The sequence below is a fragment of the Desulfoplanes sp. PS50 genome (assembly GCF_053851535.1).
Genome location: NZ_JBSPZA010000028.1, coordinates 1 through 54524, shown reverse-complemented (window position 1 = coordinate 54524; position 54524 = coordinate 1). Strand labels below are relative to the sequence as shown.

The window sequence follows — 54524 nt, the reverse complement described above, 5'->3', positions numbered from 1 at the left end:
CTTCCTATCGCTTCCTTCAGACCCTTCCGTTACCAGAAACGCCCTTGCGATTCGGATTGATTTCCCCTCAGACGGGGCATCTCCGCTTTCTTGCAAGCGGACGGGGACCCGGCTTTGCCGGGCAAACAAAGAAAGCCTGCATCTGTACGATGCAGGCTTTCTCGCATTTACCCAAAAATCCTGGCCGCATTCACGCCCAAGACACTTTTTTACAAGCTCCAACAGAAGTCTCAATCCCCTCGAATCGGGGCAATGTTTGGGAGGGCCGACAATATCATCGAGGTGGTGGAGCTAAATAAGTCTCAATCCCCTCGAATCGGGGCAATGTTTGGGAGCCAAGTGGTGGGATCTAAAGCCACTAACTGGCGAAAGTCTCAATCCCCTCGAATCGGGGCAATGTTTGGGAGCAGAAAATAAAGGTCAAGAATCCAGACGAAAAGACTCTCAATCCCCTCGAATCGGGGCAATGTTTGGGAGCAAGCGATAACCGAGTGCGGCTATACATTACCAGAACTCTCAATCCCCTCGAATCGGGGCAATGTTTGGGAGACCCCAAGGCTAAAAGCATAAATCAGGCCCTTGGGCTCTCAATCCCCTCGAATCGGGGCAATGTTTGGGAGAAATATACGCACTTGCAGATAGTGCGTTGACCATTCGAGTCTCAATCCCCTCGAATCGGGGCAATGTTTGGGAGAATGGCAAAGACAATTACGAAAAAGAAGGACAATCGTCTCAATCCCCTCGAATCGGGGCAATGTTTGGGAGCAAGGGTCAGTATCCAAGCACACCTTGAAAATGGAGTCTCAATCCCCTCGAATCGGGGCAATGTTTGGGAGTGATGCAGCAGAGGCACGAAAGGCCGCTAAAAATATGGTCTCAATCCCCTCGAATCGGGGCAATGTTTGGGAGAGCGCAAAAACGCTTGCCAAGATAGCACAAAAAACGGTCTCAATCCCCTCGAATCGGGGCAATGTTTGGGAGATATTCTGTCCCGTCTGACTAAGTAGGGAAACACAAAAGTCTCAATCCCCTCGAATCGGGGCAATGTTTGGGAGTACCTGTACGGTGAGCGGAAAATCGGAGCCAATACCGTCTCAATCCCCTCGAATCGGGGCAATGTTTGGGAGTGTGCGGAATATGACCGCATGAAGGATGAAAAATAGTCTCAATCCCCTCGAATCGGGGCAATGTTTGGGAGAGAAACAAAGATGGGGATTGGGAGGAGATGGGATAAGTCTCAATCCCCTCGAATCGGGGCAATGTTTGGGAGTGAGTAAGCGTAACTAGTCCGAGAGCTACAAAGCCGTCTCAATCCCCTCGAATCGGGGCAATGTTTGGGAGCACATGGCCTCAATATATAAGCGGAAGGGGTCAGACGTCTCAATCCCCTCGAATCGGGGCAATGTTTGGGAGCACACAATGTCATTTTAACGATATAACATTCCACCCGTCTCAATCCCCTCGAATCGGGGCAATGTTTGGGAGAGATGCGATAAAATACACGGACGGCATACAATGAAAGTCTCAATCCCCTCGAATCGGGGCAATGTTTGGGAGTCAAGGCGGCGGGTTGCCAAGATCAAGGATTCTCTTGTCTCAATCCCCTCGAATCGGGGCAATGTTTGGGAGGGCAAAGATAGCCAGCCTGGAAAACGGTCTGCTCGCATGTCTCAATCCCCTCGAATCGGGGCAATGTTTGGGAGAAAATCACAGTAGTTCCTCTCAACTTACCTCCTGAACTGTCTCAATCCCCTCGAATCGGGGCAATGTTTGGGAGCTTATAAGGGAATCAAGGGCAGAGTGTAAGGCCCGGTCTCAATCCCCTCGAATCGGGGCAATGTTTGGGAGTAAGGCCGAAGTATTGATTGGGGATTGCGTCCCCAGATGGTCTCAATCCCCTCGAATCGGGGCAATGTTTGGGAGCATTATGGAGATCACAAAGAAGAAGGACAACCAAACAGTCTCAATCCCCTCGAATCGGGGCAATGTTTGGGAGACATGGAATGGTCAATTAAACACTTTAAATATTAATGTCTCAATCCCCTCGAATCGGGGCAATGTTTGGGAGACTTACTCTCAAAATTCTTGTCCTGCAAGGGCTGAAAATGCCTTTGCCATCCACCTCCCCCTTTTTTGGCGTTTGGGAATTTTTTTTCTGCTGGTGAAAGTAAGCATTTTGCATGTAACCATTTAGAATAGAATGCAAACAACTTCGCCATCCACCTCTTTGCCCGGGAGGCAATCAAATCAATCGGTTGGATTGTTATGAACTGTTTTCAGAATCATGGATGGCAGATCAAACGATAGGAAACGCTGATTGAAAATATCTTCAAAAAAACCCACATCTTCCAGTGAACGGCTTGTCTCCAACCCCGGAAAATTCAACCAGGGTCAAACATGCCTTGCACAATCGATAATAGCGGATGCTGTCCTGGGTATGATCGATTGTGCCTTCTAAGATATCCTTGAGTTTCAAAAACTGTTTTTCGGAAAGTTCCGGACACTCGAAAACGGACTTCTGAACCCGGACCCCCAACCCCTTGAGGTGTTTGACCACTTTGTCCCGCAACCGGTCATCCACGATATCATAGCAGACAATGTAAAACATGCATCCTCTCCGTCGTTGTTTCCGCCTCCCAAGGGTTTGCAAAGCTGCGGTTGCTCACGGATCGCCTCGACTCTGCGATTCATGACAAAATGTTTCGTAACTATTCAGGTGCATTTTTCAAGAATCAGAATTACGAATTTAAGAAATTTAAGAGAGTTAAGAAATTACAAGCGGTTAGCGTCCAGGTCCTCAATTCCAAAAATTTCTGAAATCCTTAAATCTCTGAAATTTACGGGCTGGCACTCAAATCTAACGATATATTTCAGCCTGTTGCTCCTGCTAAATTTTGACCTGAATAGTTACAATGTTTCTATCTCTGGTGGCTCCAGTCAAAAGGTTCATATTCCGCAACCTCACCCAGCACGTAGCGCTCAAATAGACGGGCCTGATCCAGAATAAGTCCCCTGTAGGTGGACTGACGGCTTGTTCCAGGAACCAGAAGGCTCTTGTTCATCCATTCCTCATATGATTTGAGAAACGCCCGGCAAATACCCGGTTTCATCTCAACGGGACGTTTTTGTTTCAGGTCCTTTTCATCCACATAATCCGTAGTTGCAACCTGGCGATATACAAAATCATCCGGACTCATGGTTTTTCGATTCAAGAGCCCAAGAACCAGTCGATCCCCCAAAAAGACCCGCCATTCTTCCACGAGATCACAGGCCAGCGAGGGTCGGCCATACGCTGGTTCGTGAAGGCTCCCCAGGTAGGGATCCAGACCGACCCGTTTGATGGCGGTGAGCACTTCGTTGGTCAACAGGGTGTACACAAACGATAAAAGCGCATTGACTGGATCAAGAGGCGGCCTTCGGTTCCTGCCGGTAAAACTGAAAGCCGGATTGGAAAGGAGATGGGGAAAGGCCTGAAAATAGAGCCTCGACCCATGTCCCTCCATTCCCCGGACAAGCTGCATATCCTGCCCGGTATGCAGTTCTGCAACCTGCCTGGACAATGCACGTATAGCCATGCCCCAGGCGCGCAAAGACTCCTTGTTCAGCTTCTGGCCGCGAAGGTTGAGAAACCGTGCCTGGGTCTTGAGTTTCCCGTGCACAATATTTCGAGCCGTTCTGACCAGAAAGGCTCGGTCAGACAATTTGACATATTGACCTTGCCGGCGTTGAACATGTTTATGTTCATCTATGGAGATACGCCCCTCGAATCGCCCTCGGCCATTGAGGAGAACCGTCTCCACACGATGATTGATGAGTGCCCGGATAACTGCTCCACTCAACGTGGTATACCCGATCAGGGTCAGCTGCTGCAGACTGTCCAGGGCTACTTCCTCGACCACCTTTTTGCCGCGAACAAGAGCGATGTTCGGCCCGGATTTACGTAAATAGGTGCCGGGTTCGAGAATATAGGCGCGTTGCATGGGTCATCCTCCTCACCCCGGTTTGGGCAGAAATCGACGGACCGTATCCAGACTGTTCTGGAGGTGTGTCAGGGCATCCTGCAGATTTTCGATCTTTTCCGCTCGGGTCATATCGGCTGGGAGCCATTTTTTGCAGAAAAGCAGAGGATGGGGATAGGGCGCATCCTCCTCAAAACGGCAGAAATCCAGTGTACTTTCCAAAAGATTGTGTATCCGCTTGCATCCCAGGGGAGATCCCCGGAGCCTGGAGAGTTTCAGATCCACCAGATGAGGATTGTATTCAGATTGATCCTTGAGCAACGCGTGCATGAGCAATTTTCCCCTGATCAAAAATCCGATGGTTCCGTAAAGGACCTTTTCTTCCTTGAGGGACAAAGGTCGACCTTCCCGACACAAGGCAATGACCTGGCCAAGAGTCGGACATTTGTTCAGCAATACCGCCAATTCCGGATAGGTTTCGCACCACTCTTCGTACCGGGGGTGAAGGCTGACCACCGGGGCGGTTTCCCTGGCATTCTCCCATGTCGAGCAAACAGCCCTGGAAACAGGCTCTACAGTTCTGAGAACTTCCAGTTGATCCCAGATGTCTCCCTGCATTTTGGGTATGAAATGTGACGGCTTGCCGGTTTTACGGTGAATACCCAGGGGCAGTTTGACCAGATTGCCCAACCCCTTGCCGGCCAAACGGTCCTGTTTGGGAAATACCTCCAGATTGAAACAGGTCAGATCCTTGGCAAGGGGCGCTGTCAATCCTTTCAAAAGCGACTTGACCCGTGAAGCAGCAATGGGTTCACGAAAAAAATACCAGAAGTGATATCCCTTGCCACCGCTGAACTCCGGCAAACAGTTCAGACCGTTTTTCCGACTCGATTCTCTGACTTGCTGGAAAAGATATTCGATCTCACGGCGGATCACGTTTTTTTGTCCGCTTGAAGGTGATGCCTCGCGCAACGATTTGATCAGATCCACGTCGATCACCCCGAGGGATACGGTATCGTCCTCGTGAAGCAAATAGATGCCCAGGGTTTTGATTCCGTTCAGGTGATCCCTGATATCCTTTTCCGTCATGGGATGACGCACGGGGACATATCCGCTCTTTCCCTCTGCTTTATCTGCCCATTGTCGGGCGAAACATTCGGCCCGGCCCCTGAAGAGTCGGGTATACAGATCGATGAGTTCCTGTTCTCGTTTGAACAGAGCAAAGGGGGCGTCGACATTCCGGTCTTTTACCGGAGTGTCCGAAAGATGATCGGCATGGTCGGCAAGGGGAAACAAGGGTAAAAAATCCGGTGCGACCTGTCCGGCCAAAGCCTTGAGAGCTGCCAATTCCTTGCGTTTCTCCAGCATGGATAGCAGATCGATATGTTCCAGCCAGGCCGGCTTGAATCCAGGGGCGGTCGAATGAACATGGTTCAGCAGATCCAAGGCGGTTGTGGGGTCTGTACAGATCTGAGCCAACCGTGACCATTCCAAGGCCTGTTCCGGACCAAGGGAGAACCAGACGTCGCGTTTGGCGAGCATCCGCCTTGCCGCATCCGGATCGGAACCTGAAAGCACCAGTTGCCGGACCTTGTCGAGCAGCAGACTGTTGTCCAGAACACCAGGGGATGGCGGAGTATGAAGGGATGGCTGGGTCATGGGGGAGCTCCTCTCATCCTCTTTCCTGAACCGCTCTGCGCAACCGGTTCAGGTAGGGATAGCCGGGACGGTGGGACTCGATCTCGCGCAGGGTTTCCACGGCTTTTTCCCGATTTCCCAAGGCCAGATGACCGCCAATGGCCCAGAAAAGGGCATCCGCACAGATAGTCGTGAAGGTCTGGATGTGAAAGGCGTTGGCCTCATCCGCCAACCGCACGGTCTCGGCAAAATCCTTTTCCAGATAACTGATCCGGGCCAGTTTGATCAGGCTCTTGTGACGCGACCTGCGATCCCGCTGTGCCGACTGGGTGAGCACAGTCCTTGCGTTATCCAGACGACCCACTGCAGTCAGACAATCGGCAAGCGTCCAGCAGACAAAGGGACGCCGGGCCTTGTGAGGAACAGTGGAAACAACCGCCAAAGCCTGTTCCTTGTCACCGAGCCCCAGCAGAACCCTGCCCATGAGCTCCCGGATGTAGTTGCCTTCCACCGCATCGATGAACGTGGCCGCACACTCCAAAGCCTGCTTGGCACGATCGAGACGGTTCAGGGCGAACATGATCTTGCCCAAGGCGAAATATTTGTGTTCAGATCTGACGTATCCGGACTTTTCGTCCTCGGCGATACACTGCTCGATATGCTCCAGGGCCACCGTATGTCTGCCCTGTCCGAGCTCGCACGAGGCCAGATTGTACAATGCCTTGATGTAATTCTTGCGTTCCTGACTGCGCATATCTTTTGTTTCCCGATCGTACGCCCGCCAATTGGCTACAGCTCCGGCAAACAGGGGGATGGCAGCTTCGGGTTTGCGTTCCAGATCCTTGTACATCTTGCCTTCCCGATAGAAATTGGTCACCCGCTCGGGCATGAGGGCCTGGGCCTTTTGCATGTGGAAATGAGCCTTTTCCAGACGTTTTTTGCGAGCGGCAGGTAAAAGATGAATCTCCCGGTTCGCTGCCGCCATAAGGGTTCGGTAACAATTGTAGGCCAGGGCCGAATGAACCTGAAAGTTCTCCGGATCACCGGCCAGACAATATTCCAATTCCTGCAGGGCCTGATCGAATTGATGTATCTGACCCAGGGCAAAGGCGATTTTCTGTCTGACGGGCAGATCCAGCCCCAGTTCCACCAGCGCGGGTTCCTTGTCCTCCAGAGGATGGAACAAATCGATGATTTCCTGCCAGCTTAAAGTACGCTGCAATTCCATGATCTCACCGATGATTCGCTGCTGACGGGTTGTTTCCTGTTCCTGGACACTGGGATCCGCAGCCAGCTTCCTGAACAGATCATCGGCCTCGACAGAGGCAGAATTTGGGCCGGCTTCATGCTGCGGTTCGGAGGAGAGAGGGGTGGAAATGATTTTGACGGGCTGGGCACTCATGATTGCGCTCCTGGTTGCTGAAGGATCGTTTCAGACATCCTGTTTCACCAGCAAAAACGGAATCACGGGGCTGTTTTTCAAAATCAGGGCGCATTTTTCTTTGAACGAAAAACTTTTTTGGACCCTACCATGGTAGGGTTTGTGCGTATCACGCAAATCGAGATATTGAGGTATTTATTTGAATTTATGGAGATATTACTATTTTTATCCAAACGGTGCTTCTCGAATAGACTACAGGGTAACCCTACCATGGGCTGATTTGGCCCTTTTTTTCCCTGGTCGATCGTGTATGCACAACCCGTTCGTCATGCAATCAGGCATAACATGCTCGTCAAGGCAAAGTTGTTCTCATCCAACCGTCTTGAACATGATAGATGGTCTGTTCCGTTCTAACCGGCTTGACTGTCTGACCAGGCCCGCCAGAAGAACAAACCACTCCTGACAAATTCATCCCATTCGAAACATGGCTCTTTTGGCGTTGAAAAATGAGTCGTCAGTACCGTTATATCGGCATAACCCGGGAGGTCATCCATGAAAATACTCTTTACAACGGTCGGGGGATCACACGAACCCGTTATCCAGGCCGTAACCCAATTGCGTCCCGATCATGTCGTATTCGTCTGTTCTGAGGGTTCCGGATCTTCAAAAAGTTCGGAAGAGATGATCACGGGCTCGGGCAATGTAATCAAGGCCGCATGGAATGATGAAAAGCCGAGTCTTCCCAACATCCCTGCCCAGCTCTCCCTGTCACCGGAGGCCTTTCATGTCATCAGGATCTCGCCCGATGATCTGGACGCTGCTGTCCAAAGAATCGAGCAGGAGATCGAGTCGTATGGCCATGAGCACGAACTCATTGCCGACTACACCGGAGGCACTAAAACCATGACAGCGGCCATGGTTCTGGCCTCCCTGGATCAGCGGGTTCAACTCTATCTGGTCAAAGGGGCACGGACGGATCTGAAAAAGGTGGTCGACGGCACGCAATGCTGCTCCCGGGCCGTTGTCGACCGGGTCAGGTTCGACCGGGAATTCAGAAATCATCTCCAGCCCTGGAAACGATTCGCCTACGGAGAATCGGCTTCTGGGCTTGCAGCCATGGATATTCCCGCCGATTCCACCATCCAGGACCGGCACAACATGGCCAGGAGCCTGAGCGATGCGTTTGATGCCTGGGATCGTTTCGATCACCACAAAGCCAGAAGGCTCCTCATGGCATACAGAACGCAAACCGCACGTCATTATTCCCCGTATATCAAGGCATTGGACGCCCTGTGCGGCGAGCATGAACCAGCCAAGTCCGAAGGGGCCCGCATCCATGACCTCTGGCTCAATGCCTTGCGCTGCGCTGCAGCGTCACGCTACGACGACGCCATCTCCCGGGTGTACCGGATCATCGAGTGGGTGGCCCAATGGGTACTCAGGACCAGGTGCAACGTGGACACATCGGATCTTCCCGGGGAATTCATTCCCGAACACATCCGCATCTTCCCGAATCATAGTGGAAAAATTCAGGCCCCGCTGCACAAGGCCTGGGAACTCGTGGCGTGCAAAACCCAGGGTCCTGCCCAACAATTCATCGAGGCCAACAAGGATGATCTGCGCACTCCGCTGGGCATCAGAAACGGATCTATTCTGGCCCACGGTTTCACGCCGGTGACCCGGCAGGACTGGCTGAACGTGGAAACATGGATGCAGGAAAAACTCATCCTGGTTTTCAGAGAGGAGCTCAAACGGACAGGACTCAAAAAGGTATGTCCCCAGCTCCCGAACGAGTATGTGTGGTAAAAATAATACAAGTCAGACCGTTACTCCAGGGAAACGACCATGAACACACTTGTCTGCACATTGGGAATATCCTGGGCCGTTGTGCCCGAGAGCTGGGGGTTTCTGAACACTGAACCCTTTGAACTCTACGCCAACCATCCCCAAGCCCAGGCGTTCTCCGTCATCAGAAACAAAGAAGGTCTCTTTCCGGTGGATCGCATCTGGTGTGTCGCCACGGCAGCCGGAACCGGAACCACAAGCTGTGAAAAGGTTCTCGCCTGGGCTGACAGACTCGGGATCGAGGTAGCCTGCATCCAGGCCCCGGGAACCGATGGTCTGGGCTCCCAGGAAGAATGTCAGAGCATGACCGAAACGATTTTCAGGACGGTTTTCACCGCAAGAAAGACATCTGACAAGCTCTTTCTCTCCCTGGCCGGAGGCCGCAAAACCATGAGCGCGGACATGCAGCGGGCCGCGTCTTTGTTCGGTTGCGACGGTCTGCTCCATGTGGTGGACGCTCCGCCCCTTCCCGAGACGCTGAAACATCCCGAACCCGAACGGTTTCTTGCCCCCCTGCCGGCTACCCTGGCCCAACACCTCAGTCCGCTGATCGTGGGAAGCGAGTCCGGCAACGAGGTTATCAAAGCCCCTCTGGAGCATGGCGGGATTCTTAAATCTGCGGACTTTCCCATACCACCTTTTTTCCCGGCCGCATCTTCCGATCGATTCACCGGTCCCTCCCTGGTAAAGGCTGTTGAGAACCGGTTGCGTCAGAGCAGCTATCTGCTGGTCAATTTCAGCAACAGCCTTCTGGCCAAAGACAAGGTGAGCAATTTTCTCTCGTTATACCGGCTGCCTTCCGAGGTCATCGACCGGCTCAAATCCGTGAAACTCGGTGTTGATCCGGAAAAGAAGGAAAGGGAACTGAATTTTCTCCGGCAGCTTCCCAAGGTGGAGCTGCATTGCCATCTGGGCGGCATTGCCCACAGCGATGAACTCATTGAAATCGCAGACGCGTGCATGTCCCATTGCCCTCCCTTGCCGAATGCCGTGACCTCCTGGCTTGGAAGGATCCACACCTTGGTCAAGGCAGGGGATGTGGACGAACTCCACCGGCTGGTCCCCGAACCCAAAAAATTGCGGACCATGTTCCAGGATGTCCCGGAACCTTTTACCGTGGCCTGTTTTATCCATCAGTTCAAGGATTGCCCCACGCTTCTGGACCGGTTCATTTTTGGCGAACGTATCCATGAGGATCAATTTGTCGGCAGGGATATCACCGATTACGAACCCCTGGGTGATCTCCAGGGAAGCGGACTCCTTCAGTGCGAACCCGCCATTCGGCAGGCCTGCATTGTCCTCAAGCGGCAATGCCGGGAACATCACGTCAACTATCTCGAATTGCGGTGCTCCCCGGTCAAGTACACCCGGGGCGGACTGGCCCCGCAACGGGTCGTAGAAATCCTGGTCGATGAATTGAACAGAGACAGCGAGTGCATATTCCGGTTGATTTTCATTGGAAGTCGCCATGGTACAATGAGTGAGATCTATCAGCACATCGAGCTGGCTGCGGAGTGCATGAACAGGGGATGGGACGAGATCGTGGGATTCGACCTGGCTGGCAACGAATCATCCAAAGAGGCGGGGCAGCTCCGGGAGGCCTTTTTGCCGGTCATGGAACAATGCCTGCGGATCACCATCCATGCAGGAGAGACCGTATCCGCTGAAAGCATCTGGCAGGCCCTGTATCATCTGAACGCTGACCGCATCGGCCACGGATTGACATTGTGGCAGAAACCCGAGCTCTACCCCCGTTTCAGGGACCGACGGATCTGTCTGGAAATGTGTCCCTCGAGCAATATGCAGATCAGGGGATTCCAGGACAATTACCTGCCCACAACCATAGGCAAAGCGATCTACCCGTTGCGCGAATACATGGATCAGGGGCTCAGAATATGCGTGAACACGGACAACCCCGGCATCTCCCGAACCGACTTCACCAATGAACTGCACAGAGCCTGCCGTCTGACCCCGGAAGGGCTCAGTGTCTGGGAACTGCTCATCCTGATCAGATCGGGATTCAGAGCCGGTTTCATTGGCGATACCTCCAGGGACCGTCTGCTTCTCGAGGCGGAACGGGACATCTCTCGAATCATAACCACTCTGCCCAAGGATGCATTATGAATCACCCGACCAAACCCACAACCCTGCTCTGTACCGTTGGCACGAGCCTGCTCGGAAGCAACCTGCGCAACTTCGATCAAAGCACATATACGGCCCGCCTTTCCCTGAACGAAGCGGAATTGCTGAAGCAGGCCGGCATCCCGCCCGGATCGACCCGGCTCTGCAAGGTCCTTAACGAGATCCATGCGTGCATGCGTCGCTCCGCCTGGGTCGAACTAGCCGAACTGCTTGTCGAGTTCCCTGTCCAGGCCAGAATTCTGGGCGCGGAGATCAATTCCATCGCCGCAATGATCGACAAGAACATACTTGCAGATCCCCCGAGCCGGTTGGTGCTTCTGGTGTCGGACACCAAAGCCGGTGGTGATACCGGTACGGTCCTGCGGCAGTATTTTTTATCCAGGAACAACCCCTGCCGGTTTTCCCAGGTTCTCGTGCTCATCATCGAGGGGTTGCAGGATCAGATCCCAAGGAGATTTCAGCAGGAAGGGCTCCCCAACCTGGTACGCGTCCTGGCCGACCAGACCCGCCAATGGTCTCCCTCGCATGTGGCCATCAATGCCACAGGAGGATACAAGGCCCAGATCGCCCTGGCCGTTGCCTTTGGTCAGGTCATGGGAACCCCTGTCTATTACAAGCATGAATTGTTCAACGAAATCATCTCCTTTCCCAGGGTCCCGTTCACCATGGACCTGTCCATGGTGGAAAAGAATATCGGATTCTGGGCCCGTATCAGTCAACCCGGATCCGTATTCACCTATGACGAGCTCAAGAGCTTTGCCAGACCCGGTTCCGCCACATGGGAGGCCATGCTCCCGCTCATGGAAACCATCGAGCAGGACAACAAGGCGTTGTACGCCCTGTCCTCATTGGGGCTGATCTATTGGGAGGCCTTCCTGACCCGCCATCCGGATCTGACAATCAGACCGATCAAGGCGGAAAACCGCCGAGGCTGCCGTTTTCGGGACGACCACTACCCCATCGGCTTCAAAACCTGGGTCGAGGACATCTATCTGCAAAACGATTTCGTCACCGGCTGCCACAGCCTGGCCTACTCCGGTCAGGCCGCGATCAAACCGGGATTCGGTGTGGAAGGAGAAAAGATTATCGGAGGATATGTGGACAAAAACGGCTTTTCCGCTCGGGTGGAGGTCATGACTACCTGCACGAACGACCTGGAACGGGCCTGGGTGGTGAGACGGTTGAACGGGGAAGGATAAAAAGTGGGCGATTCTAAAAAACCCCTATGATGCCCGTTCGAACGATCCGGCCAAGACGTTCAGTTTTTCAAATCAGAAGATCCAGAGTTGCCAAGATCTTGTGTGAAAGCTTTCCAATTTGCCAGCCCGTCAGGGAATCTTCCCTGCCCAGGTCACTTAGCCTACCTTTTTTTAGGTGCACGAAGGGATCAAGAATCTGATTTCTTGCCGAGAAGGGTCGCCTCTCATCTTGTTCGTGCATTGAGAACGTTCACTCGGCTAGACCCGCAGCCTCTTCATGGAATAGATCCCTTGAGCCCCGGCAAGGGAGGTAAACGTCCTCTCATCCTTTGATTGCAAAAGGTGTTTGACCTGATCGAAAACCTCCCGGACAAACTCCTTTGAGCCCAATATCCCGGCATCACTGAAGTACCGTGTCCGATAACAGAAAAGCTCGAACCGCTTCAGCTCAAAATTTTTCTTTCTCTCCTTTTTGACAATCTTCGGGTCCATGGGGTTGCCCTTGCCCGTATCCACCGCACCGGTTTCATACACGAACTGCCTGTATTTACGCATTATCTGGGCAGATTCCCGCTCTCCCCATTCCTTCATACCGAAATCCACGCACAGCAAGCCGTCATGATTTGCGGTCTGGACATGATACCCCAACGAGCACCACCGGTATTCCTCCGGTCGTTTCACGATCCCGGCTCGGATGGGGTTAAGGTCCACATAGGCCAGCAGATTCACCAATGAATACCCGTTCTGAACGATCATCGACTTGAAACGCCCACCCCAGAAATACCCTTCCCGACCATGCCGCTTGTTGTAATACCGCGTGAACCCCAGCTTGATATCCTTGATAAATTGCGCAAGCGACGACCAACGCTCCCGAAATTTCAAAATGGTCTGCTCACCTATCGCTCGACCTTCAGGAAACCATTTTTCCAGCCGCACCCGCACCTCATCGTCGGGAAAATGATCCACAGGGTACATCCGCGTCACCAGGTGGAAATGGTTGGACATGATGCAAAACCCAAGTACATCCACGAAATAGAATTGGCTCAACCGCTTGATGAGTCCCAACAAATAATCCTTCTCAGCCGCTTCCATGGGAAACCCCGCCAGGGCCGTCCTTGAAATCACATGATAGACAGTAGGATTATCCGTCCTAACAAATCGTGCTATTCTGGGCATATATCCACCTCCTATAAAAAAATCTGCCTACGACCATCCGCGGCAACATAACCATCGAAAAATGAAAACGCTTGCTTTTACCCCATATTCCATCTGAACTCAAGTATTTTAGACCTGTCCCTTAACTCGCCTGAAAGCCTTGGCACGGTTTCTTTCCTCAAAAGCCTGCCCAGATCCGCAACATCCCCCTTGTCCACAAAACTGCTGACAGCCGTACTCCAGTCCATGACATCCAGAAAAGGTGTCAAATTGACGATCGGAGCCCTTGGCAGCGGTGTTGCATCCTGCTTCGCCTCCCAACAACCATAATAGATGCCCTTGATTTCGATATGCTTGAGAACCCGTAGGTATTGCAGACAGGCCAGGGCAAGAATGGGAATGGACCTGAAAGAGTGGGTTACATCGAAAATGATTTCGTCATTTTCATCAATGTGATCCGCCAATCTTGAGAAAATTTCCCAGGTTTCCTTTTCATTGAACCCATCCGGTATACTGATGGGATGAAAAGGAATGTTGGGCAGATCCCGAGTGACTGTTTCAAGTGGAATCTTGGACTTGGTTCCCAACCAATTTTCCTTGCGTGCACGATCTGTCAATAAAATCAAAACTGAATCAGGCTCAAACAGCGAAGCCATGCTGGCCTGTACGAATCGGGAAGCATGGGCAACGACTTCAGTTCCATCATCGAGGAAATATTCAACTTCGGAATATTTCCCAGTACCAAGAAATGTGATGAGTTTACAGGCCATCTAAACCCCCTCTCAAAAAACACGAAGCACTCAACGTTCTCCAGCGTTATAGCTGGTAATTCCCGATTCTGATTTTGAGTTTCAATCTCAAGTCTCAAACCCCTCAAGTCGGGGCAATTGTTCAGACAGCCTACGAGGCAGTCCCAAAGTGGACCCCGCCCAGTCTCAAACCCCTCAAGTCGGGGCAATTGTTCAGACCAAACCGCAGAGAGGTATTCTAAGAGATTGAAGAAGTCTCAAACCCCTCAAGTCGGGGCAATTGTTCAGACCGAAGAACGTTGGTGGACAAGCAAGAACCGTTGTCTGTCTCAAACCCCTCAAGTCGGGGCAATTGTTCAGACATTTTGGTTAGGAGAAAGAAGTGAAAATTCCATGGAAGAGTCTCAAACCCCTCAAGTCGGGGCAATTGTTCAGACAGCCTACGAGGCAGTCCCAAAGTGGACCCCGCCCAGTCTCAAACCCCTCAAGTCGGGGCAATTGTTCAGACAGACATAAAAAAAATGAGAAGGAGGCTTGTGGATATGTCTCAAACCCCTCAAGTCGGGGCAATTGTTCAGACAGAAGAGAGAGAGCTTGCAAGGGCACGCAATTTGATGTCTCAAACCCCTCAAGTCGGGGCAATTGTTCAGACCAATGGCAAAGACAATCGTTTTGTTAAAGAAGATTGGTCTCAAACCCCTCAAGTCGGGGCAATTGTTCAGACATATCCTTTGCGTCCTACGTCGCTCTGACCGTGGAGTCTCAAACCCCTCAAGTCGGGGCAATTGTTCAGACTTAATTGGGAGAAAATAATATGGGATTTTGTATTAAGTCTCAAACCCCTCAAGTCGGGGCAATTGTTCAGACAAATTGCACAAGAACTTGGAACAACTCGTCAATATGGTCTCAAACCCCTCAAGTCGGGGCAATTGTTCAGACTGATGGAAAAACAGAAAAGCGCCGAGTGGTTCAAGTCTCAAACCCCTCAAGTCGGGGCAATTGTTCAGACACATTCTCGAGCAGGCGGCAAAACCAACCCAGGGTGCGTCTCAAACCCCTCAAGTCGGGGCAATTGTTCAGACGATGATGGAAGCAAAAAAGGGAACTGGATAGCGGCGTCTCAAACCCCTCAAGTCGGGGCAATTGTTCAGACGGCATGGCACAGCACAGGACGGTAACACTGGCAGAGTCTCAAACCCCTCAAGTCGGGGCAATTGTTCAGACCACACATCACTGATCCACGAGTCCGGGGAATGGATTGTCTCAAACCCCTCAAGTCGGGGCAATTGTTCAGACGGACGCGATAGCTGTAATCTGGATTGTAATAATCGGGTCTCAAACCCCTCAAGTCGGGGCAATTGTTCAGACCAAGACAAAGATCATCGCAAAGCAGATTCACTGCAAGGCGTCTCAAACCCCTCAAGTCGGGGCAATTGTTCAGACTACTCATGGTGGTAAAGAGGCGTGGGTGCAGTTGCAGTCTCAAACCCCTCAAGTCGGGGCAATTGTTCAGACGGCATGGCACAGCACAGGACGGTAACACTGGCAGAGTCTCAAACCCCTCAAGTCGGGGCAATTGTTCAGACCACACATCACTGATCCACGAGTCCGGGGAATGGATTGTCTCAAACCCCTCAAGTCGGGGCAATTGTTCAGACGAAGGCGAACCTTCCAAAGGATTGCAAGGACGCCAAGTCTCAAACCCCTCAAGTCGGGGCAATTGTTCAGACCGGCGCGTTTTGTATCGGTCTTGGTGTTGGTTCTGTGTCTCAAACCCCTCAAGTCGGGGCAATTGTTCAGACTGAAGACATTCTTGAACGTCTTCAAAAGTAGGGAGATAGTCTCAAACCCCTCAAGTCGGGGCAATTGTTCAGACGCAGAAGCCCGGCGCGAAGAGGCGGCAAAACGTGCCAAGTCTCAAACCCCTCAAGTCGGGGCAATTGTTCAGACCAAAAGGGTGCTTATAAGGTAGTCAAGGGCAGGGGGTGTCTCAAACCCCTCAAGTCGGGGCAATTGTTCAGACTAATGGTCAGGGCTATCTCCTTCTGGAAAGCCCAGGAGTCTCAAACCCCTCAAGTCGGGGCAATTGTTCAGACGAATGTGAAGGTGGTTATTTTGCGGGGATTATTGAGTCTCAAACCCCTCAAGTCGGGGCAATTGTTCAGACGATTCTGGTGGGATATGTTCTGGGCAGTCCATAACTGTCTCAAACCCCTCAAGTCGGGGCAATTGTTCAGACGCAGATTATCCTAATGTTTATGGTCCTCAAGTCGTCTCAAACCCCTCAAGTCGGGGCAATTGTTCAGACAGGATGGGTATTGGCTTGTAGAATGGTCGCTTACGGGGTCTCAAACCCCTCAAGTCGGGGCAATTGTTCAGACTAACCAATCATGTACAGGCGATTCATAGACGCTGGGGTCTCAAACCCCTCAAGTCGGGGCAATTGTTCAGACTCAGCGCAGGAAGAGAGCGTCAACGAAACCGAAACAGTCTCAAACCCCTCAAGTCGGGGCAATTGTTCAGACTCATCGGCGGCACAGAGGGGCAGCAGACGTCCACGAGTCTCAAACCCCTCAAGTCGGGGCAATTGTTCAGACGGACGCATTCCGGCCCGGACAAGGACACGGCGGTTCAGTCTCAAACCCCTCAAGTCGGGGCAATTGTTCAGACAAAGAATTGTTATTTTCACTTGCATGGTATGATTGTGTCTCAAACCCCTCAAGTCGGGGCAATTGTTCAGACTTCGTACTACAAGCGCGGACCGCGCATACCTGCAAGTCTCAAACCCCTCAAGTCGGGGCAATTGTTCAGACCAGCAGATCGCCAACGATCTCAAGACCCAGGCAATGGTCTCAAACCCCTCAAGTCGGGGCAATTGTTCAGACAACGGTTGTCATCGACTCGGTGACGAGGCTGGAAAGGTCTCAAACCCCTCAAGTCGGGGCAATTGTTCAGACAGCAAGTCACCTTACCGAGTCACAGAAGCGAGCATATGTCTCAAACCCCTCAAGTCGGGGCAATTGTTCAGACTGACAGAAGAAGGACCCTGGACTACACTGCACGACATGTCTCAAACCCCTCAAGTCGGGGCAATTGTTCAGACCCACAAGGCTACTTTTTGTTTGTACAAGCTACCTAAGTCTCAAACCCCTCAAGTCGGGGCAATTGTTCAGACCTTAGGATGATTGCGGAAAAAGTAGGGGTCCATTATCGTCTCAAACCCCTCAAGTCGGGGCAATTGTTCAGACTGGACCTGTTCTTTGAGAGATACCATACACCTACTATTGTCTCAAACCCCTCAAGTCGGGGCAATTGTTCAGACTCTTCCTCTCAAAATCCTTGTCAGTCATGGGCTAAAAACGGGTTTGCCATCCACCTCCCTTTTTTTGGTGGGTTGGAAATTTTTTCAGGGCTTGGGTTTTAGATTTTTTTAACTTATCATATTGTTATTATTAAAAATATCTCTTGCCATCCACCTCGTTGCATCGTTGCCTGTGATTACAGGGTATTGAATGGAAAAAAGTATTTTTCCAAATCATGGATGGCGAAAGTCCTATGCCAGGATCACAGATAGCCCGAGCAAGGCTCTCAGCCCATATCAGGCCAAGCCCTCTACTCTGCCGAACCCCATGGCTGCGCCTTTCCCCAAATGCAGCGTCTGGGCGGCCTGCATCCACGTAGCGACCCAATCTTCTGCTGTAGAAATATCCACCTTTCCAACAAGTCCACCCATGGGAACCTTTCTTTTTTGCCTGTTTGAATACCGGGAGAAATCCTTCCAAATTACCTTGTCTTCGATCTCCCCAAACTTTGCAAAGCCTTCCTGGAGATGTTTCCAAGTCTTCTTTCCAAAGGGTTGACCGTCACAATAAAGGCAATGCAACGCTTCCATACGCCGAGCCAGAACCTGAAAGAAAAATGGCCAGTCCATCTCATTAAGATACCGACCCATCCGCCGCATTCTGACCGGAGTCTTGATCTCGAACGATTGGTCAGACGAAACCTGTTTGTCGACCTTCAGGATGGGCAAAGGCTGATCCAAATTGTGTACGCTCAACCAGCATCCCCTGCTATCCAGCGCCCTGACTTCACGCACGGAATAGATTATCCTAGCAGATCCGACCCCCCGACGTCCGCCTCGATCGAGGCTCTTGAGAACGACAGGAAAAAAACGACGGCATGTTCCAACCAAAGTGATCTCCAATTCCAAAGCATCGGAACCTGCCGGGTGATCACAATAAACGACATATCCTCTGGGTGAATCAAACAATCCGGAATACTCGGTTTTGGCCTCTATCAATTGATAATAGGGGCAATGCGTAGCGATAAGACATTGACCGCATTTCTTGCGGTCAAACGGGCAGACCAGACTGCTTATCTCCCAACCCATGAGCCCTCTCCAGGCCGAACCGCTCAAGGGAGCGATACTCGGCCTGGAGAGGTTTACTGAAAGTTTTACTTTAGAGTAATTCAGGTTGGGAAAGAGTTCGCTGAAAGAAATGGGAAACATGATTATGTCCAACTGTCGACACACTGTTATTCAACGGAAACAACTTCGTACAAATTCCCAAGTTTTTTGAAGACCACTTTTTTGGCAGTCGCACTTTTTGGTTTCTTGAAAAGTTCTTTGTGGTATTGGGACGGAATGATTTCCTTACCCGTGTGCATGATTTTATTCCCTTCATGAGTAAAAGTGATAGTGGCATTCCCAGGACTCCATACCATATGAACATTTTCCGCCGAAACAACCTCCACGTCATCATCCAATTTTTTGGCAGACCCACTGCCGCTCACTTCTAATTCTGATGAATCATCTGAACTCAATAAAGATTTTGCCGCAAACCGCCCATGGCCAATGGCTGTTTTGGCCCCGAGACCATGATCGTGCAGGGCGAGGTTCAAGGCCGCTTTGAATTCTGATTCCAGATCGCATGCTTCCGGAGCGAGGAATGCTCGAAAAACAAACACAACAGGTTTTCCTTTATCATCATGGGAATCAACTGCCCAAAATTTCTGAGGATTGGGCGACTGGCTTTCGGTCGGCCCCTGTTCGGCTCTTTTATTCAGATAGTCGGGATAATGGCAGTTCATGATCTCAGCCTTGAGCATTGGCATTGTTTTCGGCCAGGCATCCATGAAAATCACATCTCCTCTCCGAGCCTCTTGAGACTTGCCTACAACACCGCACCCAAAAAGATTCCTGGCCGAATCCGGCAAAACACCTCCCATAACATCTCGCCAAAACAGCTCTGCATCGGCTTCGTTTTGCAACTCATTAAGTTTTTTTACCAAAAACGCCAGTCGAACAACCCCCTTAAGTGAAGAGGCGGGAATGAACGGAATTCCCAAGTTCCAGTCGAACTTGAAACTTTTCTCGGTAGGATGCTCGCCACCCAGTCCGATGACCAAAGGGCTCTGAAGAATGGCTTCAATCCGGACTTCTTTGAAGCCGAGTTGCTGGAAAGAAGCTGCAGTTGCATTTAATTTGGCGTTTTTTATATCAAGGAAATTCACTGCATGTTGACGATTCCAGTGACCTGAAATAGATATTTTTTTCTTTTTCGACCTATATTTTCCTTTATTATTTTCTTCTGGGTATTCTCTCCAATAGCACTGGATCCCATTGAAAAGAGATACTGATATATCCATATTATCCAACAAAATATTAGGGTTGCAAAAGTCATTTCTTCTTACCAAGGATGTTTGATCATCGGTTGAGCACGTTAAATCTTTTGTTCTATTCCAATTTGAATCTTGCTTTAAAAGATTATAGTCAGCCACATACATCCATTTATTGAAATAAAGACCAAAATTGAAGTCTCCACTGGGAATATCGCCGATAATATTGTTTACATCAATAGAAACGTAGCGTGTAGCCGGTGTTGTTTCATGTTGCATTGTGCCCTCCTAAAACAAGTTGGAATTTGCATAACGTTTTAGCCATTCCAACATTTTGAGAGCCTCTGATTGGGCTTTGAGATAGTCTTGCTGGTTGAGTTGGGAAATTTCATAGACAGCTGGTCTATCCGCATTTGTACTCAATATTTTTTCGGAATAAAGCCAGTTTTTGATGATGGAAAAACCAGCCAGGTGCTCGGTTTTTCCCTTACCCAGCAAAAAAGCCAATGTTTGCCCGAGACCGTTTTGGAGAATCATGGATGGCAGGCCGGCTGAAAACTTGGCAAATTTTTCCCGATCAAAATTTTCCCGACTACACGACAGTGACTGAAGTTCTTCTAAAGCAAATGCAGAACGTTGTTGGGCCTTGGTCGTACTCATTGTGATCCCCCTTATGCAGTTGCCGTGAACCAATTAATTTCCATAATGCCACGCCCCATGGTCATGTCACCGCCCATCTGAACATGGGAAGACAGTGCGTCCTTGACACATTCCTTGATCATGTCCGCCTGCATTTTTGATTCTGCCGTGCGCTCACTAGTAAAAAATGTCATCACATAGAGCACAGAGTCCGAAGGGAGAAGTTCCTGATAACGCAAAGAACCATCCTGAGTTGTACCTGTATCTTCCTTGATTCTTATCTGGGGCTGAACTTCGGTTGCGGTCTCGACCAAGAACTTGAAATTATTGTCAGTAACCAGAAGAACTCGTGTCGCTTGGGGAGCAAGCTTGCCTATCAAAGCCGTCACGGCCCCGAGTGCTTGTTGTTTTTGAGAAACAGCCAGGTCTTCAAGAACGATTTCTTGCTTATCTATGCCGGGAGTCAAAAAAATCGCATCGTCACCGGTGGGTTCTGGTATCTCGAAATCGTCCTGTTCTTCCATGATTTTCATATCCCGCTTGAGCCGTTGCAGAATAGCCGGACAAGTCAGCCAGACAAATGGGGCTACATTGGAGCGAACAGGAAAAAGAAGCAGCCTTGCGTCCGAAACGGAAATAGCCCCAGCATGCCCGGAGTCACCACTCTTCTCCTCTTTCCCGAATACAATATCATCAAGTTTGCGAGCCTGATCCCCTTGAAATTTGCTATCCTGGTTTGCAGCAAAATATCTGGTGAACCAATCGCGAAAAGCTCCTTTCACGCCAGAAGCCTGCACCATGGGCCAGCCCGTATGACGCTCTCGCTGAATGGGGAGGTCGACGACACCGGTCGCCTGTCCTGAACCAGCATGAAGGGGGGTAACACCATACAGAACGCACATTGAAACATTATTTTTGTCGAACAACATGATGATTTCTCCTTTATATGTTCGTAAAGCCAAAAAAATTGTTTTCGCTTCCAGGTCCGATATTGATTGCGGTTCCCGCCGGGAAAAACGAGGATACCGGTTTATGAAAATGATTTTTCATGTCCCATCCGGAAATTCTGATCAAACTTCCTGAAACTCTTGGAAGTTCAGCCAAACCAGACTCTTGATCCTGAATCGATGTGGTTTTGACGGGTCCCAATGCATAGATCCAACCGGAATTGCTAGCGGGGAAGATGACTTTCTCGGCAACCTCGTATTTGACAATTCTCTGCTCTCCTCCAAGTTGAAGCAATCCCTGTTCATCTAGGCTTTGGGGGGCAACAGCCTGCGAAAGGCCGACCAGGAGTCTGACATCCGGATGCATTCTGACTTGGGTGAAAGTATACAAATACCCTTTTCTGACTTTTCTGGATCGATAGGACTCCAAAGCGATTCCAGTCCTGTTCTCGGACGAATAAAAGCAGCCCGCAGAAGCGATCGTTGCAACAGACGGGTCATGGTCATCCAGGGAGCCGGTCTCATTCCCGGCAAAACGTAGAACCCCACCACCAGCAGAAATAGCTCCTAGCCCCTTGAGGTTACACCACATCCCGCTCATTGATTTCAGATCTTCCTGCTCTGGCTTGAGAAGCCAAACAGGTGCCGAAACCGAACCCTTGAGGCCCAGAGTTTTGAATTGGGACGTACATACTTGGGCGGGCCTGACTGGCACGACATCGCCCGGTTTCATTTTCTTGAGATTACCGGCAAACCAATGAGCTGGGGCGGGGAAAAAGACATCTCTTTTGCTGCCGGCAATTTCGAAAACAGGTCCGGCTATTTCAAATCCCGGTTCTTCAGGAATTCCCAAACAAGGATGATCAGCATACTTTTCCCTGTCAGCATTCAAAAAATCCCCCAGGGGAATATGCCGCTGTCCCAAAATAGCAGCCCGTATCGCTCCCATGATTGTTTCCGGCATGGGGGGAAATACACTTGCGGCTTCGTGATTTTGCCCAGCCACCATTGGTTCGGAGCCCTTGAAAAACAGGGTATCCACTGGTGTCAGCCTCAGCCATTGCTTAATGCTGCTCATGGTTATCCTCCTTGGTGCATACAAGGCGCTGGCTCATGAACCTGGCAATAATCAGAGCCGTCGTATCGACGTCCATCTGTCCTTCATTGGATTTGCGCAAAACAAGGGCTGCACATTTGCGGGCAAGTGTCTCCAAGTTCGTTTTGCCTTCACCTTTGGTGTGTCCGATCTGACGGTTGGATGCGCTTCGCCCCATCTGACTGAGTAAAAATTGAGACATCCCTTCCGGTTTATGGTTGGCCAGCGTGAGTAAACCATCACGAAACATTTCAAGCCGGTAAATGAATGAGGAGCTCATATCCTTAAAATCGGGCCTGGCGAGTTGCGTGGTTATATCCACAAAAAGATCCACCAACTTTTGATCATTCAGCGTTTCACCCCTGTTTTCATCCCCTTCACTCTTTTCGCTTTTGTCCAAATTCAGTTCTGACGCGGGAAGGTCTTTCCAGGAAGCCCTCCAGGACCGAGCCCCACCGGAACGTTTATCCAACTCTAAAGCCAAGGAATTGCGACCGCCTTTGTCTTTGGCATCTTCAAGAAGCTGATGGGCCCTTTTCACTGCTCCGAGCAAGGGACGTTTATGGTGAGTCAGCAGTATGCCCGCTGATATGGAAATCGCCTCTCCGGCTCCCAAATGGTGAAAAAGCCGACTGGTTCCAGGTTTCCAGATATCGAGCACAGGCGTTGGTAGCCCGTTTTCCAAGACTAGAAAGGGATAGTTATACGCAGTGGCAATATCCTTTGCAGCCTGCAACACGGTTGAAATCGGCAAAACGGCACAGACATCGTCTCCCCCGGCGTAGATGAGTTTCCCTCTATGCTTGTTGACAATGGAGGGTACGGTATGCAGAGCAAAATCGCCCAAAGCCTCGGAAATGGCTGCATGAACAGCCGGGCTGAGCATCCTCTTTTTGGACAGATACGTATCCCAGAATTTCCGGAAGCCATCCTTTCCCTCAGGCCAATGTCTCAATTTTTCAACTAAATCGGGATGAACCACACTGTCCCAAGTGGCGGCAATGGTTTCACCATTGACCAGTTTGCCCATTTTGTCGCCATCCATGAGTAGCACAGCGTAATAATTGTCGGCATCGTTCAGTGGTGTTTCCCGCTTGAGCCTGTTCAGCACGGAATCTTCTTCACCCTGACCCGATTCATCTTCATCCTGGGCGTGATAGTGATCTGCAATACGTCCTCTCCAGTTTGATCCCAAGTCCTGTTGAAGATTTTTCTTCACTCCGGTGGGAAGTCTTTCAAACCAATCACTGAGGGCCATTTCCGTGGTAGCAGGAAAGGAGTTGTCGTCCTTGAAGAATGGGTACAAAGGATGCTCTTTGTCCCTGCGAATGGCATAACCGGCCAATCGTTTAACCATACCCAATGAACTCAGACGTTCGCTCTCCTTGAAGTCTGACGCAGCACCCATGGACATGGTCCATTTTTCCTTGAATTTGGACCAGAAAGGATCGTTTTCAGGACGCGGATTTTTATCCCCAGTAACGGCATGGTCCAGATGCAGGATTTCCAGATCACCATGCAGCTGACATTTGATTCCCTCTTCAGTCTCTCTTTTATCTGTTTTGCAAAATTTTCCTGCGGCCATGAATCCTTGAACCATGGCATGCGTTGTTCCGTAAAAGGCACTTTTGGCGGGAATGGAGTATTTCAATTTTTTTGAGTCGTTTAATGTCTCCAATGCCTGTGACCAAACACGCTCATTGAGCAATTCACGTGCGGTTGCGATACCTGATTGATCGATCAACGGGCACGCTGACCAATGAAAATCAAAATATCCGTCCAGTTGCCTCGCGAATAATTTGCTCACAGTTTCGTCCCGACCAAACTTCTCCTCAATCAGACCGAGCACCCGATTACCAAGGTCCGACCACGCGTCCTTGATCGCCATCTTTATCGAACCTGCAAGTACATCCTCCATACCCGAGGGAACCAGACAGACAAATTTGTTGGGAAACGACGCTACCCCGGTATCGGAAGAATCAAACAATCCCAGTTCATCAAGGGCACATTCCTTGCCTAGAAAATTCTCGATCATAGGCTGATCGATCAGGCTAGGATAAAGTACATGATCCGAGCCCAGTTCATAGATCACTTGCCGGATTCCCTCAAAGGCCAGCCATGACAAAATAAGCGAACCTGTCCAGAAATCCCTGAGCTTCCTAGCTCGTGCGATGAAATTCTGCACCGGAGTCAACCCAAAAACCATGAGTGAGGATTGCCTGGTTTTGGAAAGCTGGGCACAAGAAAAAAGCGCGGAAACAAGAGCACAGTGTTGCCAAATCGAATGGTCTGGAACTCGCGTATCCGCCGGAATCTTGGCCCACAATCCGCCCAGACCTCCCGTATTTTTTCGAGTCAACTGTCCACGCAAGGCATGGCGAACGTAATGGAAACGGGCCACTGCCAACTCATCGGGTCGACCGGCAAACCTGTCAGAAATCCTTGAAATATCATTTTTGACAATGCTTTCTATCTGGGCACTTATGGTCTTGATATCGGGAATTTGTCCGTCAATTTTCAGAGCAGCGTTTGCCGATGTCGGATGCGTGAGCATGGGCTTTTGGGAAAAATCAATGGCCCCACTGCTTTCATCATCCTTTGAAAAACCAGGAAACTGCATCCTGTCCATACCTGCGGCAATGACGTCCAATCCGCTGTAGGCATCTCTGTCCAAAGTTCCGTCGATGCCCATAGCATTCAGCAACTGCCTGCTTCTCCTCTCATGACCGGGGATATGAATGGCCTTGTCCGGCGGGTCGTGCAGAAAGGCCTGCAGTTTAGCGTTCCAGTAGTCTGCGTCTTTTCGAAATATTCTGTTCATTCTTACATCCCTGCCATTGTTGTTCGTTGAACGTTTGATATGGCATCAAGTTTATGATGTACTTTTTCCCAGACTTTGATTTGTTTTTCTTTATCCCTTTCAAAGATGGGTTGCTGGTCACTATGCCTGTGAGGCAGATGCAGTATAACTCCCTGATATTGTCCCCCGTGCTTAAGAACCTTGAAATGAAGTGGTGAAGCATGTCTGGCAGTATTTCCGAAGGCAGCGTGATGTGTTAGAGGTATGCCAAGCAGATGCCTTTCGTTTGCTGATCCAGCACCTGGATCAAGCTTATCGTAACCACGAACGGATTTAGCCCTAACAGCGATGTAGGCTTCTGCCAGATCACGCATTACCTCTTTCCAAGCATCCTTTGATTGGGTCTTCCAAATCAATTCGCCTGTTCCGTCTTTTCCGAGTAGAGAAGGATAGTCACAATCGAATCCCTCTTTCCAAAAATACAATTTTGGCGCTTCCAGAAATTTTTTTTCGATATGTAAAATAAAACTTCCCCATCCATTTCGAGACCTTCCACCAATAGTCCCAAAGAGCTGGAGGAGTCGAAAGACCGGCTTGAGCCCCTCAATTTCATGATGTCCCGCTTCGATTGTAAGTACAAACTTCTCACCAGGGCTGAAATAAGAATGTTTAACGTTGCCATTTGGGGCCATCAAACCCATCCCTGCCAAGTACAGAAGAGGTGAAACATCTCCCCTGTTACGTTGACATTCTGGTTGGTTAACCGGAGCGATGTTCGGCATCTTCTGTTCACACGCCTTGGCATCGGCCTGCAAAGTAATCACAACCTTGCTTTTGCCCAAATTGCTCCCCTTTTCTCCAGCTGCTCCGAAAATCTGTGACTCATTCTCATACAGATCACTGCTCGTCATCCCCGCACCATGAGCAATTCTCCACCACTTGCGTAGCAAAGCCTTGAACGGCGCGCCACGCCACTGAGCGTTCTGGTCGGGTCCCCCCAAGAACATAGGAGTGATGATCTCACACTCGGCGGTCACTCTTTCTCGTTTGTAATAGCGTAAGTACCCGTTTTTCATGCTCACCTCTAAAAATTATTCAGGTTATACAGACTACCCCGATCTATATCGCGAGGCAGGTCTTCCTTGCCTCTTAAAATCAAACAAACCGGAAAAGCCTGAGAATGTATCTATATATCCACTTAAAATCATTATCTTTAAATTTCTTTATTTAGGGACTATCTAGATTAAAATGAAACATTCTTCTCTCGCAACACATACGATTTCCTCGCACCCCATAAACATGTACACCACTCACCAGCTTAAACGGGTACCGGAGATCATTTTTCAAAAAGAGACGAAAAAAACATCGATTTTAATTTTCTCTCATTATTTCAGCCAATAGTCTGGGAAATTGCTGTACTTGAAAAGTACAGAAGCCATACCTCATGAATTACAAAATTGAAAGTATTTTCATAAACAAATTTAATGTCATACAAAAAGCTACCCCTGTTCATACACAAACATCCTGGAGGATTGATCCCGTGATCTTTGTGATGCATATGCCGGAACAGCAGGGTGCTACGCGAACAAACGTTCTCTTCCCTATCGAGATCATATAATGTATCACCCCGGACATCTCCACTTGCAAGGCAAGGATCACGCAGATGAAAAAAAAGGCAAATCTGATCGATGACATTTGGACACGACAGAGTGAGCGAATCCTCGCAACCATGGGTAGCCACATCATCGGACTGCCCGCAGTCATGTGGGAAAAAAACATGTTTCTCATGGGTATTCGAAACGATTGGTGGAAAGAACGAACCGGCTCGTTTCCCGCACGGTCCAGATCCTCGGGAACCCACCCGCTTTTCGTGATCAGCTCCTCATCCGTGGGTTCCCATGTCTGCCCCTGTTCGAGCAGGAAACATTCGGGGCGATTCATCAGACAGGGATGTCTGCTCAAAAAAACCGGCAAGCGCATGGATCGTGACTCGTACATTCTGGAAAAATTCTCCTTTCCGGTCCCCCGCTCGCTTCATCTGACCCGAAAACCCGGCCTCTACGGCATTGTTCCCCAAACCTGTCTTGCCGGGAGGCATGGATGAAGGCAAACAATCCCTTCAACACATGGATCAATTCCAGGGAATGCTGGGACCTTCTCCTGCGATGCGTCAGCGCTCATGCGAAACCCGATCGATCCGGGACAGGACACGACCATGAAGAACCTGAAAGCCTGGCCGCTTCATTGTGGGAGGTACTGCGGACGCGACAGGGAGAATCGCGGGGCAAACTTGCCATGCTGCTCGCTCGGGAAGACTGGAACGGTCTTGAGCGCTATCTGAAGACAATGGCCAGATCCCTTCACAATGAAAAAAATCGCGACAGATATTACCAGCGGGTGCGCCAGACCCTGAGTGCCACGCCGGACATGGGATATACACCATCATCTCACGCGGCATCCTATGGGAGCCTCAGCCAGGATGCCGTGTGCATGCCTTCCTATGAGGAATTACTGCAAACGGGATTCTGTCCCTGCTTTCCGTCAATCCCGGTCAACGACGTGCGAACCGCTGCAACGATTGTCACTCTGGCCAGAGATTTCAGAAAACAGGTGGAAAACCATCTTGGCCATGCGGTCAGCATCCCTCTTCGTGAATTCTGCGCCTACACCCGTGCCGGATGGCCTCAAGGAACCGAATACGAACCCGCAACGTATCGAAATCCTCAATCCGACGATGACGAAACAGTCCCTCGAGACTGGCCTGGTCCGAACGAATCGTCGAATCCCGGTCGTGTCGAACACACGGATGCCTGGGTGAGCGATCGGGCTGCACGTATCGCCCTGCAACTGGAGGATCTCGATCTTCTCCTCGTTTTCTGCCTCAGATATCATTGCGATATGCCCCTCAAGGACATTGCCCAAGCACTGGGATTGTCCGGACCTTCCCATGCATCCTATGTCCTGGACAAAGTTCACCGGGAATTGCGAGTTCTTCTTTCCCTGGAAGACGGTCTGGGCAGGGAGGATTTCAACGAGAATCTGTTTGCCAGATTCCAGGATATGCTCCTTGCGAGTTGTAAAGACGAAGACTGTTCCCGTTCTTCCCGTAAGAAGGCAGATCAAACAAGGAGCCGACATGCCCAAGCGCGTTGATCTATCCGCCATGAAACAGGACTGGCGGGACATGTATCAGGAACGGACCTGCCCGGGACATGCCATATGCAGTGCCCCGAATCACGCCCACGAGGTGGAGGAACACAGAAAACGGTGTGCCCATTGTGCCGCCAGAACCCCGGAAGCGGTTCAGCCATGGAAGGAATTGGGTGAGGCTCTGCAATCGTTTTGTCCAGATACTCCCCCGAAAGGACATGATACGGGTGACGGTAAGGACAACCTCGCGCATCTTTTTCCCGCACCCCCGCACGCACATCGTCCACATCCCGGAGAAATCTGGTCCCTCAAGGAAAAACTTGGCCATTGGGACAAGCGACACCGGTACATCAATCCTCCCGTGGTGCTCGTGACAGAGGTACTTGAAGAGGTTAGCGGAGTCCGCGTGGCCCAGACATTCATGGCCCCGCATCTCACCTTTGAAGGGGATGTGGCCATCGGATCTGACTTCGGACATGCGGAAACATGGAACACCTATGCTCTGCGTTTTGAAGATCTCGATCGATTCTGGGGGATGGTGGACAAGGAAGTACTTGCTGGAATTCAAAAGACCATACACAGCCAGGACCTGCTGCAGGAACCGGAAGAGGATTCGATCATCCACTTTTTTCGGGAACTGGAAATGGAAATCGCTCATTTCATGGCCATCCAGGCATTGCCTGTGCTTGTTCATCGTCACGAACATCCCGGATGGCCCGACTGGATGGCCGATCCCGAACAGGTCAGAGAAAAAATCCTGGCCTTTGAGTCCCGGGCGAGCGTTCCTGACACGGATGCCCCCCTGGTCATGCTCGCGATCACCCGGCTCCCAAGGGAAATGACCAAAATGGCTGCATCCGAGTTTGGCAAACAGCTCTCCTATAATGTGATCACCTGGGGTGAGAACGACCAGCCTTCCTGCCGGACCGGACTTGCCGTCGTGGATGGGGTGCAGTTCTCCGATGCAACCATTCATGTTGAAGGATGGCTGGACAAGCAGGATCGAGAAGCCGGGCTCCTTGCATGGTGGAAGCATGGCGAGGAGTATATGGAGGGAGCTGTGGAACGTGATCCTGAAAACGGCTATTTTGAAATCGATTTTGCCCGGTGTTCCCAGGAGGAACTGGACAAAGGGGAACTGATCCTTCTGGTGGTTGAACATCCGCGTACGCATCATCAACATTGATCATCTCATGGCCGCACTCCTCACCCCTTCATGGACTCTGGAAAGAGCCCGGTCCAAGCTGAACATGGGCAAAATCCCTGATTGGGACCGGATGCTCGATGGTCTTTCCCTGACCCTCTGGAACCGATTTTCCGGCAACGCCGACACCCTCGACAGACTGTACAGCGCCAGTCCGGATGCACACGCGTTCGTATTTACCCTGTTTTTCGCCCATCTTCTGGATCCCTTCAAAACTCCCCCTGCCGTTTCCTCATGGCTCAAACACAAAGAAACGGTCCTGTCTCGTTCCATGACCTGTTCCCCCTGTCAGCTGGAGCAGGGAACATGGCGTAAGGTTCCCATCCCCCTGGCCCACGAGGGCAGGGGATATGTCTTCTGGATGATGATCGGCGTCGGTCCGGACCTGGAATTGTTCCCCATGGGATCGGAGATTTTTGACGATCAGGCCATTGGTGCCATTCACACTGCTCACGAATTGGTGCGCAACAAATGGGATCTGTCCATGGCGGTCTGCCCCATTTCCTGGAAGACACACGAACACACCATTGCCGGACCTTCCCTGGGACTGCCTGTTTTTCTGGGTGCAGCCGCAGCCCATAACGGTCAGCCATGTTCAAAGATCATGGCAACGGGTTGTCTTGGCCCGGACGGATCGGTTCTCCCAGTGGGCCATGTGCTCGAGAAAGCAAATGCTGCAGGTTCCGATTGCAGATTCTTTATCCATCCGGCGAAAGGGCCTGGTGATGCAACGATGTGCAGTCGAGACAATCTTGAAACCGTTCCGGTCACAACCGTTGATCAGGCATGTGCCGTTCTGGCCTGCCAGGCACCGGGTCTTGGAACCAAGGTGGTTGCTGCCCAGCGCATTCTCGATCAGGAAGAAGGACTCGTGCAGGAATTGTGCGGACTCGCACAGGGCATGGATATGTGGGTCCGGCATTATCGCACAGCCATCAGCAACCGACTGCACCAGTCAGATAACCTGCGACCCCTTATCGAACAGATCAAAGGATGGGGACATTCCACAACCGGTACATGCCATGAGCTCGCTGAGGCCCTGCTCGATTGTTTCGAACCGGACATGGTCCTAAAAATGGGAGCCCACGATGCCGTGGCTGCGTGGGATATGGCGCTGCTTCAGATGAACAGGGCCAACCATTTTGGAATGATCGATCTTTTTCCCCAATGGAACCGGATCGCGAGTGCCGTCAAACCGCACATCCTGCGTTTGCACCAGGGTGACGGAGCACCACTGCTGCATGCCGTGCGGATCTTCATCAATGACAGCCACAACAGATATGATTTCGATCCCCGACTGCCGGAACGCATGGAACATTCCATGATGCTGGAAGATATCGTGGATGATATGGAGACGGCCTTTGACCGAAAACGCCAACGATGCAACGGCCCGTGCGAAGAAAAAGTCCTGGGCCAATACTTCGGCACCCTGGGCCAGCATTTTCTCTTCTGCGGGCCCGAGTACGCCGAACAGGGGATGCACTATCTGAACAAAGCCATGCATGCCTTTGGGGACGGGGAGATTCCCGGAGACTGTCACAAAGAATGGCTACGGGATCTGTTCTATCTCGTTTTCGCCCTGATCGAGACAGAACGCTTCGAGGAGGCTGAAAAACGTCTCAAGGAAGTATGTGCGGCAGGCCCTGAGGGGTCCTGGCCCGTTCATTCCATGAATCGCTTTCAGATTTACGCCCTTCTGCGTCTGCATGTGGACTCCGGCCGCCTCATGGATGCCGAGCTGTGGTGGAAGATCAGAAGACGGATTTCCCATGACACCATCCGGGGCCATCCTGTTCAGTTGATCGCCCTGAACCTGGCCCTGCTGGCCCGGGAAGAGGAAGAACGCAAACGTCTTTACCACCTTTCCCTGCAGAATTGTCTTGCATCCGGCCCGACCATCCAGGCCATGGCGCTGCTCCCCCTGGCCCATATGTTTGCTGAGGGGATGAATCATACGGTCCTGGAAAAACAGTGTGAACAGGTGCGAAACATGCTCGAGAATTCAGGGCTTCACGCCCCCCATTTCGAGCCGGTACTGAAACAGAATTTTTGGAAAGATATGCTGGAAACCGTGCTGGCAAGAAAAAAAGAATTGTTTCCATACATGTATAGATGAGACCTCGAGCCCAATTTTTCCCAGATGAACCAACTGGAACAGGCCTGGCATCCGAGTTCGGATACCAGGCCTGTTCCAGTTCAAGCACCCTGGACCGGATGCGTTATCACGAATCTATCAGCCATTCCAACGACGAGCATTCTTGCTGCGTTTTTTCGTGCCGCTAGAGCCCGGCCAGCCGGTGTCGCCGTCCCAGAAGCGACCTCGTCGTGCCACTGTGGCGAAGTAAGCGTCAGGATTGTCGATCTTGTCACCTCGAGGAGTATACCATACGCCCTTGATCCTGGCCGGAGTCTTGCGCCAGGGCATATCGTCGCGAAATCTGCCGAACCAATGGCCCATGACAACCTCCGTGGCAAAAGGTTTTCAGCTGTCAAATCAAACTCACACCGATCGATCATCTGAAAACAGGATCGGGAGTGATTCGCATATTTTCAAATCCTTTCATTCATGATCCAGAACCATGAAGATCAAACGACCCGGTGTGACCCTGACACCATCCGGGGGATGGAAGGCAAAGGTAAAGCAGCCTCTAGACGTGGACACGGTTTCCTCTTCCGAGGCAATCAGCTCTCCCTTGCATCTGATCCAGGCAAAAATCTCGCTGTACGGCTGGGCATCGAAGCTCCCATGAACCGCGAACCTGCCCTTGCCGTCAGCGGATATCTTCCGCACACGGACCGGGGTCTGGCTCAATTCGATCTCCTCCATGTCATGGGTAAGAACGATATGTCGGGCCGGGACAACATCTTCGCACGGCGTGTTTGATCCGGATGAACCCGGTGATATGTCCTTAAAAAACGAATGACTCATGGCAACCTCGCAGATACAATGAAATCCATAGATCATCTACGAGAACCAACGGTCATCAGGGGCTTTTTTTCAAAATGAAACCATGCAGGCACTCACTTCACCCGCGCAGGTGACACCCAAAATGGAACAACTTTCCTGACACAGGCCCCCTGTGTCAGGAAAGTTGTCGCCCGCCGCCTGTGGAATTCACCTAAGGAGGTGCCAGAAGGAGGATGAAGAACCCCAAAAAATGTTAAATATTCCAGAATCAGGAACTTCGCCATTTTTCTGAGATGCATCGGAAGCGGCAAAAAACGCTCAGGCAGGGTGATGAACGGTAAACCATGTTTTGCGTGCATGTCATGTTTTAACTATCAAAAACTTGACAAGTCCGCTAAAAAGGCTACTCCTCTTTTTAAACGAGGATCATATCATGCAAGCTGCTTCACAGGTAAAAAATTATGTCGAGTCGGTTCCTCCGGGAAAGATCATCACCTACCAGGATTTCACTGGTATGCGAGAGGTCAAACCGCAGGCTCTGGCCAAGGCGCTCGAGCGGTTGGTGAAACAAAAAGTTCTGGTCCGTCAGGCCAAAGGGACTTTCTATCGCCCCAAACAAACGATTTTTGGCCCGACCAGTCCGCCTGATGAGGAAATAATCTCCTTTCTGACCAGGAAAGGAGATCGAATAACCGGAATGCTCACGGGTCAGTCCATCTATCTCAATCTTGAGATATCCACCCAGGTTCCGAGCATTCTGACCATTGCCACCATCACACCCCGAAAAAATCAGACCCTGGGCAAGCTCCAGGTTCGGTTCGTGCGCAGTTACGTTGCATCGTTTAAAGCAGACGATGTCCCCCTGCTGCAACTGCTCGAGGCACTCAGATTCATCAAACACGCCCAGGGCTGTACTCCGGATGACGTTCTGATCGTTCTTGAAAAAAAAATCCGAAAACTGTCTCAAGATGATCTGAAGAAGCTGACGGATTTTGCCAAGAAATATCCACCCATGGTCCGAGCCATCTATGGTTGTCTTCTCGAACAGATACACAAGCCTGAACAGGCCCTTGCACTCCGAAGCACGCTCAATCCCCTGACGACATTTAATCTCAACGTTTCAGAGAACATCCTGCCCGATAAAAAATCATGGGGAATAGTATGAAGCTTCATGAATCCAAAGAACTCTTCAAGGATGCCATTCAGGCGACTGCCGACCACCATTAATCTCCAGAACATCTTCATTGAAAAAGATTACTGGCTGACATTGGCACTCTATCGCCTTTCGCAAACCAGCCTGGGCGATATAACTGTTTTCAAGGGTGGAATATCGCTTTCCAATGCCTACGGTTGCATCGAACGCTTTTCAGAGGATGTGGATCTGGCAGTCATCATTGACGGGGAATTGTCGAACAACCAGATCAAGAAATTGCTCAAGCAGATCACCTCAACGGCAAGCCGGGATCTACAGGAAGAATCCACGGGTGGCTCCAAAGGGTCCATGATCCGAAAAAGCTACTATTCCTGCCCGGTAACATCTTTCCATCTTTGCTGATCAGGTCGATCCTGTCAGGGTTTTCCAATATCTCTTCTTGTATAAAGTTTAAAAAAAATCTATTTGACATATCATGAAAACATTAAGGGGAGAAAAAATAAACCAACTCATGCAAACCTGGCCCTCGGGAACCGTAAAAAGTTCCAGGGAGCTTGCAGCCCTTGGCATCTCCCTGTCCCTTGTTCAAAGCTACATCAAGCAAGGTTGGTTGGTTTCTCTGGGACGCGGAGTCTATGCCAAAAGCCATGACAAACCCAACTGGCTCGGGGGGCTTCATTGTTTGCAGCAGCATAAAACGTCAGGTTGTATTCTGGCGGGCGGAAGAACGTCCCTGGAATTGCAAGGATATACGCATTACGTCCCGACCCATGATCGAGAAATATTTCTTTTTGCCCCATCCCCAAAAAAACTCCCGGCATGGTTTGCCAACTACGAGTGGGGCCAACCAATTATCTTCACCTCGACAGCACTCTTTCCAGAGGGTCTTGAGCAAAGCCTTGTAATTTATGATGCCGGAACATTCACCGTGCATATATCCTCCCCAGAACGGGCAGCCCTGGAGCTTCTGTATCACGTGCCCCAAAAAGTACGTTTTCAGGAGGCAGGACACATCGTGTCGAACCTTTCCACATTACGCCCGGTTATCCTCCAGACCTTGCTGGAACAGTGCAACAGTATCAAGGCCAAACGACTCTTTCTGTACCTTGCCAAGGCATCCGGTTTTCACTGGTTCAATCATCTGAACCTGGCCACCATCAATCTCGGTTCCGGTAAACGGGTCATCGTCAAAAACGGCATTCTGGACAAGGAGTTCGGCATCACTGTCCCCGGGGATCTTGACGGAGAACTGTTTTGAACACGTATGAAAAGCAGGTGCGCATCCTCTTAAGAGTCCTGGCCCTGATCGACTTTGACGATCCAGAAGGTAAAGGTTCGCCCTTTCTGGCGCTGAAAGGCGGAACAGCACTCAATTTTTTTCTCTGGAATCTACCCCGCCTCTCTGTTGATATAGACTTGGCCTTCTGCCCCATCAATGATCGCCGGACGGCCTTGGCAGATATTGGGGCCAGCATGAACCGATTGGGCAAGAATATCGAACGACTTTTTCCAGGCGCAACCGTCGTGGAGACATCGCCGAGAACAGGGGCACCCAAAGTGATCATTCATCATGAAGGCGCCACAGTAAAAATTGAACCTAATGCCACGATTCGCGGCACAGTTTATGAGACTGAGTACGCAAGACTGCAACCGGAAGTTGAAAAACGTTTCGAAATGGCCGTTGAAGTACGCCGCCTGTCCATCCACGATCTCTATGGCGGCAAGATATGCGCTGCTCTGGATCGCCAGCACCCGCGCGATCTGTTTGACGTTGCCCAACTTTTGGATATGACAGGAATCACAAAGGAAACGCGAAAGGCGGTCATTATCTATTTGCTTGGTCACAACCGCCCCATGTCTGAATTGCTCAACCCCCGGTTTCAACCTCTTGGCGATGTCTATGAAAAAGAATTTCAGGGGATGTCACGAACGATTATCTCTGTTGAAAAACTTGAGGAAACCCGTGTCCGATTGGTTCAGGATATCAGGTCCGGCTTGAGTCATGATGACAAACGATTCCTTCTGTCCATCAAACGAGGCAATCCCGAATGGAACCTACTGGGAATTCCACACGCCAAACACTTGCCCGCAGTACGCTGGAAATTGTATAATATTGAAAAATTGCGGAAAAATCCCGCAAAACACGCCAAGGCTTTACAAAAATTGGAGGAATGTCTCTCTAACTGATATTGTGGTGTCAATACGATATTAAAAACCCCCTGTGTCCGGAAAGTTGTCGCCTGGGCTCTCAATCATATTTTGAAAATGCCGGCATGAGAGCCGGTTCTTGCCAAAAGAAGTTCCCCATCCTGTGATCCTGCTCCAAAATTTACCCCCCACTTTTGACAATAACCGTGGGTGACAAAAAGTGATTGCCTTCTCCAGGGGCCTACCTGCATAAGGGAATCTCCAGCACACGAACCACGTCCTTGAACAAGCTCACGCATCTCCATGAAATCCAATACAATAAAATTCAAACCATCCAATCCATCCAAAGCGTCCGCGTTCCTGACCCTTCTCGGTCGGGCCGTGATCGATCCCGAGACCAGGGCCGAATTCCCCCTGGTCCTGCACAATGCCCCTGCGGGATTTCCATCACCGGCTGATGACTATATCGAAAACACCCTGGACCTGAACGAATACCTGATCGACAATCCGGTTGCCACGTTCATGATGCGGGTGTCCGGGAATTCCATGCTCGGGGCCGGGATCAACGACAAGGACGTGATCATTGTGGATCGGTCCAAAGAAGCATTGCCAGGCAAGATCGTGGTTGCGGTTCTGGATGGGGAACTCACGGTCAAACGGCTGGAAAAATCGAGAAATGGATATGTGCTTGTGCCGGAGAATCCGGACTTTCAGCCTATTATGGTCGAGGACGAGCAGGAACTGGTCATCTGGGGGGTGGTCACCGGCATTGTGAGGCGGTTCTGAAATGGGTTCGTTTACAGCCCCCCTGACCAATGACTTTTTCGCCCTGGTCGATTGCAACAATTTCTATGTTTCGTGCGAACGGGTCTTTGATCCCAAACTCGTGAACAAACCCGTGGTGGTGCTCTCCAACAACGACGGCTGCGTAATCGCCCGGTCCAACGAGGCCAAGGCGCTGAATATCCCCATGGGTGCGCCCGCCTTCAAGTTCAAGCATCTTTTCTGTCAGAACAAGGTTCGGGTATTTTCGTCCAATTACAGCCTGTACGGCGACATGTCCTCCCGGGTCATGACCACCCTGGCCCACTTCTGCCCGGATATCGAAATCTATTCCATTGATGAATCCTTTCTGTTTTTCCGATCCACCGATCCGGCAAAGCTCATGGACATGGGGCGGGCCATCAGAAAAACAGTGTTCGCCTGGACCGGAATTCCGGTTTCCGTGGGATTTGCACGGACCAAAACCCTGGCCAAGGTCGCCAACCATCTGGCCAAGAAGCATTCGGACACAAGCGGGGTCTGCGTTCTGGATACCCCCAGCCAGATCCGTGACGGGCTTTCCCGGACCGAAATCGGGGATATATGGGGAATCGGCAGACGCTACGAAAAATTTCTGCAGGCCAAGCATATCCTCACCGCATCCGATCTTACTGACATGCCGCACCCCTGGATCCAGAGGCACCTTAAAATCACCGGTCTGCACACCGTTCTGGAACTCGGCCAGATTCCCTGCATCCCTCTGGAACAGGCCCCGCCCCCACCCAAGAGCCTGGTGTGCTCCCGTTCTTTCGGCACCGGGATCAACGATCTTGAAAGCCTCCAGGAAGCCCTGGCATCCTATGTTGTCCGAGCTGGTGAGAAATTACGCCGAAAAAAGCTTACCGCCGGATGCGTTCATGTATTCCTGTCCACCAATCGGTTCAGGCCGGAATCCCAGTACGCCAGATCAGGCTGCCTCCCGCTTATGCCCGCCACATCGTACACCCCGGATATTCAGACCAAGGCACAGGCCGTCCTGGAAAAAATCTTTCGCCCCGGGTACACCTTCCAAAAGGTCGGGGTCATGCTCACCGATCTGGCCACCTCTTCCAACCGGCAACGCTCCTTTTTCGATCCATCCGAAAAAGAGCGCTCCAGACAGCAGGGACTCATGGCCGTCATGGACAGCATCAACACCCATTACGGCAATGCCACCGTCACCCTGGCGTCGGCGGGTCTGGGACACAAAAAATGGCATATGCGCCGGAAATTCCTTTCCAAACGATATACCACATCCTGGGATGAACTGGCCGTGGTCAGATAATCCGAAAAACCATAAGTTGACTCCAAAACCAATCCCCCCCCCAACCATGTCTCCCCTGTTGACACATAGTACCCCGCAATCTACTTGCACAATGAGAGAGATCCGAGAGACAGCAAGGTTCTCAAAGCGGCTCCTTTCTCAAGGACCGAAGGCCTTGGCCAGATGCCGGATTCAGAACAGAATCGATAGACCGTAGACTCGCAACGGGCAATGTGAGGGAGGTAGATCTTGGTGGAGAAAGCGTCAAAGATCCGGGTTGCGGAGCTGCATTTTGTAGGCTATTTTTAAAAGAAGCAAAACAAAAAACGAGGTTGACCAGATGACAGCCACAGCCGAGAGGGTTCTCAACGATGCCCTCGCCCTGCCACCCATCGAGAGGGCAGAACTGATTCAGCGTCTTTTCCAGAGTTTTGATGTTCAGGCGGACAACCAGATCGAAACTGCCTGGACGGAAGAGATTGAATCCAGGATCGAAGCATACGACAAAAAATTACTCACGGCTTCCCCTGCTGAGGAGGTCCTGTCCAGGATCAATCAGCGATGAAAATACTCGTCCTCTCATGTGCGGAAGAGGAATTCGCTGAAGCCGTTGATTACTATAATGAACAGCGTCCGGGCTTGGGCTTTGAATTTGCGTCTGAAGTACAACGTACATTCGAACGAATACGACGCCATCCAGAGGCATGGCCGGTTTTTTCATATCGAACCCGGAGATGTCTCACCGACCGTTTTCCCTTCGGCGTACTCTACCAGGTTCGCACTGATTTCATCTTGGTAGGAGCCATAATGCATCTCAAACGTGATCCGACACGATGGCAGCAGCGAGAAGCCAAAGTTTTCGGGGAGCCTCAAGTGTAAATGGATATAAAAGTTCTTGTCATACCCCTGTGTTAGGGAAGTTGTCGCCTCTTTTAAAATTCATTTGAAGGAACCAGAAGGAAACTGCTTGAGAAAAAGACTTTGTACTCGTTGAGCAAAATTGCCAAAAATTATGACGAGCGATCGGTCCAGGGACCAGGTGCAGTCCAGATCATTGGAGGTACTGCATCAGATGCATCTAGCCGTAATACGGGGTCAAGAAATTCCTTCACGGCCAAAACGATTTTCTGAAACGATGTCGGCAGATGATCCTGCTGGAGGCGTTTTCGAAACGCGGACCATTGTCCCTGCCTGGAAACAGAAAAAGCCTGTCCAAAAGCTGTAATTTCAGCCGGTAGAGGCGTACCCCTGTGTTCAAGGGTAATCCGAAGAGCCTCTCCCAGTTCGGGGCCATGGAAATCGTACTGGCGAGATAGAAGCCAAATGTCGTAAAAGTCTTTTATGCGACTGTTCACCATTCCAAGCTTTACCATGGCCTCGAATTTTTCAGCTACAGCACTTTCCAAACTATAACAAAGCATGGTTGGTGGCGAAAAATCCAGCATCGTTGGGAGTGTTTTCTCAATAGGGTTGGGGTAAATGATATCGCCAAAACCAATATCCACTTGCATCCCAATCCGAGCGGTATCCAATGCTGCTCGAAACCGAAGCCGTATTCCGGTATAGTCGGCATCCTCTGTAATTTTTTCAAGACGGATCGACCGGGCGTCAAAAACGATCCCATCCGCTTCAACGGGTTGCAACATGATCTGCCGGAATTGGTCTGTTATCAGAGCCTCTTCATTGCTTGTTCGCCCGAGCATATCAATGTCCATGGTGGGGCGAAACTCAGGCAAACGCCATGCCCTGAGCATCAGGGCTCCCTTGAGAATAAACCGATGAGCATGGGCTGAGCATGTCAGGCGATAAAGAAACCGTTCCATGGCATAATACTGCAGGAGTTCATTAAATGGCCTTTTATCGCTTCTTGCCCGGTTGAGAAGGCGCTAGCGAACGGATGCCGCGATATTTTTGGGCGGCTTCATACGAGTGCCTCCAGATAAGGAAAAAGAATCTTTTCAACACGGCAGACCCTGGCATATTCAAGAAGCAGATCAATTTTGGTTTTTTTGCGCTCACGGTATCGCTTCAATGCTTCCAGGGTCACGTCCATGCCGATTTTTTCCCGAAATTTGAAGCAGTCTGCCAGGGTTTTTTCCACGCTATAAATCTTGACCTGGATACCGTCTATCCGGTGCTCTTCGATCCCAGCTTCGTACGATTGCTGCGAAAATCGGTAAACCGTGATTGGGGGCTGATCAATGGACGGCGGGCGGGATTTTCTCGGAATCGCTATGGATACACGATGGGGAATCTGCGTTGTGATTTCATGAAAGTGCAGGGCTGAAATAAGACAGACGACAGCCTTGGGGCACCGCAAGGCAATGGTCACCAAATCCGGGTTGCTCAGAGCAGGCAGCTCCACCAGCCGATAAACCCCTCTGCTGACTTGTTCGATCTCGCCCTTGTCTCGTAGCGAATAGAGTGTGTACCGACTGATCCCCGCTTCGAGAGCATCACGCATCCGAAGTTGCCCACCTCGTGAACGAAAGATATCTTTTGGATTTTTCATACGCAATTACGTACAAATCGTATATACATATTCATAAGTAACAACACTTTGTCTGGACTTGTCTCATAAAGCAAGTAAAAATTGCGTTGATACTCTTTGCTGTAAAGCAAGGGCTGCTGGTGTGAGCCAAAGAATCCAGGACCAGCGAGAGGTATCCCCTGTGTCAGGGAAATTATCGCATGAGCAGCATCACCCCAGGGTATCTCTCAAATCCATATAAACAAAGATTTCTTCGGACATACACCTGCTCTTAAAGACGTAGCATACGGTTCATTACGGGATGACTTATAATTTGAGCCCTCTGGCCCTCTTGGGGAGGCTTTCCTCCTCCAGGGCCAATCCGACAGGATCATTGCGGATATCGGCAAGATCCATCCATTGGACGCCAAGCCCCAGGGCAAAGATGACCCCGGCGTAATTGCCCATGCTCACCCCTGGATCACCCTTCTGGATCTTGGCCAGGGTTTCACGGCTGATACCGGCCCGGTCAGCCACCACAGTCATCTTGAGTCGTCGACGTAACCGTGCTTTGCGAAGATCTTCACCGAGCTTGCGCAGCCCGCGCCGTACGGAAATGGAAGGAGGTCTTTTTGACATAATGACTTATATTCTAGGCTAAAATTTATCTTATGACTAATATTACAGCCTTTAAAAAAACATTGTCAATCACCTGCCCCCTGACTGCACCCAGTTCATCCCTGGCCTCAAGGATCTCGTCGTTCGGTCGCATAAAATGAGGTTCACCCGAGAAAGGCCGCCACAAGCCGAACCTTCTGGCCCTTTTGGAATAATTTTCCTCATTCAGGGCCATTCCCAACTTTTTCCCAAAAAAATCAAAAAGTTGTCTAGCTATCTCGAGTAAAAAATTCGGTTCATCCGGCAATAGCGTACTTGCAGGCCATCAGCTGTCAGTCCCTTTTGGGAAGCAACACTGTCGATGGTGCGTTGAACAGATCCCCCACCCTGGCAAGGGCGGGGTTAGGGGCGGGTCGTGTCATCGATCCCTTCCTCCAGCTGTTTGAAACCCTCCCCCAGCCCCTCCCTGAACTACGGGAGGGGGGCTACAGCGTCCATGTACTCGTTATCTTTGGGTGTACCCGAAGATGTGCTTCCACAATGCCTACAGGCAGCTGGATTCGAGATGAAAAGTACCCTTTTGCCGGATGAGCCAAAAATTCTTTACATGAAAGTTCAGGCCATTTCCCATATCAACACCACTTGCAGATTCCTGACAACAAATCTATGATTGAAAAAATCCCACCTGAAGTCATTCGCCGAAGATTTGTTGCGGGGCTAAATAATTTCAACACTATCTACAAACCCATCGTGAGTACCTGGCAATACTACGACAACAACGGGACAATCCCGGTTCTGATAGACCACGGAGAAAATGCATGACCTCCCAAACGACCCAAAAACAAACCCCATTGCCTCCCGACGTCCAGGCAGCATATAATGCCCTCAAGCGAGCCGCCCTCAAAGCCAGACTGATTGCAAAACAAACAGGCACGTACCTTGTTTACGTTGAGAACGGAAAGATCATCAAAGAAATACCATCTGACACCGTCCCCCCGAATAAAGATTTGGGACAGAACGGAGATACCCCCTAAAAGTATCTCGTATTTCTAATTTTAGAGGGTATCATGTACGTCTTTTACCATAGTCTTCCCCCTGCGTCAGGAAAAATGTCGCCTCATCGGACATCCGCCAAAAAAGGACCTGACAGGGGCTGGAAATTCCTTCCCATAAATTTCAACCACCTTTTTTGCCAATCACAGCGAAGGGATAGCTGCATGTTTTCTTCCCAAAAAATCTAGCCTATTTCTAGCCTTCTCGCCGAGCCCTATGCCAACCTATTGATTTTATTCACCGCATGCACGCCCTTCACAGCCAGTGAAATGCGCCAGAAATCGGAAATATCTTATGTTTTTTCAGTTAGTTATAACGAAATAACCGGTCCGTGAGAGCGTGGATGGGGTTCAGGGGGTCGGAGGTTCAAATCCTCTCATCCCGACCAAAAAAGCTTTAAACCCCAAGGCGTTATCAAAAGGCCACTTTCGAAAGAAAGTGGCCTTTTTTTGCATCCATGTACCAATCATGTACCAAACGTGATTTACCCCTGCGCTCCACGACGTAGCATACGGTTCGCTACGGAACGAGTCACAATGCGAGCCCTCTGACCCCTTTGCAAAGATTTTCCTCATTCAGCGCCATTCCCGACTTTTCCCCAAGGAACATCGACAAAATTCAAGACGATACCTTGCGTCGTACGCAAAGATAATGCTATGGACCAGGCCATTATGAGTAAACTCAATACGAAGCAACAAGCCCTGGCATTAGTGATGAGCCTCACCATCTGCTATGCTGTCTCTTTTGTCGGTGCCATGGCCTCTATCAATGCAAAGCAATTCTACGCATCACTTGTTCAGCCGTCCTGGTCTCCCCCCGGCTGGCTTTTCGGGCCGGTCTGGATAATCCTGTATACGATGATGGGTCTTTCGGCCTGGATGATCTGGCGCAAAAATGGTTTCAATGCCCACAGAAGCAGCCTGCTGCTCTATTTGTTCCACCTCATACCAAATGCCCTCTGGGGCTGGCTGTTTTTCTCGTGGCACCTGGGCGCAGCATCATTCATCAACATCATAGTTCTCTGGCTTCTCATCCTTATCACAATCTTTGCATTCTTCCGCATCAACAAGCCTGCAGCAATGTTGCTCGTACCCTATTTATGCTGGGTATCTTTCGCCGCAGCGTTGAACTATGCGCTTTGGCTGAATAATCCCGCCATACTTTGATCATACCTCTGCTTGCCTATTGCAGGATCAGTCAGGGGCCCTGCGGGATATTGATCCAGGCGAAATCTGCCACTTAAGCTGCTGAGGTATCAGTAGCCTTCGATGCGGTCGATACCGAAACAGGTCGCGTCTCCCAGTAAGGAACACGGGAACAGGCAAAAAACTACTTTGAAAGGATATGGCATGGAAAAACATTCAGAACATACTCACAATGATCATACTCACCAGCAAAATCATGAGCATACCCAGCATCACCATCATGAGCAAAGCTCCCATGACCATTCCAGTCACCATGCCATGATGATTCGGGATTTCCGGAAAAGGTTCTGGGTATCGTTGATTATGACATTCCCCATATTGGTGCTCTCACCAATGATTCAGAACGTACTGGGGTATGAGATCTCATTGAAGCACATCGAGTATGTGCTTTTCGGCCTTTCGGCATTTGTCTATTTCTATGGAGGCTGGCCGTTCCTTACCGGTCTGGCAGATGAACTGAAAAAGAAACAGCCAGGCATGATGACATTGATTGCCGTGGCCATAACAGTAGCTTTCGGCTACAGCTCTGCCACAACCTTCGGCCTGGAGGGCAAAAAGTTTTTCTGGGAGCTGGCATCGTTAATCGATATCATGCTGCTGGGACACTGGATTGAAATGAAATCCGTTATGAGCGCATCCCGTTCCCTGCAAAAACTCATTGCCCTGATGCCGGCCGAAGCTCATTTGAAAATAGATGGAACGATCAAAGATATTAAGGTGGATGAGCTGAAAAAAAATGACATGGTGCTGGTGCGTCCCGGAGAGCAAATTCCCGTTGACGGCATAATTACCGAAGGGGAAAGCTCGATTAACGAATCGATGGTGACCGGCGAATCAAAACCGGTTAAAAAAAGAAAAGATGAAAAGGTCATCAGCGGCACAATCAATGGAAACAGCTCGCTGACGATACGCGTGCAGCAGGTCGGCGATGACGCCTATTTGAATAAGGTCGTTGCCATGGTGCGCGAGGCCCAGAAAACAAAATCAAAAACACAGCACCTGGCCGACCGCATCGCCTTCTGGTTGACCATCACTGCACTCACCGTCGGGTTTTGCACCCTGGCCGCGTGGGTGATCCTTGGCCAGCCCTTTGTTTTTGCCCTGGAACGCATGGCCAGCGTGATGGTGATTACCTGTCCGCACGCCCTCGGGCTTGCTGTACCGCTTGTCGTTGCTATCTCTATTTCCCAGGCAGCGCAAAAGGGCCTGCTCATTCGCAATCGCACAGCTTTTGAAAACGCGCGAAAAATCAGCCTGCTGGCATTCGATAAAACCGGTACGCTCACCAGGGGTAATTTCGGTGTAACCCGGTTTGGTTCACTGACCGACACTCTGGATGACGACGAAATACTGCGGCTTGCGGGCGCATTGGAAGCCAAATCGGAACATCCCCTGGCTGCGGGTATCATGGACAAAATAAAGGATGCAGGCATAAAAATACCCGAAGCGGATACCTTCCATGCCATCACCGGGCAAGGCATCGAGGCCGTTGTGGAAAATAAAAAAGTGAAGGTGGTAGGTCCGGGATACGTCAGGGAACACCACATGGATATTCCAGAAACTGTCTCTCACTATGGACAGGAAACTGTGGTTTTTCTGATCGTCGATGACCAATTGGCAGGTTTTATCGACATGGCAGACGAAATCCGCCCGGAATCGTACGAGGCCGTGAAGCTATTGAAAAAGAACGGCCACAAAGTGTACATGATGACAGGTGACAATGAGAAAGTGGCCAAAAGTGTGAGCGACGAACTGGGTCTCGATGGGTATTTCTCGGGAATACTGCCCGAGGAGAAGTTGGAACAAATTAAAGAATTTCAGAAAAATGGAGAGTTTGTCGCCATGGCAGGCGACGGCATCAATGACGCTCCTGCCCTTGCAGCGGCTGATGTCGGCATTGCGGTCGGTTCAGGTACAGATATCGCAGCCGAAACAGCCGACATCATCCTGGTAAACAGCAACCCGAAAGACATTGCATCTTTAATAGTTTTTGGAAAAGAAACCTACAAAAAAATGGCACAGAACTTTGTCTGGGCAACAGGTTACAATCTTTTTGCAATTCCCTTGGCCGCTGGAGTTCTGTATAGTAAAGGTATAGTGATCAATCCAGCTATGGGAGCCGTGTTAATGAGCTTGAGCACGATTATCGTGGCAATTAACGCACAACTTCTAAAAAGAAAATTGACATAAGCTGCATCTTGATTTTTGTATCTGCTCACAACACCCTTCAGATCATGCAGACAAGCGGTACCCGTTGAGCATTTCGTGGTGTTTTGAAACCACAGTAAAAAATACATCCAGACGCAATGCGAACCTTCGTTGACCGTCATTTGCCCCCTGCGTCAGGCAAGTCATCGCCCCATCGAACATCCATCAAAAAGAGGACCTGACAGGGTGACCCTGCTACAAACTTGTGTACGTGGAGTTAAACGCCTATCCTGACGACCAATCTGGATCAGGATAGGCGATTCTTTTTCTCAAGGAGGTTATAGATGTCCGAAAAAATAGATTTTGAACAGATAGTGAGGGAGATATCCCAGGTGGTGATTGTCCTGGACCCGGAGCTGACTATTGTCTGGGCCAACAAAAAGGCGGCGGAAGTGGCCGGGACCGATCCGGTGGGACGGAAATGTCACAAGCTGTACATGGATAAGGACATTCCCTGTGACGGCTGCCACACCCTGAAGACCTTTACCACGGGCGAAACCATACCCAATACGAGCACGGTCAAATACGAGGACGGCCGGGAAAGGTATTTTGACGGGTTTACAACCGTTGTGGGAAGAGACGAACAGGGCAGGATCACCCTGGTCGGCGAGATAGCCGGAGAAGTGCCCACGCTCTGATTGAATAGAGACCCAACTAACTGCATTTCACGTAAATCCCATGCCAGGAATTGCATCATGGGACGCGTCCCCCACGTTCAACCGAGAGCATCTCATCAGAAACGGTGGAGACAATGGCGATTGTGAGTAAGGTATTCGTGGCGCTGGCAGCCTTATGCTGGGGTTTATCAGGCGGGATCGGCGGGATGCTCATGGCCGATGGATGGGATCCGTTTGTGGTCTCCTTCTACCGGGGTGCCATCGGGTTGGCAGTTGTTCTCGTCTGGCTGGCGGTGCGCCCGCGCAACAGCGGTCTGGGAAATCCCCGAGTATGGTTCTGGTCGGCGATCGCCGGACTCGGCGTAGCCGGCAATTTCGCGTTCTATTTCGTGAGCATCGCAGAAGGCAGTGTCGCGGTTGCGGCAACACTCATGTACTGTGCCCCGGTGTTCGTCTATCTGATCTCCTTCACCCTTAAACTCGAACACCCCACTCTGTTCAAATTGGCCTCCATCTTCATGGTCATGCTTGGCATTGTCTTGCTCACACGGATTTACGAGACCGGAACCGGCAGTGTCACACTGATTGGGGCTGGGGCGGGTCTGCTCTCCGGGCTGTCCTATGCGATATTCATTTTCGGCTTCAAATATGCGGCACCTCACGGGAGCCCTCAGGCGATTCTCGTGATCGCTTTTGCAGCACTGGTCTGCATACTCATCTGGCCGGGTGATGGTGAGCAACTCGTGGCGGTTTTGAGCACCCCGATCTGGCCGCTCTTTGTTATCCTGGGGGTGCTTGGCGCGGGATTGTCCTTTATTCTCTATATCGTCGGCCTCCACCATACCGCGCCGACCGTGGCCTCGATCCTGGCAATGGTTGAGCCGATCACCGCGTCGCTATTTGGCGTCGTGGTGTTGCATGAAAACCTGGTCAGCCTGCAGATACTTGGCATGGGACTGATCCTATTCACAGTGACAGCACTAAGCGTTTCAAGCGCACGTCAAACATAACCTGAATAATCACGCCAAGAGAGGTGTCCGCATGTCTGAAATACTTCACGTCGGGCTGATTCAAATGGAGATCAGTCCGGATACCGACAAAAATATCGATGTCTTCGCAGAAAAAGCCACTGCCCTGTGTGCCGATCCGCGACACCCACAACTCGTCATAGGGGTTGAATTTGGAATCGCCCCGAACCGCATCGAGAGGCCCGACGGCCCGGCCATGCAGCGTCTGGGACGTCTTGCAGCCGAGTTGGGCGTATGGCTGGTGCCGGGAAGCCTCAAGATGGCCGAACCGGGCGGGAAATTCAGCAACGCTGCACCGGTCTTTGACCCGACAGGCACCTTGGCCGGAATATATAAAAAAATGGTGCCGTGGGATACCGATCTGGAAAAGGGTACCGTTCCGGGTCGAGACTACCATGTTTTTGATATTGCAGAACCAAAGGTCCGATTTGGCCTTCAGATCTGCTTTGATGCCGATTTTCCGGAAATCAGCCGCACACTCACCCTGATGGGAGCCGAGGTTTTGATCCAGCTTTCCATGGATCCTGACAGCATTCCAAAAAGCTACCAGCATATCAAGTATGCCCGGGCCATAGAGAATCAGGCCTACTACATCTATATGAACGGTGCCTGCGACTATCACCACTACCATTTGGCCGGGGGATCCCTGGTCATTTCACCGGAGGGAAACTGTTTGTTCGAAGCCGGTGAACGCCCCACCTCCACCATAGTCAGCCTGGATCTGGACAGGCTCCGTCACTGCAGACGACATGGCAGTTGGGATCAAGTGGCCCAGCTCCAGGCCCTGCGCGATTACGCCCCTCAACAACCCTGGGCCGGACGCGAGCAGGCAAGCGAGGTGTTTCAGCGGCACCCCTTTTGAAATATGGGCAGCCCCTGGAACAACAAGAGAGACGTGCTCTGCGAACAAACGCATACGGGACAGACAGACAATACGGTCCCGGCCCTCAAACGATCCCCACATCCGCAACCTTCTGCGCAGTGTCCTGGACGCTGCGCACTTTTTTTCCCTCCCGTCTTTTGGGCAGAGCGATGCACGATCCATGCGTATTGCCGGCACATCCGACCCTGAAACCATGAAAAGTTACTTGCTTTTTCCATGAGATAACCACACAAGAACATTCAAAATCAATCAGAAACAATCAGTATTCTCGCATTGTATACACAAGCCTGCACGGGGATGGGAGCAACAGGTGAAAAAGGCGTTTCGTCACATTCGGATCATGGTCACGCTGCTGGTCCTGCTTATCGCTCTGTCCGCATATTTCATTCTCTATATGCCCATGCGTGACGCCGTGCGACAGCTCATGCTGGACAATTTTGTCATCTCGGCGAACGCGATCGCGGACAATGCGGTCACGGTTATCGATCGATGCAGAGAGGGAGCGGCGACCCTGTCCAGCAGGACCATGCTCAAACGAAACATGCTCGCCTTTCATGAGGGCAGGCTTTCCTGGGAGGCACTGGCAAGCTACCATCACGACCGGTATAATGAAGGGGCTGCTGCCCTGACGCATCTGACCAGTGCCGTGCGTATCATGGATGGCCGCATTTTGGCGGCCGTCGGCACCCCCCTTGAACCGGACCACTGCCTTGGAGAGCACTTCAGGACCAGGACGCTTCGATTCGACTTTGACCCGCCCCAGGATCCCGACAAAGGGCGCAACGATCAATGTGCCGTGTCGCTGACCGTGCAATCACCCATCAAGGAATCAGGCCTGATCCTGGGACATGATTATGCCTGCTTTGATCTGTGCGGCGTTTTTTCGGAACTGCAGACCCAGGACATTCATTTTACCATTGTCCCGGCCGAGGAGGCGAACAGGCTGAGGGCCGCGACGCCAGTGTCTTTTGCCCGCCAATCCCCTGATCTCTTCAGGACAGCGACCGATATCGGACTGGTCCGGTTCCTCCCGGACGCGGATGCCGCCGTCCTGGTGAGCACAGGGTATACGTCCCTGTTCGCGTCCAGCACGAAATTGGCTTTTGTGAACCTCTTTCCGTTTCTGGGTATGCTGATCGTCCTTGTTGTCGGGTCAAACATTTTCATCGTCGTTATCCTGCACCGGCTGCTCAAGGATCTCCAATGCAGCCGGGACACCTACCGAAAACATTCCCAACAGGACGCCCTTACCGGACTTCTTTCCCGAAGGGGACTCGACCGCTGGGTGGAGAACGACCTGGCCAGGGAATCCGCGACCTTTACGGTGGTGATGGTGGACCTGGACTACTTCAAGGAGATCAACGACAATTTCGGACACGAACAGGGGGATGCCGCCCTGAAGCAGCTGGCGAAAATCATCGGCAACACCCTGCGCGCGGATGATCTGGCCGTGCGCTATGGCGGAGACGAATTTCTGCTTGTTCTGCGCCGCACCACTGCAGCGGCTGCCTCGGCTGTGGTACGACGGCTGGAAAAAGCCCTTGCCCGGATAGCCTTTCACGGACAGGGCCTGCAGATATCCTGGGGACTGTGCGAGGCGGACAAGCGGCCTGTCACCCGGGACATCTTTGCAAGCATGGTCCGCAGGTCCGACCAGGACATGTACCGGATGAAGCAGGAACACAAAAAACAGCAGAAGCGAATCTCCCGGGAGTAATCGCTTTTTCATTCATGGCACACCAGCTGGTGATCGTTTGCACGAACCACAAAGGCCGTTTGCAGAATCCCGGCGATCAGGCTGACACCTCATCCGGGAATCAAGGGGTGAAACAATGGATGTACACGCAGTGACGGAATTTCTCAGGTTTGAGAAATTTATCAGCAAAGAGGCGCTGATCGTCTTCTATTACCTCGGCGCCCTCATCCTTCCCGGCCTGCTCATCTTCTTGGCACAACAGGCCGCACACAGATTCCGTCTTGGGGATGCGGCGCGTACGGCCGGAAAGGATATCCTCTGGAACACACTGGATGGAAATCACAAACTCAAACTGACCATCGCCTTTGTGGCGTGTCTGCTGCTCATGGAACTCTTTTGGCGCATGCTCTTTGAATTTTTGATCGCCTATATGCAGATCCATGACGCCTTGCTGCATCTCTCGTGAAAGACGCATGCATTCGGTCCTGAAACGTGTTTCAGGGCCGGATGATTTTTCATCTGCCACTGCTGACGGGCGTATTGCCATCGTCTCTTTGGGCAGACTTCCCACAACCGGCAGGAGCTTCCCATGGACTTCGACACCCCGGCTGAACACAAACTGCACCTTCGCAATCTGCATATTGAGGATTACGATCACATCCGTGCCATCATGGAACGGGTCTACCGGAATGTGGATTCTCCCTGGACCAGGGAACAGATCAAAGCGATGATCGAACGGTTTCCCGAAGGCCAGATCTGCATCGAGGACAAGGGACAGACCGTTGCCGTGGCTTTGGCCCTGATCATTGATTTTTCCGAATACGGCGACAGGCATACCTATCTGGAGGTCATTGGCGAGGGTACCCTGGAAAATCATGATCCGGACGGAGATTCCCTCTACGGGATCGAGGTCTTTGTCGATCCCGACTACCAGGGCATGCGTCTGGGCCGCAGGCTCTACGATGCCCGCAAGGAGTTGTGCGAAAAGCTCAATCTCCGGGCGATCATTGTCGGGGGACGCATCCCGGGGTACCGCAAATACAAGGACGAACTCACGCCCCAGGAATACATCAAACGGGTCACCCGCAAGGAGATCCACGACCCGGTGCTCTCCTTCCAGCTTTCAAACGATTTCCACATCCGCAAACTTCTGCGCGGCTATTATCCCGAGGATCATCAATCCGCGGGCAACGCGGTTCTCCTGGAGTGGACCAACATCTACTACGAGGCCAAAACCCGTCTCATCGGCGGGCGCAAAACCGTGGTCCGTCTGGGCGCGGTCCAGTGGCAGATGCGCAGATTTGCCTCGTTCGACGATTTTCTCCAGCAGGTGGAATTCTTCGTGGACACGGTCTCGGACTATGAGGCGGACCTGGTCCTCTTTCCCGAGCTGTTCAACGCCCCGCTCATCGCCCAGTTCGAGGACGACAGCCCGCCCGAGGCCATGCGCAAGCTCGCCGGGTACACCGAGACCCTGCGCGAGGAGCTCATGCGCCTGGCACTGGCCTATAACATCAATATCGTCACCGGATCGATCCCTGAATATCGGGACCACAAACTCTACAATGTCTCTTTTCTCTGCCGCCGGGACGGCACCTGGGACGCCCAGTACAAGCTGCATATCACCCCGGACGAACGGGGATCCTGGGGACTGTTCGGGGGCGAGCGGCTCAGGGTCTTTCAGACCGATATCGGCAAGATTGGCATCCTCATCTGCTACGACATCGAGTTTCCCGAGCTGGCCCGCATCCTGGCCGCCCAGGGCGTGAACATCATCCTGGTCCCCTTCTGGACGGACACCAAGAATGCCTACCTGCGGGTACGCCGGTGCGCCCAGGCCCGGGCCATTGAAAACGAATGCTATGTGGTCATCTCCGGCAGCGTGGGCAATATCCCCAAGGTGGAGACCATGGGGATCCAGTATTCCCAATCCGCCATCTTCACCCCCTCGGATTTCGCCTTTCCCCATGACGCCATAGCCGCTGAAACCACGCCCAACACCGAGACCACACTGATCGCGGATCTCGACCTGGATCTGCTCAAGGAATTGCGCCGGCACGGCAGTGTCCGCAATCTGGAAAGCCGCCGCCGGGATCTCTATTCCCTGGAATGGCTGAATAAACAGCGCTGAGGACATGGCCACAGTTCTGATCCTGCCCATTGCCCGGTCTGCGTCTTTCATCCTCTCTCTGCCCTTGCGTGAGGCCGTGGGGCATTTCGTGCTGGTGATCGCTCCTCAAAAACCACAAAGGCCGTTTGCAGATGCTGCAAACGGCCTTTGTGGTTTTCCGTCCAACCGGCAATGAAATCCGTATTCAGGAACAGGCAATGGAAACAATCCGGTTGCGCCCCTGTTCCTTGGCCTGGAGCAATCCCTGATCAGCCCGTTTGAGCAGCGCGTCGGCAGAATCATCCGGGCAGAGTTCGGTCGCCCCAAAACTCGCGGTTACCCTTCCTACCGGGGGAAAATGATGGGTCTCTATGGCTGTGCGCAATTTTTCCGCCAGGGTCAGGGTCGCATCGAGTCCCGTTTCCGGGACCAGAACCACAAACTCCTCACCGCCCCATCGAGCCAGGATATCCGTGCGACGAACAGATGTCCGCACGACCTGCGCGACCGCCTTCAAGACCTCGTCCCCCACATCGTGCCCATGGATATCATTGACCCGCTTGAAATGATCGATATCGAAGATAATCAGTGACAAACGCATCTGATACCGACGGGCCCTTTGCACCTCGGCACTCAGGGTTTCATCGAAGCACAACCGGTTACCGATACCGGTCAGGGTGTCCCTGCGGGCCAGACGATCCTTTTCCCGGACCAGATTTTCAGCCGTGCCCAGAAGCCGGTTGAACCCGTCGGCAATGACGTCCAGCTCATCGCCTGTTTTCAGGGAGATACGGTGGGCCAGATCGTTGGTCGTTATGACGTGGTCGATATCCGCGACCAGTCGTCCAAAGGGCTTGAGAATGTTTCTTAAGGTCGACAGGGACAGATAGAAAAGCGTACAGACCAGTATGACCAATGCGACGGACAAAAAAATGATGCGTACCCGATTGGCCTGTACGGTCTCTGCCGTTTCCTGGGCAACGAGCGTATGTGCTTCGAGCACTGCTTTTTTCAGGCTGTCCACGGCCTGGGTAGCCCGATGGAACCACATCTCCGGATCGTCCATTTTTTTGAGAAGATTTCCCTGATCCAGGGATGAGGCCAGGGCAAAAAACTCCCGGTAGGTCTCCCTTTCGATCTCCTTTCCGGAGAGTTCAAGGGAACTCAAGGCTGCTGATCGAGAAAATTCATTCAGGGCCGCGTCAAAACGCAGCCAGGACATGTGGACAAAATTCCTGACGCTGATCTCCTCAAAAAGGGCCATATAAACCATGCCTCGCGTCTGGGCGACAAATTCCATGGCATTGACCAGCGAAAAAAGTGCCCGCAAATCCTGGTTCAGACGCAGACACCCGGAAAACCGCACCCTGGCCAGGGAGTCGATCATGGTTTCAATGAGTCTGGTATAAAAGAAGAAGGTCTCGCTCCCTGTCACCTGCGAGGCGAGAATCTTCTCCCGAAATCCGCGCAATGCTTGAAGCGTGTCGGACCCTTCGGCCAAGGACCGCGTGCAGGCAGCATCAGTGGCCTCCATCCTGGAAAGGATATCCGGAAAAAGACTCTGATGACCTTCGGCCAGATACCCGACAGTCTTACCCCGCTCGATCTGGAGGTTGTAGATCACCTCCAGCAGCTGGTGAGATCGCTGCAGCTTCTCGGCCATATCCCGCTGCCGGTCGTAACTCTCCATCTGGGAGCGCAGGATCAGAAAAATCGAAACCAGTATCCCCAAAATGGCCATCGATCCAAGGACGATAATCCGCTGTCGAATGCTCAGTCGCATCAAATGTTCTTTTTGTCTCATGGTTGCTCGGAGAAAAATCTGTACGTTATCGGAACAAACAAATCATCCAGAACCGCACACCGGCGGCAGATACTCGCTACGATCAGAACGTAGATTTGTCCATTGCCATGACCTTCCAATTCCTGCCACGACCTGAGAAGATAAGCTTTTTATCCCGGTGTCTTTTCTTGCCATTATCCGCTGGGTTCACTAAAATGCCAACACAATTCTTTTCCCTGGCCACCGCTGATCGATCTGCGGAGGAAAAAAAGTAAATCATGAAATCATCAATTGGCCCCAGGCACAGCAACTCGTGCTTAATAGACAAAGAATTGCACACACAGAGATACATAAATCATTTTTTACGAAACTATAAAAAATACTGTCGATAGTTCTGGCAACACTGTGGATAAACACTCCTTCAACATCTTTATCCCATAAGGACATGTACATGGGTACCGAGGATACCTCCATTCACGATTTCGATTATGCACTGATCTGTGACTATTTTTCCACTCTGGACCGCCAGGGGCCGGGAAGCCCGGAAGTAACGGCAAAGGCCCTTGAATGTATCGACAATCTGACCAGCGAGTCCAGAATTGCCGATATCGGATGCGGGACCGGCGGGCAGACCCTGGTTCTGGCCGAACACGCTCCCGGTCGGATCACCGCCCTGGATCTATTCCCCGAATTCATTGCCATCCTTGAAGATCGTGTCCGCACTGCAGGTCTTCAGGACAGGATCAAAGGAGTGGTCGGGTCCATGGAGGCGCTGTCCTTTCAAGACGGAGAACTCGATCTGATATGGTCCGAAGGGGCCATCTACAATATCGGATTTGAGCGAGGCATCAACGAATGGCACAGGTTTCTGAAAAAGGGAGGGTTTCTGGCAGTGTCCGAGGCGTGCTGGTTCGCGGAAGAGCGACCCGAGGAGAGGTCTCCACGGCGGCCTCCAGGGCGGCCTCCACAGCGGAATGATACTTCATGTCGCCAGTGACGAACACGTCCGCCCCGGCCCATGCGCGGGGCTATTGGACCCTTTCCGGCCCGCAGCCA

General features: G+C 51.4%; 44 protein-coding genes and 2 CRISPR repeat arrays. Of the genes, 25 read left to right on the top strand and 19 right to left on the bottom strand.

Translation table 11 applies throughout. The annotated features are described in order from the left end of the window. Window positions 1–227: 227 nt before the first annotated feature. Window positions 228–2068: a CRISPR direct-repeat array (repeat unit 36 nt; unit sequence GTCTCAATCCCCTCGAATCGGGGCAATGTTTGGGAG). 261 nt (window positions 2069–2329) lie between these two features. The 4 genes from cas2 to ACTVJH_RS12355 all read right to left on the bottom strand — a co-directional run bounded on the left by cas2 (window position 2330) and on the right by ACTVJH_RS12355 (window position 6999). Continuing rightward, window positions 2330–2608 (bottom strand): CRISPR-associated endonuclease Cas2, encoded by a 279-nt coding sequence (cas2, locus tag ACTVJH_RS12370; RefSeq protein WP_455991216.1) that lies wholly within the window; start codon window positions 2606–2608, stop codon window positions 2330–2332. Between the two features lie 310 nt (window positions 2609–2918). Continuing rightward, on the bottom strand, window positions 2919–3980 hold the full coding sequence (gene cas1, locus ACTVJH_RS12365; protein WP_455991214.1) for a CRISPR-associated endonuclease Cas1: 1062 nt from the start codon (window positions 3978–3980) through the stop codon (window positions 2919–2921). Between the two features lie 12 nt (window positions 3981–3992). Next, a complete protein-coding gene (locus ACTVJH_RS12360; protein ID WP_455991212.1) occupies window positions 3993–5618 on the bottom strand; it encodes a CRISPR-associated primase-polymerase type A1 in 1626 nt (541 codons plus the stop codon). A gap of 13 nt (window positions 5619–5631) precedes the next feature. Then, window positions 5632–6999 carry a tetratricopeptide repeat protein gene (locus ACTVJH_RS12355; RefSeq protein WP_455991210.1) on the bottom strand — a complete coding sequence of 456 codons (1368 nt, stop codon included), beginning with the start codon at window positions 6997–6999 and terminating at the stop codon, window positions 5632–5634. A 531-nt stretch (window positions 7000–7530) separates the two neighbouring features. On the opposite strand from ACTVJH_RS12355, the gene ACTVJH_RS12350 reads away from it, so the two are divergent. From ACTVJH_RS12350 to ACTVJH_RS12340, 3 genes are read left to right on the top strand one after another with little or no spacing between them, the layout of a single operon-like run. After that, a complete protein-coding gene (locus ACTVJH_RS12350) occupies window positions 7531–8784 on the top strand; it encodes a TIGR02710 family CRISPR-associated CARF protein (RefSeq protein WP_455991208.1) in 1254 nt (417 codons plus the stop codon). A gap of 39 nt (window positions 8785–8823) precedes the next feature. Beyond that, the gene (locus ACTVJH_RS12345) at window positions 8824–10947 is read left to right on the top strand and encodes a CRISPR-associated ring nuclease (RefSeq protein WP_455991206.1); all 2124 of its coding nucleotides are present in this window, start codon (window positions 8824–8826) and stop codon (window positions 10945–10947) included. Next, entirely contained in the window at window positions 10944–12164 is a 1221-nt protein-coding gene (locus ACTVJH_RS12340; protein ID WP_455991204.1) for a putative CRISPR-associated protein, read from the top strand. Before ACTVJH_RS12345 ends, ACTVJH_RS12340 begins: the two co-directional genes overlap by 4 nt. A gap of 258 nt (window positions 12165–12422) precedes the next feature. Here the strand turns inward: ACTVJH_RS12340 and ACTVJH_RS12335 are convergent, their stop codons facing one another. The 9 genes from ACTVJH_RS12335 to ACTVJH_RS12295 form a co-directional block, all read right to left on the bottom strand. Beyond that, window positions 12423–13340 (bottom strand): transposase, encoded by a 918-nt coding sequence (locus ACTVJH_RS12335; protein ID WP_455991202.1) that lies wholly within the window; start codon window positions 13338–13340, stop codon window positions 12423–12425. A gap of 77 nt (window positions 13341–13417) precedes the next feature. After that, window positions 13418–14089, bottom strand: coding sequence for a TIGR02221 family CRISPR-associated protein (gene csx2, locus ACTVJH_RS12330; protein ID WP_455991200.1), 672 nt, complete (start codon window positions 14087–14089; stop codon window positions 13418–13420). 91 nt (window positions 14090–14180) lie between these two features. After that, a CRISPR array of direct repeats spans window positions 14181–17390; the repeat unit is 36 nt; unit sequence GTCTCAAACCCCTCAAGTCGGGGCAATTGTTCAGAC. Between the two features lie 276 nt (window positions 17391–17666). Further along, a complete protein-coding gene (gene cas6 / locus ACTVJH_RS12325; RefSeq protein ID WP_455991198.1) occupies window positions 17667–18578 on the bottom strand; it encodes a CRISPR system precrRNA processing endoribonuclease RAMP protein Cas6 in 912 nt (303 codons plus the stop codon). Between the two features lie 26 nt (window positions 18579–18604). Further along, on the bottom strand, window positions 18605–19966 hold the full coding sequence (gene cmr6 / locus ACTVJH_RS12320) for a type III-B CRISPR module RAMP protein Cmr6 (protein WP_455991196.1): 1362 nt from the start codon (window positions 19964–19966) through the stop codon (window positions 18605–18607). A gap of 9 nt (window positions 19967–19975) precedes the next feature. After that, window positions 19976–20347: a type III-B CRISPR module-associated protein Cmr5 gene (gene cmr5, locus ACTVJH_RS12315; protein ID WP_455991193.1), complete on the bottom strand. Its 372-nt coding sequence runs from the start codon at window positions 20345–20347 to the stop codon at window positions 19976–19978. Window positions 20348–20358: 11 nt separating this feature from the next. Continuing rightward, window positions 20359–21255 (bottom strand): type III-B CRISPR module RAMP protein Cmr4, encoded by an 897-nt coding sequence (gene cmr4 / locus ACTVJH_RS12310; protein ID WP_455991190.1) that lies wholly within the window; start codon window positions 21253–21255, stop codon window positions 20359–20361. A 13-nt stretch (window positions 21256–21268) separates the two neighbouring features. After that, the gene (locus ACTVJH_RS12305) at window positions 21269–22351 is read right to left on the bottom strand and encodes a type III-B CRISPR module-associated Cmr3 family protein (RefSeq protein WP_455991187.1); all 1083 of its coding nucleotides are present in this window, start codon (window positions 22349–22351) and stop codon (window positions 21269–21271) included. Further along, window positions 22338–25190, bottom strand: a complete 2853-nt coding sequence (cas10, locus tag ACTVJH_RS12300) for a type III-B CRISPR-associated protein Cas10/Cmr2 (RefSeq protein ID WP_455991184.1) — start codon at window positions 25188–25190, stop codon at window positions 22338–22340. Before cas10 ends, ACTVJH_RS12305 begins: the two co-directional genes overlap by 14 nt. A gap of 2 nt (window positions 25191–25192) precedes the next feature. Further along, complete coding sequence (locus ACTVJH_RS12295; protein WP_455991181.1) at window positions 25193–26245, bottom strand: RAMP superfamily CRISPR-associated protein; 1053 nt, start codon at window positions 26243–26245, stop codon at window positions 25193–25195. Window positions 26246–26832: 587 nt separating this feature from the next. Here ACTVJH_RS12295 and ACTVJH_RS12290 point away from each other — a divergent pair. Genes ACTVJH_RS12290 through ACTVJH_RS12275 form a run of 4 tightly spaced genes read left to right on the top strand, consistent with a single transcriptional unit; the run spans window position 26833 to window position 31639 of the window. Beyond that, window positions 26833–27273, top strand: coding sequence for a hypothetical protein (locus ACTVJH_RS12290; protein WP_455991178.1), 441 nt, complete (start codon window positions 26833–26835; stop codon window positions 27271–27273). Continuing rightward, complete coding sequence (locus ACTVJH_RS12285) at window positions 27270–28322, top strand: hypothetical protein (RefSeq protein ID WP_455991175.1); 1053 nt, start codon at window positions 27270–27272, stop codon at window positions 28320–28322. Before ACTVJH_RS12290 ends, ACTVJH_RS12285 begins: the two co-directional genes overlap by 4 nt. Then, window positions 28306–29505 (top strand): hypothetical protein, encoded by a 1200-nt coding sequence (locus ACTVJH_RS12280; RefSeq protein WP_455991172.1) that lies wholly within the window; start codon window positions 28306–28308, stop codon window positions 29503–29505. Before ACTVJH_RS12285 ends, ACTVJH_RS12280 begins: the two co-directional genes overlap by 17 nt. Before the next feature lie 7 nt (window positions 29506–29512). Then, entirely contained in the window at window positions 29513–31639 is a 2127-nt protein-coding gene (locus tag ACTVJH_RS12275; protein ID WP_455991169.1) for a hypothetical protein, read from the top strand. Window positions 31640–31756: 117 nt separating this feature from the next. Here ACTVJH_RS12275 and ACTVJH_RS12270 read toward each other — a convergent pair whose 3' ends face one another. Both ACTVJH_RS12270 and ACTVJH_RS12265 read right to left on the bottom strand, forming a co-directional pair. Continuing rightward, complete coding sequence (locus ACTVJH_RS12270) at window positions 31757–31981, bottom strand: hypothetical protein (protein WP_455991166.1); 225 nt, start codon at window positions 31979–31981, stop codon at window positions 31757–31759. 102 nt (window positions 31982–32083) lie between these two features. Beyond that, the gene (locus ACTVJH_RS12265) at window positions 32084–32452 is read right to left on the bottom strand and encodes a hypothetical protein (RefSeq protein WP_455991163.1); all 369 of its coding nucleotides are present in this window, start codon (window positions 32450–32452) and stop codon (window positions 32084–32086) included. 412 nt (window positions 32453–32864) lie between these two features. On the opposite strand from ACTVJH_RS12265, the gene ACTVJH_RS12260 reads away from it, so the two are divergent. From ACTVJH_RS12260 to ACTVJH_RS12230, 7 genes are all read left to right on the top strand, one after another. Further along, on the top strand, window positions 32865–33596 hold the full coding sequence (locus ACTVJH_RS12260; protein WP_455991160.1) for a DUF6088 family protein: 732 nt from the start codon (window positions 32865–32867) through the stop codon (window positions 33594–33596). Between the two features lie 6 nt (window positions 33597–33602). After that, on the top strand, window positions 33603–33986 hold the full coding sequence (locus ACTVJH_RS12255; protein WP_455991157.1) for a nucleotidyl transferase AbiEii/AbiGii toxin family protein: 384 nt from the start codon (window positions 33603–33605) through the stop codon (window positions 33984–33986). Between the two features lie 73 nt (window positions 33987–34059). Then, window positions 34060–34842: a type IV toxin-antitoxin system AbiEi family antitoxin domain-containing protein gene (locus tag ACTVJH_RS12250; protein ID WP_455991154.1), complete on the top strand. Its 783-nt coding sequence runs from the start codon at window positions 34060–34062 to the stop codon at window positions 34840–34842. After that, entirely contained in the window at window positions 34839–35771 is a 933-nt protein-coding gene (locus ACTVJH_RS12245; RefSeq protein WP_455991151.1) for a nucleotidyl transferase AbiEii/AbiGii toxin family protein, read from the top strand. The genes ACTVJH_RS12250 and ACTVJH_RS12245 overlap by 4 nt, the downstream gene beginning before the upstream one ends. Before the next feature lie 264 nt (window positions 35772–36035). Continuing rightward, window positions 36036–36518: a LexA family protein gene (locus ACTVJH_RS12240; protein WP_455991148.1), complete on the top strand. Its 483-nt coding sequence runs from the start codon at window positions 36036–36038 to the stop codon at window positions 36516–36518. A 1-nt stretch (window position 36519) separates the two neighbouring features. Continuing rightward, window positions 36520–37818: a Y-family DNA polymerase gene (locus tag ACTVJH_RS12235; RefSeq protein WP_455991145.1), complete on the top strand. Its 1299-nt coding sequence runs from the start codon at window positions 36520–36522 to the stop codon at window positions 37816–37818. A gap of 319 nt (window positions 37819–38137) precedes the next feature. Continuing rightward, window positions 38138–38362, top strand: a complete 225-nt coding sequence (locus ACTVJH_RS12230) for an addiction module protein (RefSeq protein WP_455991142.1) — start codon at window positions 38138–38140, stop codon at window positions 38360–38362. Window positions 38363–38807: 445 nt separating this feature from the next. Here ACTVJH_RS12230 and ACTVJH_RS12225 read toward each other — a convergent pair whose 3' ends face one another. From ACTVJH_RS12225 to ACTVJH_RS12215, 3 genes are all read right to left on the bottom strand, one after another. Next, window positions 38808–39620 carry a nucleotidyl transferase AbiEii/AbiGii toxin family protein gene (locus ACTVJH_RS12225; protein ID WP_455991139.1) on the bottom strand — a complete coding sequence of 271 codons (813 nt, stop codon included), beginning with the start codon at window positions 39618–39620 and terminating at the stop codon, window positions 38808–38810. Between the two features lie 98 nt (window positions 39621–39718). Beyond that, complete coding sequence (locus tag ACTVJH_RS12220; protein ID WP_455991136.1) at window positions 39719–40309, bottom strand: type IV toxin-antitoxin system AbiEi family antitoxin domain-containing protein; 591 nt, start codon at window positions 40307–40309, stop codon at window positions 39719–39721. Window positions 40310–40594: 285 nt separating this feature from the next. Beyond that, window positions 40595–40906: a hypothetical protein gene (locus ACTVJH_RS12215; protein ID WP_455991133.1), complete on the bottom strand. Its 312-nt coding sequence runs from the start codon at window positions 40904–40906 to the stop codon at window positions 40595–40597. Between the two features lie 797 nt (window positions 40907–41703). On the opposite strand from ACTVJH_RS12215, the gene ACTVJH_RS12210 reads away from it, so the two are divergent. From ACTVJH_RS12210 to ACTVJH_RS12165, 10 genes are all read left to right on the top strand, one after another. Next, entirely contained in the window at window positions 41704–41919 is a 216-nt protein-coding gene (locus ACTVJH_RS12210) for a hypothetical protein (protein ID WP_455991130.1), read from the top strand. A gap of 675 nt (window positions 41920–42594) precedes the next feature. Beyond that, a complete protein-coding gene (locus ACTVJH_RS12205; RefSeq protein WP_455991127.1) occupies window positions 42595–43104 on the top strand; it encodes a TspO/MBR family protein in 510 nt (169 codons plus the stop codon). Between the two features lie 183 nt (window positions 43105–43287). Beyond that, the gene (locus ACTVJH_RS12200; RefSeq protein WP_455991124.1) at window positions 43288–45333 is read left to right on the top strand and encodes a copper-translocating P-type ATPase; all 2046 of its coding nucleotides are present in this window, start codon (window positions 43288–43290) and stop codon (window positions 45331–45333) included. Between the two features lie 302 nt (window positions 45334–45635). Further along, window positions 45636–45989, top strand: a complete 354-nt coding sequence (locus ACTVJH_RS12195) for a PAS domain-containing protein (RefSeq protein ID WP_455991121.1) — start codon at window positions 45636–45638, stop codon at window positions 45987–45989. 113 nt (window positions 45990–46102) lie between these two features. Next, complete coding sequence (locus ACTVJH_RS12190) at window positions 46103–46978, top strand: EamA family transporter (RefSeq protein ID WP_455991118.1); 876 nt, start codon at window positions 46103–46105, stop codon at window positions 46976–46978. A 31-nt stretch (window positions 46979–47009) separates the two neighbouring features. Next, entirely contained in the window at window positions 47010–47858 is an 849-nt protein-coding gene (locus tag ACTVJH_RS12185; RefSeq protein WP_455991114.1) for a carbon-nitrogen hydrolase family protein, read from the top strand. Window positions 47859–48189: 331 nt separating this feature from the next. After that, window positions 48190–49596 (top strand): GGDEF domain-containing protein, encoded by a 1407-nt coding sequence (locus ACTVJH_RS12180; RefSeq protein ID WP_455991111.1) that lies wholly within the window; start codon window positions 48190–48192, stop codon window positions 49594–49596. Window positions 49597–49711: 115 nt separating this feature from the next. Further along, on the top strand, window positions 49712–50041 hold the full coding sequence (locus tag ACTVJH_RS12175) for a DUF4282 domain-containing protein (protein ID WP_455991108.1): 330 nt from the start codon (window positions 49712–49714) through the stop codon (window positions 50039–50041). A 123-nt stretch (window positions 50042–50164) separates the two neighbouring features. Then, window positions 50165–51706, top strand: coding sequence for a GNAT family N-acetyltransferase (locus ACTVJH_RS12170; RefSeq protein ID WP_455991105.1), 1542 nt, complete (start codon window positions 50165–50167; stop codon window positions 51704–51706). A 4-nt stretch (window positions 51707–51710) separates the two neighbouring features. Beyond that, window positions 51711–51881, top strand: coding sequence for a hypothetical protein (locus ACTVJH_RS12165; RefSeq protein ID WP_455991102.1), 171 nt, complete (start codon window positions 51711–51713; stop codon window positions 51879–51881). A 9-nt stretch (window positions 51882–51890) separates the two neighbouring features. Here ACTVJH_RS12165 and ACTVJH_RS12160 read toward each other — a convergent pair whose 3' ends face one another. After that, window positions 51891–53489 (bottom strand): diguanylate cyclase, encoded by a 1599-nt coding sequence (locus ACTVJH_RS12160; protein WP_455991099.1) that lies wholly within the window; start codon window positions 53487–53489, stop codon window positions 51891–51893. Between the two features lie 430 nt (window positions 53490–53919). Between ACTVJH_RS12160 and ACTVJH_RS12155 the strand changes: the two genes are divergently transcribed. Continuing rightward, on the top strand, window positions 53920–54465 hold the full coding sequence (locus ACTVJH_RS12155) for a class I SAM-dependent methyltransferase (RefSeq protein ID WP_455991096.1): 546 nt from the start codon (window positions 53920–53922) through the stop codon (window positions 54463–54465). Window positions 54466–54524 lie beyond the last annotated feature (59 nt).

Excerpts from the sequence above, each read along its gene's own strand:
- ACTVJH_RS12160 (WP_455991099.1), bottom strand. The coding sequence starts at position 53,489 with ATGAGACAAAAAGAACATTTGATGCGACTGAGCATTCGACAGCGGATT.
- ACTVJH_RS12290 (WP_455991178.1), top strand. The coding sequence starts at position 26,833 with ATGAAAAAAAAGGCAAATCTGATCGATGACATTTGGACACGACAGAGT.
- ACTVJH_RS12280 (WP_455991172.1), top strand. The coding sequence starts at position 28,306 with ATGCCCAAGCGCGTTGATCTATCCGCCATGAAACAGGACTGGCGGGAC.
- ACTVJH_RS12175 (WP_455991108.1), top strand. The coding sequence starts at position 49,712 with ATGGATGTACACGCAGTGACGGAATTTCTCAGGTTTGAGAAATTTATC.
- ACTVJH_RS12240 (WP_455991148.1), top strand. The coding sequence starts at position 36,036 with ATGAAATCCAATACAATAAAATTCAAACCATCCAATCCATCCAAAGCG.
- ACTVJH_RS12285 (WP_455991175.1), top strand. The coding sequence starts at position 27,270 with ATGAAGGCAAACAATCCCTTCAACACATGGATCAATTCCAGGGAATGC.
- ACTVJH_RS12195 (WP_455991121.1), top strand. The coding sequence starts at position 45,636 with ATGTCCGAAAAAATAGATTTTGAACAGATAGTGAGGGAGATATCCCAG.
- ACTVJH_RS12225 (WP_455991139.1), bottom strand. The coding sequence starts at position 39,620 with ATGGAACGGTTTCTTTATCGCCTGACATGCTCAGCCCATGCTCATCGG.
- ACTVJH_RS12200 (WP_455991124.1), top strand. The coding sequence starts at position 43,288 with ATGGAAAAACATTCAGAACATACTCACAATGATCATACTCACCAGCAA.
- ACTVJH_RS12305 (WP_455991187.1), bottom strand. The coding sequence starts at position 22,351 with ATGAGCAGCATTAAGCAATGGCTGAGGCTGACACCAGTGGATACCCTG.
- ACTVJH_RS12235 (WP_455991145.1), top strand. The coding sequence starts at position 36,520 with ATGGGTTCGTTTACAGCCCCCCTGACCAATGACTTTTTCGCCCTGGTC.
- ACTVJH_RS12170 (WP_455991105.1), top strand. The coding sequence starts at position 50,165 with ATGGACTTCGACACCCCGGCTGAACACAAACTGCACCTTCGCAATCTG.
- csx2 (WP_455991200.1), bottom strand. The coding sequence starts at position 14,089 with ATGGCCTGTAAACTCATCACATTTCTTGGTACTGGGAAATATTCCGAA.
- ACTVJH_RS12210 (WP_455991130.1), top strand. The coding sequence starts at position 41,704 with ATGACCTCCCAAACGACCCAAAAACAAACCCCATTGCCTCCCGACGTC.
- ACTVJH_RS12340 (WP_455991204.1), top strand. The coding sequence starts at position 10,944 with ATGAATCACCCGACCAAACCCACAACCCTGCTCTGTACCGTTGGCACG.
- ACTVJH_RS12230 (WP_455991142.1), top strand. The coding sequence starts at position 38,138 with ATGACAGCCACAGCCGAGAGGGTTCTCAACGATGCCCTCGCCCTGCCA.
- ACTVJH_RS12205 (WP_455991127.1), top strand. The coding sequence starts at position 42,595 with ATGGACCAGGCCATTATGAGTAAACTCAATACGAAGCAACAAGCCCTG.
- ACTVJH_RS12215 (WP_455991133.1), bottom strand. The coding sequence starts at position 40,906 with ATGTCAAAAAGACCTCCTTCCATTTCCGTACGGCGCGGGCTGCGCAAG.
- ACTVJH_RS12345 (WP_455991206.1), top strand. The coding sequence starts at position 8,824 with ATGAACACACTTGTCTGCACATTGGGAATATCCTGGGCCGTTGTGCCC.
- ACTVJH_RS12250 (WP_455991154.1), top strand. The coding sequence starts at position 34,060 with ATGAAAACATTAAGGGGAGAAAAAATAAACCAACTCATGCAAACCTGG.
- cas1 (WP_455991214.1), bottom strand. The coding sequence starts at position 3,980 with ATGCAACGCGCCTATATTCTCGAACCCGGCACCTATTTACGTAAATCC.
- cas10 (WP_455991184.1), bottom strand. The coding sequence starts at position 25,190 with ATGAACAGAATATTTCGAAAAGACGCAGACTACTGGAACGCTAAACTG.
- ACTVJH_RS12275 (WP_455991169.1), top strand. The coding sequence starts at position 29,513 with ATGGCCGCACTCCTCACCCCTTCATGGACTCTGGAAAGAGCCCGGTCC.
- ACTVJH_RS12220 (WP_455991136.1), bottom strand. The coding sequence starts at position 40,309 with ATGAAAAATCCAAAAGATATCTTTCGTTCACGAGGTGGGCAACTTCGG.
- ACTVJH_RS12360 (WP_455991212.1), bottom strand. The coding sequence starts at position 5,618 with ATGACCCAGCCATCCCTTCATACTCCGCCATCCCCTGGTGTTCTGGAC.
- ACTVJH_RS12260 (WP_455991160.1), top strand. The coding sequence starts at position 32,865 with ATGCAAGCTGCTTCACAGGTAAAAAATTATGTCGAGTCGGTTCCTCCG.
- ACTVJH_RS12270 (WP_455991166.1), bottom strand. The coding sequence starts at position 31,981 with ATGGGCCATTGGTTCGGCAGATTTCGCGACGATATGCCCTGGCGCAAG.
- ACTVJH_RS12185 (WP_455991114.1), top strand. The coding sequence starts at position 47,010 with ATGTCTGAAATACTTCACGTCGGGCTGATTCAAATGGAGATCAGTCCG.
- ACTVJH_RS12355 (WP_455991210.1), bottom strand. The coding sequence starts at position 6,999 with ATGAGTGCCCAGCCCGTCAAAATCATTTCCACCCCTCTCTCCTCCGAA.
- ACTVJH_RS12190 (WP_455991118.1), top strand. The coding sequence starts at position 46,103 with ATGGCGATTGTGAGTAAGGTATTCGTGGCGCTGGCAGCCTTATGCTGG.
- cas6 (WP_455991198.1), bottom strand. The coding sequence starts at position 18,578 with ATGTTTCCCATTTCTTTCAGCGAACTCTTTCCCAACCTGAATTACTCT.
- ACTVJH_RS12350 (WP_455991208.1), top strand. The coding sequence starts at position 7,531 with ATGAAAATACTCTTTACAACGGTCGGGGGATCACACGAACCCGTTATC.
- cmr6 (WP_455991196.1), bottom strand. The coding sequence starts at position 19,966 with ATGCAACATGAAACAACACCGGCTACACGCTACGTTTCTATTGATGTA.
- ACTVJH_RS12295 (WP_455991181.1), bottom strand. The coding sequence starts at position 26,245 with ATGAAAAACGGGTACTTACGCTATTACAAACGAGAAAGAGTGACCGCC.
- cas2 (WP_455991216.1), bottom strand. The coding sequence starts at position 2,608 with ATGTTTTACATTGTCTGCTATGATATCGTGGATGACCGGTTGCGGGAC.
- ACTVJH_RS12335 (WP_455991202.1), bottom strand. The coding sequence starts at position 13,340 with ATGCCCAGAATAGCACGATTTGTTAGGACGGATAATCCTACTGTCTAT.
- ACTVJH_RS12265 (WP_455991163.1), bottom strand. The coding sequence starts at position 32,452 with ATGAGTCATTCGTTTTTTAAGGACATATCACCGGGTTCATCCGGATCA.
- ACTVJH_RS12165 (WP_455991102.1), top strand. The coding sequence starts at position 51,711 with ATGGCCACAGTTCTGATCCTGCCCATTGCCCGGTCTGCGTCTTTCATC.
- ACTVJH_RS12255 (WP_455991157.1), top strand. The coding sequence starts at position 33,603 with ATGAATCCAAAGAACTCTTCAAGGATGCCATTCAGGCGACTGCCGACC.
- cmr5 (WP_455991193.1), bottom strand. The coding sequence starts at position 20,347 with ATGAGTACGACCAAGGCCCAACAACGTTCTGCATTTGCTTTAGAAGAA.
- ACTVJH_RS12155 (WP_455991096.1), top strand. The coding sequence starts at position 53,920 with ATGGGTACCGAGGATACCTCCATTCACGATTTCGATTATGCACTGATC.
- cmr4 (WP_455991190.1), bottom strand. The coding sequence starts at position 21,255 with ATGTTGTTCGACAAAAATAATGTTTCAATGTGCGTTCTGTATGGTGTT.